Origin of the sequence: Aeromonas sp. MR19 (assembly GCF_963899305.1) — a bacterium.
In the GTDB taxonomy this organism is placed as follows: domain Bacteria; phylum Pseudomonadota; class Gammaproteobacteria; order Enterobacterales; family Aeromonadaceae; genus Aeromonas; species Aeromonas bestiarum.
The window spans coordinates 173,015-230,685 of sequence record NZ_CAWQWZ010000043.1 but is presented as its reverse complement, the minus strand read 5'-3'; the positions used below and the strand labels follow the sequence as shown (position 1 = coordinate 230,685).

General features: G+C 61.5%; 43 protein-coding genes and 1 tRNA gene (1 of these 44 cut by a window edge). 31 read left to right on the top strand and 13 right to left on the bottom strand.

The window, feature by feature from the left end:
• Nucleotides 1–246: 246 nt before the first annotated feature.
• Complete coding sequence (locus AACQ95_RS16905; protein ID WP_098983950.1) at nt 247–1,770, bottom strand: fumarate hydratase; 1,524 nt, start codon at nt 1,768–1,770, stop codon at nt 247–249.
• A gap of 295 nt (nt 1,771–2,065) precedes the next feature.
• On the opposite strand from AACQ95_RS16905, the gene pabB reads away from it, so the two are divergent.
• The 3 genes from pabB to AACQ95_RS16890 all read left to right on the top strand — a co-directional run bounded on the left by pabB (nt 2,066) and on the right by AACQ95_RS16890 (nt 5,515).
• Nucleotides 2,066–3,352: an aminodeoxychorismate synthase component I gene (gene pabB, locus AACQ95_RS16900; protein ID WP_241279158.1), complete on the top strand. Its 1,287-nt coding sequence runs from the start codon at nt 2,066–2,068 to the stop codon at nt 3,350–3,352.
• Nucleotides 3,353–3,434: 82 nt separating this feature from the next.
• Nucleotides 3,435–4,001, top strand: coding sequence for a CoA pyrophosphatase (locus tag AACQ95_RS16895; protein WP_241279157.1), 567 nt, complete (start codon nt 3,435–3,437; stop codon nt 3,999–4,001).
• 215 nt (nt 4,002–4,216) lie between these two features.
• A complete protein-coding gene (locus tag AACQ95_RS16890; RefSeq protein WP_043139107.1) occupies nt 4,217–5,515 on the top strand; it encodes a serine/threonine transporter in 1,299 nt (432 codons plus the stop codon).
• Nucleotides 5,516–5,969: 454 nt separating this feature from the next.
• Here AACQ95_RS16890 and sstT read toward each other — a convergent pair whose 3' ends face one another.
• Entirely contained in the window at nt 5,970–7,220 is a 1,251-nt protein-coding gene (gene sstT / locus AACQ95_RS16885) for a serine/threonine transporter SstT (protein WP_241279133.1), read from the bottom strand.
• Between the two features lie 337 nt (nt 7,221–7,557).
• Between sstT and AACQ95_RS16880 the strand changes: the two genes are divergently transcribed.
• The 4 genes from AACQ95_RS16880 to AACQ95_RS16865 all read left to right on the top strand — a co-directional run bounded on the left by AACQ95_RS16880 (nt 7,558) and on the right by AACQ95_RS16865 (nt 14,801).
• Nucleotides 7,558–9,483 carry a RecQ family ATP-dependent DNA helicase gene (locus tag AACQ95_RS16880; protein WP_241279132.1) on the top strand — a complete coding sequence of 642 codons (1,926 nt, stop codon included), beginning with the start codon at nt 7,558–7,560 and terminating at the stop codon, nt 9,481–9,483.
• 570 nt (nt 9,484–10,053) lie between these two features.
• Nucleotides 10,054–11,976, top strand: a complete 1,923-nt coding sequence (locus tag AACQ95_RS16875) for a PrkA family serine protein kinase (RefSeq protein WP_042868375.1) — start codon at nt 10,054–10,056, stop codon at nt 11,974–11,976.
• A gap of 25 nt (nt 11,977–12,001) precedes the next feature.
• Entirely contained in the window at nt 12,002–13,273 is a 1,272-nt protein-coding gene (locus AACQ95_RS16870) for a YeaH/YhbH family protein (protein WP_043139099.1), read from the top strand.
• A 10-nt stretch (nt 13,274–13,283) separates the two neighbouring features.
• Nucleotides 13,284–14,801, top strand: coding sequence for a SpoVR family protein (locus AACQ95_RS16865; protein WP_043139096.1), 1,518 nt, complete (start codon nt 13,284–13,286; stop codon nt 14,799–14,801).
• Between the two features lie 59 nt (nt 14,802–14,860).
• Here the strand turns inward: AACQ95_RS16865 and fadR are convergent, their stop codons facing one another.
• Nucleotides 14,861–15,574: a fatty acid metabolism transcriptional regulator FadR gene (gene fadR / locus AACQ95_RS16860; protein WP_042869993.1), complete on the bottom strand. Its 714-nt coding sequence runs from the start codon at nt 15,572–15,574 to the stop codon at nt 14,861–14,863.
• Between the two features lie 333 nt (nt 15,575–15,907).
• Here fadR and nhaB point away from each other — a divergent pair, with 333 nt between their 5' ends.
• Complete coding sequence (gene nhaB / locus AACQ95_RS16855; RefSeq protein WP_241279131.1) at nt 15,908–17,488, top strand: sodium/proton antiporter NhaB; 1,581 nt, start codon at nt 15,908–15,910, stop codon at nt 17,486–17,488.
• An 85-nt stretch (nt 17,489–17,573) separates the two neighbouring features.
• On the top strand, nt 17,574–18,095 hold the full coding sequence (gene dsbB, locus AACQ95_RS16850; RefSeq protein WP_241279130.1) for a disulfide bond formation protein DsbB: 522 nt from the start codon (nt 17,574–17,576) through the stop codon (nt 18,093–18,095).
• Between the two features lie 267 nt (nt 18,096–18,362).
• On the opposite strand, the gene AACQ95_RS16845 is transcribed toward dsbB, so the two are convergent.
• The 3 genes from AACQ95_RS16845 to uvrB form a co-directional block, all read right to left on the bottom strand.
• Nucleotides 18,363–19,016, bottom strand: a complete 654-nt coding sequence (locus AACQ95_RS16845) for a DedA family protein (protein ID WP_241279129.1) — start codon at nt 19,014–19,016, stop codon at nt 18,363–18,365.
• 175 nt (nt 19,017–19,191) lie between these two features.
• Nucleotides 19,192–19,449, bottom strand: a complete 258-nt coding sequence (locus AACQ95_RS16840; RefSeq protein WP_241279156.1) for a YkvA family protein — start codon at nt 19,447–19,449, stop codon at nt 19,192–19,194.
• A complete protein-coding gene (gene uvrB / locus AACQ95_RS16835; protein WP_241279128.1) occupies nt 19,446–21,458 on the bottom strand; it encodes an excinuclease ABC subunit UvrB in 2,013 nt (670 codons plus the stop codon). The genes AACQ95_RS16840 and uvrB overlap by 4 nt, the downstream gene beginning before the upstream one ends.
• 133 nt (nt 21,459–21,591) lie before the next feature.
• Between uvrB and AACQ95_RS16830 the strand changes: the two genes are divergently transcribed.
• From AACQ95_RS16830 to AACQ95_RS16805, 6 genes are all read left to right on the top strand, one after another.
• Nucleotides 21,592–21,667 (top strand) — tRNA-Asn (locus AACQ95_RS16830).
• 774 nt (nt 21,668–22,441) lie between these two features.
• Nucleotides 22,442–24,127 carry an aspartate:alanine antiporter gene (locus AACQ95_RS16825; RefSeq protein WP_042869981.1) on the top strand — a complete coding sequence of 562 codons (1,686 nt, stop codon included), beginning with the start codon at nt 22,442–22,444 and terminating at the stop codon, nt 24,125–24,127.
• A 216-nt stretch (nt 24,128–24,343) separates the two neighbouring features.
• On the top strand, nt 24,344–25,873 hold the full coding sequence (locus AACQ95_RS16820) for a lytic transglycosylase F (protein WP_241279127.1): 1,530 nt from the start codon (nt 24,344–24,346) through the stop codon (nt 25,871–25,873).
• A gap of 224 nt (nt 25,874–26,097) precedes the next feature.
• Nucleotides 26,098–27,063: a tripartite tricarboxylate transporter substrate binding protein gene (locus AACQ95_RS16815; protein ID WP_241279126.1), complete on the top strand. Its 966-nt coding sequence runs from the start codon at nt 26,098–26,100 to the stop codon at nt 27,061–27,063.
• Between the two features lie 46 nt (nt 27,064–27,109).
• Complete coding sequence (locus AACQ95_RS16810; protein ID WP_042869974.1) at nt 27,110–27,571, top strand: tripartite tricarboxylate transporter TctB family protein; 462 nt, start codon at nt 27,110–27,112, stop codon at nt 27,569–27,571.
• 9 nt (nt 27,572–27,580) lie between these two features.
• Entirely contained in the window at nt 27,581–29,113 is a 1,533-nt protein-coding gene (locus AACQ95_RS16805) for a tripartite tricarboxylate transporter permease (RefSeq protein WP_241279125.1), read from the top strand.
• 77 nt (nt 29,114–29,190) lie between these two features.
• On the opposite strand, the gene AACQ95_RS16800 is transcribed toward AACQ95_RS16805, so the two are convergent.
• From AACQ95_RS16800 to AACQ95_RS16785, 4 genes are all read right to left on the bottom strand, one after another.
• On the bottom strand, nt 29,191–29,856 hold the full coding sequence (locus AACQ95_RS16800) for a response regulator (RefSeq protein WP_241279124.1): 666 nt from the start codon (nt 29,854–29,856) through the stop codon (nt 29,191–29,193).
• Nucleotides 29,857–31,440, bottom strand: coding sequence for an ATP-binding protein (locus AACQ95_RS16795; protein ID WP_241279123.1), 1,584 nt, complete (start codon nt 31,438–31,440; stop codon nt 29,857–29,859).
• Nucleotides 31,437–32,648 (bottom strand): ROK family transcriptional regulator, encoded by a 1,212-nt coding sequence (locus tag AACQ95_RS16790; RefSeq protein ID WP_043138976.1) that lies wholly within the window; start codon nt 32,646–32,648, stop codon nt 31,437–31,439. The genes AACQ95_RS16795 and AACQ95_RS16790 overlap by 4 nt, the downstream gene beginning before the upstream one ends.
• Nucleotides 32,649–32,753: 105 nt before the next feature.
• Nucleotides 32,754–34,421: a methyl-accepting chemotaxis protein gene (locus tag AACQ95_RS16785; RefSeq protein ID WP_241279122.1), complete on the bottom strand. Its 1,668-nt coding sequence runs from the start codon at nt 34,419–34,421 to the stop codon at nt 32,754–32,756.
• A gap of 130 nt (nt 34,422–34,551) precedes the next feature.
• Here AACQ95_RS16785 and AACQ95_RS16780 point away from each other — a divergent pair, with 130 nt between their 5' ends.
• The 13 genes from AACQ95_RS16780 (at nt 34,552) to pbpG (ending at nt 49,870) form a co-directional block, all read left to right on the top strand.
• Nucleotides 34,552–35,007 (top strand): YchJ family protein, encoded by a 456-nt coding sequence (locus AACQ95_RS16780; RefSeq protein ID WP_241279121.1) that lies wholly within the window; start codon nt 34,552–34,554, stop codon nt 35,005–35,007.
• 190 nt (nt 35,008–35,197) lie between these two features.
• Nucleotides 35,198–36,892 carry an anaerobic glycerol-3-phosphate dehydrogenase subunit A gene (gene glpA / locus AACQ95_RS16775; RefSeq protein ID WP_241279120.1) on the top strand — a complete coding sequence of 565 codons (1,695 nt, stop codon included), beginning with the start codon at nt 35,198–35,200 and terminating at the stop codon, nt 36,890–36,892.
• Nucleotides 36,889–38,166 carry a glycerol-3-phosphate dehydrogenase subunit GlpB gene (gene glpB / locus AACQ95_RS16770; protein ID WP_241279119.1) on the top strand — a complete coding sequence of 426 codons (1,278 nt, stop codon included), beginning with the start codon at nt 36,889–36,891 and terminating at the stop codon, nt 38,164–38,166. The genes glpA and glpB overlap by 4 nt, the downstream gene beginning before the upstream one ends.
• A gap of 103 nt (nt 38,167–38,269) precedes the next feature.
• Nucleotides 38,270–39,472 (top strand): anaerobic glycerol-3-phosphate dehydrogenase subunit GlpC, encoded by a 1,203-nt coding sequence (gene glpC, locus AACQ95_RS16765; protein ID WP_241279118.1) that lies wholly within the window; start codon nt 38,270–38,272, stop codon nt 39,470–39,472.
• A gap of 838 nt (nt 39,473–40,310) precedes the next feature.
• Nucleotides 40,311–41,756, top strand: coding sequence for an ammonia-forming nitrite reductase cytochrome c552 subunit (gene nrfA, locus AACQ95_RS16760; protein WP_241279117.1), 1,446 nt, complete (start codon nt 40,311–40,313; stop codon nt 41,754–41,756).
• A gap of 51 nt (nt 41,757–41,807) precedes the next feature.
• On the top strand, nt 41,808–42,407 hold the full coding sequence (gene nrfB, locus AACQ95_RS16755; protein WP_241279116.1) for a cytochrome c nitrite reductase pentaheme subunit: 600 nt from the start codon (nt 41,808–41,810) through the stop codon (nt 42,405–42,407).
• A complete protein-coding gene (locus AACQ95_RS16750; RefSeq protein WP_241279115.1) occupies nt 42,404–43,084 on the top strand; it encodes a 4Fe-4S dicluster domain-containing protein in 681 nt (226 codons plus the stop codon). Before nrfB ends, AACQ95_RS16750 begins: the two co-directional genes overlap by 4 nt.
• A 90-nt stretch (nt 43,085–43,174) precedes the next feature.
• Nucleotides 43,175–44,128 carry a cytochrome c nitrite reductase subunit NrfD gene (gene nrfD, locus AACQ95_RS16745; RefSeq protein ID WP_241279114.1) on the top strand — a complete coding sequence of 318 codons (954 nt, stop codon included), beginning with the start codon at nt 43,175–43,177 and terminating at the stop codon, nt 44,126–44,128.
• 173 nt (nt 44,129–44,301) lie between these two features.
• Nucleotides 44,302–46,260, top strand: a complete 1,959-nt coding sequence (gene nrfE, locus AACQ95_RS16740; protein ID WP_241279113.1) for a heme lyase NrfEFG subunit NrfE — start codon at nt 44,302–44,304, stop codon at nt 46,258–46,260.
• Nucleotides 46,257–46,793, top strand: coding sequence for a DsbE family thiol:disulfide interchange protein (locus AACQ95_RS16735; protein ID WP_241279112.1), 537 nt, complete (start codon nt 46,257–46,259; stop codon nt 46,791–46,793). Before nrfE ends, AACQ95_RS16735 begins: the two co-directional genes overlap by 4 nt.
• Nucleotides 46,790–47,974 (top strand): heme lyase NrfEFG subunit NrfF, encoded by a 1,185-nt coding sequence (gene nrfF / locus AACQ95_RS16730; RefSeq protein ID WP_241279111.1) that lies wholly within the window; start codon nt 46,790–46,792, stop codon nt 47,972–47,974. The genes AACQ95_RS16735 and nrfF overlap by 4 nt, the downstream gene beginning before the upstream one ends.
• Nucleotides 47,975–48,150: 176 nt before the next feature.
• Nucleotides 48,151–48,606, top strand: a complete 456-nt coding sequence (locus AACQ95_RS16725; protein WP_241279110.1) for an NUDIX hydrolase — start codon at nt 48,151–48,153, stop codon at nt 48,604–48,606.
• A gap of 343 nt (nt 48,607–48,949) precedes the next feature.
• Nucleotides 48,950–49,870 (top strand): D-alanyl-D-alanine endopeptidase, encoded by a 921-nt coding sequence (gene pbpG, locus AACQ95_RS16720; RefSeq protein WP_043138942.1) that lies wholly within the window; start codon nt 48,950–48,952, stop codon nt 49,868–49,870.
• Between the two features lie 111 nt (nt 49,871–49,981).
• Here the strand turns inward: pbpG and AACQ95_RS16715 are convergent, their stop codons facing one another.
• Nucleotides 49,982–51,367, bottom strand: a complete 1,386-nt coding sequence (locus AACQ95_RS16715; protein WP_241279109.1) for a tryptophanase — start codon at nt 51,365–51,367, stop codon at nt 49,982–49,984.
• Nucleotides 51,368–52,032: 665 nt separating this feature from the next.
• On the opposite strand from AACQ95_RS16715, the gene AACQ95_RS16710 reads away from it, so the two are divergent.
• Nucleotides 52,033–53,286, top strand: coding sequence for a D-amino acid dehydrogenase (locus AACQ95_RS16710; protein WP_098983914.1), 1,254 nt, complete (start codon nt 52,033–52,035; stop codon nt 53,284–53,286).
• Nucleotides 53,287–53,359: 73 nt separating this feature from the next.
• Here the strand turns inward: AACQ95_RS16710 and AACQ95_RS16705 are convergent, their stop codons facing one another.
• Nucleotides 53,360–54,040, bottom strand: coding sequence for a TetR/AcrR family transcriptional regulator (locus AACQ95_RS16705; protein WP_241279108.1), 681 nt, complete (start codon nt 54,038–54,040; stop codon nt 53,360–53,362).
• A 177-nt stretch (nt 54,041–54,217) separates the two neighbouring features.
• Between AACQ95_RS16705 and AACQ95_RS16700 the strand changes: the two genes are divergently transcribed.
• A complete protein-coding gene (locus AACQ95_RS16700) occupies nt 54,218–56,158 on the top strand; it encodes an amidohydrolase (protein WP_241279107.1) in 1,941 nt (646 codons plus the stop codon).
• A gap of 48 nt (nt 56,159–56,206) precedes the next feature.
• Here the strand turns inward: AACQ95_RS16700 and AACQ95_RS16695 are convergent, their stop codons facing one another.
• Nucleotides 56,207–57,334 carry an HPP family protein gene (locus AACQ95_RS16695; RefSeq protein ID WP_241279106.1) on the bottom strand — a complete coding sequence of 376 codons (1,128 nt, stop codon included), beginning with the start codon at nt 57,332–57,334 and terminating at the stop codon, nt 56,207–56,209.
• A 302-nt stretch (nt 57,335–57,636) separates the two neighbouring features.
• Between AACQ95_RS16695 and AACQ95_RS16690 the strand changes: the two genes are divergently transcribed.
• Nucleotides 57,637–57,671, top strand: the beginning of a protein-coding gene (locus AACQ95_RS16690; RefSeq protein WP_241279105.1) for a glycosyltransferase family 9 protein. 1,087 nt of this gene lie beyond the right edge of the window; the window shows 35 of its 1,122 coding nt (coding positions 1–35); the start codon lies at nt 57,637–57,639; the stop codon falls past the right edge of the window.

Here is a 57,671-nt window from a genome sequence, read left to right as displayed (position 1 = left end):
GGTCGTATGAAGAGTCGTAGGCACAGACCAAGACACCAACAGAGGTGACAGGACGGAAAATGTCCAGGTGAGCAAGGTTCAGCAAGACGACCCAGCCCATGAACCGGTCGCCAATCCGGCCTGCCACTCATAGAAAAAGGCGACCCTGGGGTCGCCTTTTTGCGCAGCGCCTAACGAGTTGAACCTGATCTGCGAGTTGGCCGCTTCACCTTATGGCAGTGAAGCGGCTACCGGCAAGTTGGCAACTCAGGAGAGCTTGCCATCGAGCTCGGCAATCTTGGCCGACCAGTAGGCCGGGCCTGTCTCGTGTATGTTGTTGCCCTGAGAGTCCACCGCCACAGTCACCGGCATGTCTTCCACCTCGAACTCGTAGATGGCTTCCATGCCCAGATCGGCAAAGGCCACCACACGCGCCTTCTTGATCGCCTTGGCCACCAGATAGGCGGCGCCACCGACGGCCATCAGATAGACGGCCTGGTGCTGCTTGATGCTCTCGACCGTCTTGGGGCCACGCTCGGATTTGCCGATCATGCCGATGAGGCCGGTTTCACCCAGCATCATGTCGGTGAACTTGTCCATCCGGGTGGAGGTGGTGGGACCGGCCGGGCCGACCACTTCGTCACGCACCGCATCGACCGGGCCGACGTAATAGATGAAGCGGTTGGTGAAATCGACCCCTTCCGGCAGGCCTTCCCCCTTCTTGAGCATGTCGGCGATGCGCTTGTGGGCGGCGTCGCGACCGGTGAGGATCTTGCCGGAGAGCAGTACAGTATCGCCGCTCTTCCAGCTGGCAAGCTCTGCCTTGGTGATGCCGTCGACATTGACGCGGCGCACGTTGGCCCCCGCTTCGCGGGTGATCTCCGGCCAATCAGCCAGTGTTGGCGGGGTCAGCTCGGCCGGGCCCGAGCCATCCAGTTCGAAGTGGACATGGCGGGTGGCGGCGCAGTTGGGGATCATCACCACCGGCTTGGAGGCGGCATGGGTCGGGGCGCTCTTGACCTTCACGTCCAGCACGGTAGTGAGGCCGCCCAGGCCCTGAGCGCCAATCCCGAGCTTGTTGACCTTGTCATAGAGCTCGACCCGCAGCTTCTCTTCGGTGGTCTCGGGACCGCGAGCAATCAGCTCTTGAATGTCGATATGCTCCATCAAGGCTTCCTTGGCCAGCACGGCCGCCTTCTCGGCGGTGCCGCCGATGCCGATCCCCAGCATGCCGGGCGGGCACCAGCCGGCGCCCATGGTCGGCACGGTTTTCAGCACCCACTCGACCACATCATCGGAGGGGTTGAGCATCACCATCTTGGATTTGTTCTCGGAGCCGCCGCCCTTGGCCGCTATGCTCACTTCCACCTTGTTGCCGGGGATCATGTCGATGTGCACGACAGCAGGGGCGTTATCCTTGGTGTTCTTGCGGCTGCCGGCCGGGTCGGCCAGTACCGAGGCGCGCAGCGGGTTGTCCGGATTGGTGTAAGCACGGCGGGTGCCCTCGTCCACCATCTCCTGCACCGTCATGTCGCTGTCCCACTGCACCTGCATGCCGATCTTGACGAAACAGGTGACGATACCCGTATCCTGACACAGGGGGCGATGACCTTCGGCGGACATGCGGGAGTTGATCAGGATCTGGGCCAGGGCATCCTTGGCGGCCGGGTTGATCTCGCGGTCATAGGCAGCCTTGGCGGCATGGACGAAATCGAGGGGGTGATAGTAGGAGATGTACTGCAGGGCGTCGGCGACGGAATCGATAAAATCCTGTTTTTTAATGATGCTCATATCATCCTCACTGGTCCTTGTCTTCGCCGTGACGGCAGAGCAAGGGCTTCCATATGAGCCGTGCTTCGGTGTGGTGGTGCCAGGCGAGGTGCCTGCCGATCCGATAGACAACGGCGTGTTTTTTCTAAAAATTCCGGCGCCTATGATACGCTTGCCCCCCCGTACCGGCTAGGGAGCAGGGTGCAAACTGTTGCCTGTGTAACAAAAAATGAAACCAACTCTTCATATCCACCATTTTGATCACCAGACGGCGCTGCATGCGCTGTTTGCCCGCCTGCATCATCAGCCCTGGGCCATGTTGCTGGAGTCGGCCGGCCCTCAAGGGGCGGACAACCGGTTTGACATCATCACAGCCGACCCGCTGGCGACCCTGCAGACCGAGGGGTCCTTGACCTGGATAGCCCAGGGTGAACAGCGCCAGTCGTTTGATGCCGATCCCCTGACCCTGCTGGCACAACGGCAGCGCGAACTGCTGGGTGAACTGGCGCCACACAGCGACGCGCTGCCTTTTATTGGCGGCGCCCTCGGGCTGTTTGGCTATGATCTGGGCCGCCGCTTCGAACGGCTGCCGGTGCAGGCTGAGCGGGATGTGTCCGTGCCAGACATGGCGGTGGGCATTTACGACTGGGCGCTGCTGCGAGAGGTGGCGAGCGGCGCCTGGCAGCTGGTGCACTGGGGTGACGAGGCAGGCCTCCATCGCCGGCTGCAGTGGCTGGCCGCGCAACACGAGCTGCCAGCACCGCCATTTGCCCTGCAGGGTGAGTGGCGCAGCAACATGAGCCGCGCCGAATATGGCGAGAAATTTGCGCGGGTACAGGCTTACCTGAGCGCCGGGGACTGTTACCAGATCAACCTGACCCAGCGCTTCAGCGCCGCCTATCGCGGTGATGAATGGCAGGCTTATCAGGCGCTGTCCCACGCCAACCGGGCCCCCTTCTCGGCCTTTATCCGGCTGCCCCGGAGCGCCATCCTGAGCCTATCCCCCGAGCGGTTCCTGCTGCTCGATGACCGCCATATCGAAACCAAGCCCATCAAGGGCACCCGCCCACGGCTTGCCGATCCGGAGCAAGATCAGGCCAGCGCCCTCGAACTGGCTGGCGCCGACAAGGACAGATCGGAAAATCTGATGATCGTGGATCTGCTGCGCAACGATATCGGCAGGGTGAGCCGGCCAGGTTCAGTCCATGTGCCCAGCCTGTTTGCGGTGGAGTCATTCCCGGCGGTGCACCATCTGGTCTCCACCATCCACGGCGAGCTGGACAGCCGCTGGCAGGCGGTGGATCTGCTGCGCGCCTGTTTCCCGGGCGGTTCCATCACGGGAGCCCCCAAGATCAGGGCGATGGAGATCATAGAGGAGCTGGAGCCCCAGCGACGTAACGCCTACTGCGGCAGCATCGGCTACCTGAGCCAGCATGGCCGGATGGACACCAGCATCTGCATCCGCACCCTGATAGCGGCGGATGGCCAGCTGCACTGCTGGGCCGGTGGCGGCGTCATCGCCGACTCCGAGGTGGACAGCGAGTATCAGGAGACCTATGACAAGGTGGCCCGCATACTGCCGCTGCTGGATGCGCTGCGCTGAGCGCCTGACGAATGGACAGATGGATCGCCACGCGAGAGACTCAAGGGCAGATCCAAGAGAAGAGTTGAGAGACATAGCCCAGATGGACCGCACCGAACTGCTGACCCGCTTCTTGCTGCAACGCTCCGCCCCTGCCCATCGGCTGACGGTGGCAGGGCTCAAGCCCGCCGCCGTCTTGCTGCCGCTGGTCGAGCGGGCCGACGGCCTGCAACTGCTGCTGACCCGTCGCAGCCCGCACCTGCGCCATCATGCGGGCCAGATAAGCTTCCCTGGTGGCAGGCAGGATCCCGACGACCGGGATCTGATCCACACCGCGCTGCGGGAAACCCAGGAAGAGCTCGGCATAGCGCCCGCCCAGATCGAGATCATAGGCACCCTCAGCCCCCTCAATACCGTCTCCCAATACGAGGTACTGCCGGTGCTGGGCCTGGTAGCCGCCGATTATCAGCTCACCCTGAGCCGGGATGAGGTGGCGCAGGCCTTCGAAGTGCCGCTCAATCACCTGCTGGATCCGCACCACCATATCGCCCTGACCATTCCCAGAGCCGATCACCGCCACACCATCTACTGGATACCCTGGCAGGACCACTTTATCTGGGGGGCGACCGCCAGCATGATCCGCCAACTGTCTCGCCAGATTTCGATATAACATTTCGTCAACAGATTGCTGTGCAACATTTGCTCGTTAACACTAAAATAACGAAGCGCTTTATAAAAAATAATTGATTAATTCTTCCTTCGATCACATTTCCGCAAAAGAGTGCGGGTCTGGCCCTCATTAAGATGAATTTCATCAACATTTTTGATTAAAAAAACCGTATCCTTGCGCCGACTAATTAAAACCACACATTCGGGGTGAGATACATGACTAATACTGTCACCGGCGCACAGGACGTTGCGACCTCACAGGAGCAAGGAACCCGCTCCATCCAATCTCGTGGTTGGACCAAACAAGACACCAGCTGGGTGATCAGCCTGTTCGGCACCGCCGTCGGCGCTGGCATACTGTTCCTGCCCATCAACGCCGGCATGGGTGGCTTCTGGCCACTGGTGGTGATGGCGCTGCTGGTCGGCCCCATGACCTACCTGGCCCACCGCGGCCTGGCCCGGTTCGTACTCTCCTCCAGCAAGCCCAATGCCGACATCACGGAAGTGGTGGAAGAGCACTTCGGGGTGGGAGCCGGTAAATTAATCACCCTGCTCTACTTCTTTGCCATCTATCCCATAGTGCTGATCTACGGTGTCGGTATCACCAACACGGTCGAAAGCTTCATGGTCAATCAGTTGCAGATGACGGCGCCACCGCGCTGGATCCTCTCCATAGTGCTGATCATGGGCATGATGTCGGTGATGCTGGCCGGCGAGAAGCTGATGCTGAAGGTCACCGAGTTCCTGGTCTACCCGCTCATCGCCATCCTGGTGGGGATCTCCTTCTACCTGATCCCGGACTGGACCGGCGCCGCCCTCTCCCAGGTACCCTCTGCCAAGGATTTCGCCACCACCCTGTGGCTGACCATCCCGGTACTGGTGTTCTCCTTCAACCACAGCCCGGCCATCTCCAGCTTCTCCCTGGCCCAGCGCCGTGATCATGGCGAGCATGCGGTCGAGAAATCCGACGCCATTCTCAAGCGCACCGCCACCATACTGCTGGGCTTCGTGATGTTCTTCGTCTTCTCCTGCGTCATGAGCCTGACCCCGGCCCAGCTGGCTGAAGCCAAGTCCCAAAACATAGCCGTGCTCTCCTACCTGGCGAACCAGCATGCCAGCCCCATCATCTCCTACTTCGGCCCGCTGGTTGCGTTCGTGGCCATCGTCTCCTCCTTCTTCGGTCACTACCTGGGTGCCCGTGAAGGCCTGAAAGGGATGATAGTGCAGAACATGCGCAAGTCCGGCAAAGAGCCGAACCACAAGAAAGTCGAGATCTTCATCATCGCCTTCTTCATCCTGACCCTGTGGGGCACGGCGGTGGCCAACCCCTCCATCCTCGGCATGATTGAATCTCTGGGCGGCCCCATCATAGCCACCATCCTCTTCATCATGCCGATGTACGCCATCAAGCGCGTGCCGGCCATGGCGAAATACCAGGGCCACATCAGCAACGCCTTCGTCGCCCTGATGGGCACGATCGCCATCTCAGCCATCCTCTACCAGATGGTCGGCTAATCGCCAGAAGCTGACGACAAGGCCGATGCCTGACGCAAATGCCCGCCCATGATGGCGGGCATTTTTTATGGCGCCCCCAGCCCAAGTCGGTGACCTGACCAGGGCCGCCAGTTTGAACCCCCAATCCCCGGCTGGCGTGTTATTCGCAACCTCAGGGCCGGTCTCGGCAAGGCAGGCGGATGGCATGACCTTCATCACTCCCATGATTTTCCCCAGATAAACCTCACGCCGCCCGTATGGCTCACGTCCATGACGTCTCTTGCCATGTCGCGGCCGCACGCTTGCAAACCGTTGATGTGGCTGACCGCACTGGCCTGACGTTGCGGCCTTGCAGATAGACAAGCCGCCGCCATGGCTTTACTTGCACACGGCTCTCCTCTATTCGGCCGTGGCAAACCGGCATAAAAAACGCCCTCCGAAGAGGGCGTTGTCCATGGAGCCATGAAGCTGGCTATCAGGCTTCGGTATTGGGTACCGGCGAGGCATCCAGCAGGGTTTCATCCTCGGCCATGCAGGCCGCGGCGGTAAACAGCACGTCGGTGGAGCTGTTGAGGGCCGTTTCGGCGGAGTCCTGCAACACCCCTATGATGAAGCCCACGGCCACCACCTGCATGGCGATGTCGTTGCCGATGCCAAACAGGCTGCACGCCAGCGGGATCAGCAGCAGGGAGCCGCCGGCCACGCCGGAGGCGCCGCAGGCGCTGATGGTAGCGACCACGGAGAGCAGCACGGCAGTGGCCAGATCCACTTCCATCCCCAAGGTGTGTACCGCCGCCATGGAGAGCACGGTAATGGTGATGGCGGCGCCCGCCATGTTGATGGTGGCACCCAGCGGGATCGAGACCGCATAAGTGTCTTCCGGCAGACGCAGTTTTTCACACAGCGTCATGTTGACCGGAATGTTGGCGGCGGAGCTGCGGGTGAAGAAGGCGGTCACGCCGCTCTCTTTCAGGCAGGTCAGCACCAGCGGATAAGGGTTGCGTCGGATCTTCCAGAGCACGATGAGCGGATTGACCACGAAGGCGATGAACAGCATGCAGCCGATCAGCACCACCAGCAGCTGGGCATAGCCAAACAACGCATCGAAGCCGGTCTCGGCCAGGGTGGACGCGACCAGCCCCAGGATACCGAGCGGCGCGCAGCGGATCACCGCCTTGACGATGGTGGAGACGCCGTGGGAGAGATCGGTGATCATCGCCTTGGTGCTGTCATTGGCGTGGCGCATGGCGATGCCAAGACCGATGGCCCAGGCCAGGATACCGATATAGTTCGCATCCATCAGCGCCTTGACCGGGTTGGTCACCACGTTGAACAGCAGGGTCTGCAGCACCTCAGTGATGCCGCCCGGCGGGGTGATCTCGGCGCTGCTTGCCACCAGATGCAGGTTGGAGGGGAACAGGAAGCTGGCCACGACGGCGACCGCAGCAGCCAGGAAGGTGCCCAGCAGGTAGAGCAGCAGGATCGGCTTCATGTTGCTCTTCTGGCCCTGCTTGTGGCCGATGATCGCCGCCATCACCAGTACAAAGACCAGCAGTGGAGCAACCGCCTTCAAGGCACCGACGAACAGGCTGCCAAGCAGACCCGCCGTTTTGGCCCATTCCGGCATGAACATGGCAAGCAGGATACCGAGTACCAGACCGACCAGGATCTGGCTAACCAGACTGGTGCTGTTGACCAGTCGCATGAGGGGGTGTTGTTGTGTCATCAAATAGTCCCTGAGCACCTAAGTGCGTGAATCATTAGTCCTGTTGGCAACCGCTACGCCAGGCGACACCCATGTCACAAGCTGGCGTCATCTGCCCCGGCAAGCCTTCTGTTGAGCCTGTCCGGAAACACACGGGATTGCGGACAAGGAATATCCCATCTGCAATCGCTTTTTTCCACATAATCACTGAAAAATATCCGGTTAACCTCACAAAAAATCTACAACAATGCGATAACACAATATCAACAGCGCCCAATTGGATGCTGTTTTCCCCCGGATAGCCGTCCAGACACTCACTGGCGGTGGTATCATGCCGGTTTTGCACTGGAGTCCTGCCATGATCTCGTCCCTGTTGACCCGCCACTTCGGCTTCGACCAGTTAAGGCCCGGTCAGGAGGCGGTGATCAGCCGGTTGCTGGCAGGCCAGAGCGCTGCCGCCATCTTCCCCACCGGCTCCGGCAAGTCTCTCTGTTACCAGCTGCCCGCCCTTGCCCTGCCCCACCTGACCCTGGTGATCTCCCCGCTGATCGCGTTGATGCACGACCAGCTCGCCTTCTTGCGCAGCAAGGGGATAGCCGCCGCGACCCTGGATTCGAGCCAGACGCCGGAGGAGAGCCGCCGGGTGATGCAGCAGGTCAGTGACGGTCAGCTCAAGATCCTGATGATCTCGGTGGAGCGGCTCAAGAACGAGCGCTTTCGCCGCTTCATCCAGCAGGTGCCGCTGTCGATGCTGGTGGTGGATGAGGCGCACTGCATCTCGGAGTGGGGTCACAACTTTCGACCCGACTACCTCAAGCTGCCGGCTTACCGCCGCGAGCTGAAGATCCCCCAGGTGTTGCTGCTGACCGCGACCGCAACGCCGGCGGTCATGGCCGACATGCAGGCCAAGTTCGATATCGAAGATGAGGGGCTGATCGTCACCGGTTTCTATCGCGCCAACCTGGATCTGGCCGTCGTGCCGCTGCCCGCCGAGGCGCGCGATAACTGGCTGCAAGCGGAGGTGCGACGGGAGCCCGGCGCCCCCACCATCGTCTATGTCACCTTGCAACACACGGCGCAACAGTGCGCCGAGCTGCTGCAACGAGCGGGGATCAGGGCGCGTGCCTATCATGCCGGGCTCGACTCGGCCCTGCGCAGCCAGATCCAGCATGACTTCATGGCAGGCAAGGTGGATTGCATCGTGGCTACCATCGCCTTTGGCATGGGGATCGACAAGGCCGATATTCGCCGGGTCATTCACTATGATCTGCCCAAATCCATCGAGAACTACAGCCAGGAGATTGGCCGTGCCGGGCGGGATGGGCTCCCTTCCCGCTGCATAGTGCTGGCCAACCGTGCCCAGCTCCCCGTGCTGGAGAATTTCGTGTACGGGGATACACCCGATCGCACCGCCATAGTGGCGCTGCTCGAGATCCTGCAGCAAAGCGGCAACGAGTGGGAGTTTGGTCTGCTGCGCCTCTCCAACGACACCAACATACGCCAGTTGCCGCTCAAGACGCTGCTGGTCTATCTGGAGATGGCGGGCATCATAGCGCCTGCCTACAGCTATTTCGCCGAGTATCGCTTCAAGTTCGTGCTGGACAAGGCCGAGATCCTGGCCCGTTTCAATCCGGATCGCCGCCAGTTTCTGGAGCAGCTGTTTGCCTGCGCCCCGCAGGCGCGCAGCTGGTGCACCATGGACTTCGATGCACTCTGGCAAGGCTATCAGGGGGAGCGGCAACGAGCGGCGGCGGCACTGGATTATCTACAACAGCAGGGCTGGATCGAGCTGGAAAGCAAGCAGATGACGGATGTCTATCGGATCCTGCGCCAGGGGGTGGACATAGATGTTCTGGCCGATGAGCTGTATGCCCTGTTCGAGAAGAAGGAGTGGAGTGAACTGGCCCGGTTGCAGGCCTTGCTGGCTTTCTTTACATCGACTCGCTGCCTGAGCCATGAACTGGCCCGCTACTTTGCCGATGAGCAGGCGCCAAGCCAGTGCGGGCACTGCTCAGTCTGCCGTGGCGAGGTCGCAGTCCTGCCACCACTACCTAGCCTCACCCTGCCCAACGAAAGCGGGTTGAGCGCCTGGTGCGATCCCCTTATCGCCTTGTGCCACAGCCGCCATCCTCGCATTCTTACCCGTTTTCTGTGCGGCATCGCCACGCCACTGACCACCCGGGTCAAGGCAAAAAGCCTGGCTGGCTTTGGTCAGCTGGCCATGCATCCGTTTGCCGACGTGCTGGCGGCCGTGTCACAGATTTACCCTGCCCATAACGACTGATCATCTCTGTGCACGTTCACACTGCGCTGAAAAAATAAGACCCTCGCTTTTGCGAGGGTCAAGCCAACGGAAACGTGCTTAAACAGAGCTTTGTATCCAGCAGCCAACCACTCTCTTGCTAAAGCGCTGACTGCCTGACACAGGGCCAATCTAGAGCAGCCGCAATGTAGCGTCAATGTAAAAATTAGAGCCAAAGCACCAAACAGACAGCATTACGCTGACGTAAACGTAACGTACTTCCCTCTTCCCATTCCCCCTCCCCTTGCCCCGTCTAGGCTGCAGCCAGATGACCCGATAAATTCGATCTTCTTTCCATTTTCTGGCAAACATTTATTTTTTATGTCTTTGACATTTACCTCACTATCGTGGCAAAAATAATTTAACAGTCAGTAACATAGGTGTGTCACTGATTGCGCCTTCCCGCATCAGGATCGGGAAGTACCCTTGCAAATTTAAACCAATAGATGGTGATGGATTACTGGGGGCTGTTGACTAGGCTTAATGAGGTAAACAGAACAAAAGTAGTGATCCACTCTTTTCAGGGTAAGCGACTATAACGAGGGCAAAGTTATGGGCATCTTCGAGCATTATCAACAGCGATACGAGAAAGCCAGGGAAGAGGAGTACAGCATCCAGGAGTTTCTGGATATGTGTAAGCAGGACAAAGCCTGCTATGCCTCCGCTGCCGAGCGCTTGCTGGTCGCCATCGGCGAGCCGGAAATGATCGACACCTCGGTCAATCCCAGACTCAGTCGCCTTTTTTCCAACCGCGTCGTCGCACGCTATCCCGCCTTCAAAGATTTCTACGGCATGGAAGAGGCCATCGAACAGATCGTCTCCTACCTCAAGCACTCGGCTCAAGGGCTGGAAGAGAAGAAGCAGATCCTCTATCTGCTGGGGCCGGTTGGCGGCGGCAAATCCTCTCTGGCTGAAAAACTCAAGTCTCTGATGCAGAAAGTGCCTGTCTATCGCATCAAGGGCTCACCGGTCAACGATCACCCCTTCTGTCTGTTCGACATCGAAGAAGATGGTGAGCTGCTGGAAAAAGAGTACGGCATCCCGCGCCGCTACCTGCGCCCCATCATGTCACCCTGGGTGGCCAAGCGACTGCACGAGTTTGGTGGCGACATCTCCAAGTTCAAGGTAGAGAAGGTCAACCCCTCCATCCTCGATCAGATTGCCATCGCCAAAACAGAACCCGGCGATGACAACAACCAGGATATCTCCTCTCTGGTCGGCAAGGTCGACATCCGCATGCTGGAGCATTTTGCCCAGGATGATGCCGATGCCTACTCCTACTCGGGGGCGCTGTGCAAGGCGAACCAGGGGATCATGGAGTTCGTGGAGATGTTCAAGGCACCCATCAAGGTGCTGCACCCGCTGCTGACCGCGACCCAGGAGGGGAACTACAACGGCACAGAGGGGCTTTCCGCCCTTCCCTTCGACGGCATTCTGCTGGCTCACTCCAACGAATCCGAGTGGCAGCAGTTCCGCAACAACAAGAACAACGAGGCCTTCCTCGACCGTGTCTACATCGTCAAGGTGCCCTACTGCCTGCGTGTCTCGGAAGAGGTAAAGATCTACGAAAAACTGCTGATCAACAGTGAGTTGACCGACGCCAAGTGCGCGCCCGGCACTCTGGAGCTGCTGGGTCAGTTCTCCGTCCTTTCCCGACTGAAAGAGCCGGAAAACTCCAGCCTCTACTCCAAGATGCGGGTCTACGATGGCGAGAGCCTGAAAGACACGGATCCCAAGGCGAAGAGCTATCAGGAGTATCGCGACTATGCCGGTGTGGATGAAGGGATGAATGGTCTGTCGACTCGCTTCGCGTTCAAGATCCTCTCCCGCGTCTTCAACTTCGACCACGCGGAAGTAGCGGCCAACCCGGTGCATCTCTTCTACGTGCTGGAGCAGCAGATTGAACGTGAGCAGTTCCCGCAGGAGCTGCATGATCGCTATCTCGAGTTCATCAAGGGCTATCTGACCCCGCGCTATGTGGAGTTCATCGGCAAGGAGATCCAGACCGCTTACCTCGAATCCTATTCGGAGTACGGCCAGAACATCTTCGATCGCTACGTCACCTATGCCGACTTCTGGATCCAGGATCAGGAGTACCGTGACCCGGAAACCGGTCAGCTGTTTGACAGGGCATCGCTCAACAGCGAGCTGGAGAAGATTGAGAAACCCGCCGGGATCAGCAATCCGAAGGATTTTCGCAACGAAATCGTCAACTTCGTGCTGCGGGCCCGAGCCAACAATGCAGGCCGTAACCCCAACTGGACCAGTTACGAGAAGCTGCGCACCGTGATCGAGAAGAAGATGTTCTCCAACACGGAAGAGCTGCTGCCGGTTATCTCCTTCAACAGCAAAACCTCGGCCGAGGAGCAGAAGAAGCACGATAACTTTGTCGAACGGATGATGGAGAAAGGCTACACCCGCAAACAGGTGCGACTGCTCTCCGAATGGTATCTCAGGGTACGCAAGTCATCCTGACCCTGCCGTGGTTCAAGGGGGAGTTATGGCGCATTTTATCGACCGCAGGCTCAACGGCAAAAACAAAAGCGCTGTCAATCGGCAGCGCTTCATCCGCCGCTACAAGAAGCAGATCAAACAAGCGGTCTCGGATGCTGTCTCCAAGCGCAGCATTCAGGACGTAGACAAGGGCGAGAGCATCAGCATCCCGACCAAGGATATCGGCGAACCCCATTTCCATCAGGGGCAAGGCGGTAAACGGGAGATGGTGCATCCCGGCAATGATCAATTCGTCTCTGGTGACAAGATTGACCGCCCCAAGGGAGGGGGCGCAGGCCAGGGATCGGGCGAAGGCCAGGCATCCAATCAGGGGGAAGGTGCTGACGATTTCGTGTTCCAGATCTCCAAGGATGAGTATCTGGACCTGCTGTTTGAAGACCTGGAGCTGCCACGCCTGCAGAAAACCCAGCTCAACCAGCTGATGGAAGTGAAAACCTACCGGGCGGGCTACACCTCCAACGGGGTGCCCGCCAATATCAACGTGGTGCGCTCGCTGCAAAACTCATTGGCCCGGCGCATGGCGCTGCAGTCGGGCAAGAAACGCCAGCTCCATGAGCTGGAAGAGCGGCTGACCCTGCTGGCAGCCGATCCCAACGAACACTTTGCCGAAATTGCCCTGCTTGAGAAGGAGATCAGAGAACTGAAACGGCGGATCGCAGCCGTGCCCTTCATCGACACCTTCGATCTCAAATTCAACAACTTCGTCAAACGGCCCGTGCCTTCCAGCCAGGCGGTGATGTTCTGCCTGATGGACGTGTCGGGCTCCATGGATCAGGCCACCAAGGAGATGGCCAAGCGCTTCTATATCCTGCTCTATCTGTTCCTGAGCCGGACCTACAAGAACGTGGAAGTGGTCTACATTCGCCACCACACCCAGGCCAAGGAAGTGGACGAACACGAGTTTTTCTACTCCCAGGAAACGGGCGGCACCATAGTCTCCAGCGCGCTCAAGATGATGAACGACATCATCAACGAGCGTTACCCCGCCCATCAATGGAACATCTACGCGGCGCAAGCCTCGGATGGTGACAACTGGGCCGATGATTCACCGCAATGCCGGGAGATCCTGACGCGGGACATAATGCCGCGGGTGCGGTACTACTCCTACATCGAGATCACCACCCGCGCCCACCAGACCCTGTGGCACGAGTATGAGTCGGTGGCCAGCCAGTTCCCCCACTTCGCGATGGAGCACATTCGCAAGGTCGAGGATATTTATCCGGTATTCCGGGAGCTGTTCAAGAAGCAAGCGGCGTGAGGGAGGCCATATGGTAGAAACCGCAAGAAAAGTACCGCCACTGGACGATGGCCCGGACTGGAACTTCGATCTGCTGGAAACTTATCATCAGGAGATCGCCCGGGTCGCCAGGTTTTATCGACTGGATACCTACCCCAACCAGATCGAAGTGATCACGGCAGAGCAGATGATGGATGCCTACTCCAGCGTCGGCATGCCCATCGGCTACCAGCACTGGTCATTTGGCAAACGCTTCATCCACACCGAGCGCAACTACAAGCGCGGCCAGATGGGGCTGGCCTATGAGATCGTCATCAACTCGGATCCCTGCATCGCCTACCTGATGGAGGAGAATACGATGCCGATGCAGGCGCTGGTGATGGCGCACGCCTGCTATGGCCACAACTCCTTCTTCAAGAACAACTATCTGTTCAAGACCTGGACCGACGCCTCCTCCATCATCGACTACCTGCTGTTCGCCAAGAACTACATCACCGAATGCGAAGAGAAACACGGCATAGATGCGGTGGAGAAGCTGCTCGACTCCTGCCATGCGCTGATGAACTTCGGCGTGGACCGTTACAAGAGGCCGCAGAAGATCTCGCTGGCGGAGGAGAAGCGTCGCCAGAAGGCGCGGGAAGACTACCTGCAGACCCAGGTCAACGAACTGTGGCGCACCCTGCCCAAGCAGCACAAAGCCTTGGGGGTTGAAGACAGACGCTATCCGGCCGAGCCGCAGGAGAACATCCTCTACTTCATCGAGAAGAATGCCCCTCTGCTTGAGCCCTGGCAGCGCGAGATAGTGCGCATAGTTCGCAAGATCAGCCAGTACTTCTACCCGCAAAAACAGACTCAGGTGATGAACGAAGGCTGGGCCACCTTCTGGCACTACACCATCCTCAACCACCTGTATGACGAGGGCAAGATCAGCGATCGCTTCATGATAGAGGTGCTGCACAGCCACACCAACGTGGTGTACCAGCCCCCTTACAACAGCCGCTACTACTCGGGGATCAACCCCTACGCACTCGGTTTCGCCATGTTCACCGATCTGCGCCGCATCTGCGAGAACCCGACCGAGGAGGACAGATACTGGTTCCCCGATTACGCCGGCACCAACTGGGTAGATACCCTGCATTTCGCCATGCAGAACTTCAAGGACGAGAGCTTCATCAGTCAGTTCCTGAGTCCCAAGGTGATGCGGGAGATGAAGCTGTTCGCCATCGACGATGACGATCTGAAGAACTACCTCAAGGTCTCCGCCATCCACAACGAGGAGGGTTATCGGCTGGTGCGAAATACCCTGTCGGCCCAGTACAACTTGAGCAATCTGGAGCCCAACATTCAGGTCTACAACGTGGCGGTGAAGGGCGATCGTTCGCTGACCCTGCGCTATGTGCCGCACAACCGGATCCCGCTGGGGGACTCCCGCCACGAGGTGCTCAGGCATCTGCATCAGCTATGGGGATTCGATGTGGTGCTGGAGCAGGATAACGGCGACCTGCCCGCCGACATCATAGGCCGCTGTCCGGAGAAGAAACCGGCCTGAGGCCACTTTCAGCCATATAAAAAACGCGCCAGAAGGCGCGTTTTTCTTTGCATCAGCAATCAGTTATCGCACAGATTGCTCGGCATGTCCTGACGCAGGCGGGTCCACAGCTTGCCGGACTCTATCCCGTACTGGCGTACCGTCATGAACACGGCTTCGTGATTCTTGGTCTCGGCCAGACCCAGCAAGGTCTTGTAATAGGCATCCGCCGTTTCACGAGCCTGCTTGTCAGAGAAGTAGTAACGTCCAACCCGACTATAGAGCCCCTTGAAGCCATTGAGGATCAGGGCGTAGATGGGGTTGCCGGAGGCAAAGGAAAGCTGGTGATGCAGACGGTAATCAAACTCCGCATACGCTTCCGGAGTGCTGTCCACCGCATTGGCGCCACGCAGTATCTCGGCGGCTTGCTCAGGGTTGTTGCGGATCGCGCCACGGATGAAGATGGTGCAGATATTGGTGCGAGCCGACAGCAGCTGGGCCACCAGATCCGGTACCTTGTCCTGATCCAGACGGGCCAAAGTTTCCAGGATGTTGAGACCCGAGGTCTCCCAGAAATTGTTCACCTTGGTCGGTTTGCCATGCTGGATGGTGAGCCAGCCATCGCGGGCCAGACGCTGCAGCACTTCGCGCAAGGTAGTACGAGTCACCCCGATCAGCTCGGACAGCTCGCGCTCGGCCGGCAATATGGATCCTGGAGGAAAGCGATTGTTCCAGATGGACTCGATGATGTATTCCTCGGCAAACCCTGCAGGGCTCTGCGCTTTTATGACCATGTAGTGACTCTGTTGTAGTACGTAAAAAGGCCCACGAATAATAGCAAAGCAGAGAGGGCTGGCAAGCAGAAGGTCAGTCCTCTGCTCACATAAGCAGGCTATTTTGTTAAATAAATGTATGTAATTCCGCCATGGGTGCCAGCCAACCCCGCCGTCTGGCGATAAAACGGACATTCTCTTGGGCAAGGGTCACTATGTTATTTATAGTTAAAGCCATTTTTGATTAAAATCATGAGGAATCAATCTGATAAGGGACAACATCCGGATGTTCTGGTCGAGCCTGTCTTGACTGCATAGACGCAGATACCCACAACAAAACAGAGATCCATTATTATGCCAATCAGCTTAGGACAAGCCTTTGCCAGGAACTTCCTGGGCAATGCGCCCCAGTGGTACAAGGCCGCCATTCTGCTATTTCTGCTGATCAACCCGATCGCCTTCCATCTCGACCCTTTCGCCGCCGGCTGGCTGCTGGTGGTTGAATTCATCTTCACCCTGGCTATGGCGCTCAAGTGCTATCCGCTGCAACCCGGTGGCTTGCTGGCCATCGAGGCCGTGCTGATCGGCATGACCTCGGCAGAGCAGGTCAAGCATGAGCTGGTGGCCAACATAGAGGTGCTGCTGCTGCTGGTGTTCATGGTGGCCGGCATCTACTTCATGAAGCAGTTGCTGCTCTACGTGTTTACCAAGCTGCTGATCCGGATCCACTCCAAGACCCTGCTCTCTCTGGCGTTTTGCCTGGTATCGGCCTTCCTGTCTGCCTTCCTCGACGCCTTGACCGTGATCGCCGTGGTGATCAGCGTCGCGACGGGCTTCTACGCCATCTACCACAAGGTCTCCTCCGGCAAGGATTTCGGCAATTCACACGACTACACCAATGACAATTCCGTCAACGAACTCAATCGCCAGCATCTGGACGATTTCCGTGCCTTCCTGCGCAGCCTGATGATGCACGCCGCCATAGGGACGGCCCTCGGCGGTGTCTGTACCCTGGTGGGAGAGCCGCAAAACCTGATTATTGGTGAACAGGCTGGCTGGCATTTTGGTGAATTTGCCATCCGCATGTCACCGGTCACAGTCCCCGTGTTTTTCTGCGGCCTGCTCACCTGCATCCTGGTCGAGAAGTGCCGCTGGTTTGGCTATGGCGCCCAGTTGCCGGATGCGGTGCGACGCATCATGGAAGATTACAACCGCTACGAAGAGGCCGAGCGCTCCCCACAAGACAAGGCCAAGCTGATCGTACAGGCGCTGATCGCCCTCTGGCTGATCACGGGGCTGGCCATGCACCTGGCGGCCGTCGGGCTGATCGGGTTGTCTGTCATAGTACTGGCGACCTCACTGACCGGCATCACGGAGGAGCATTCGCTCGGCAAGGCATTCCAAGAGGCCCTGCCCTTCACCGCCCTGCTCGCCGTCTTCTTCAGCGTGGTGGCCGTCATCATAGATCAGCAGCTGTTCAAACCCGTGATCCAGTGGGTGCTGGCAGCCGAGCCGGACGATCAACTCGCCCTCTTCTATCTGGCCAACGGCCTGCTCTCCATGGTCAGCGACAACGTCTTCGTCGGCACCGTCTACATCAATGAGGTGAAGACGGCCCTGCTCAACAACGCCATCAGCCGTGAACAGTTCGATCTGCTGGCCGTCGCCATCAATACCGGCACCAACCTGCCGTCAGTCGCCACCCCCAACGGCCAGGCCGCCTTCCTGTTCATGCTGACCTCGGCACTGGCTCCCTTGTTGCGCCTCTCCTATGGCCGCATGGTATGGATGGCGCTGCCCTATACCCTGGTGCTGGGGCTGGTGGGTTTCGTCTCGGTGGAGATGCTGCTCGGCCCGGTGACCGAGTGGTTCTATCAGGCCGGTTGGCTGGTGCTCGACAAGGTCACGCCTGCGGTGCTGCCGGCGCTGCACTGATCCCATAAGGGCCCGCCTGGGCCCTTTCTTTTTAGCCCCTGCTCTGCTCTAATTCAGCCACTGTTTTTTCTGTGAGATCAACCAGATGATTGAGTTTCTGCGACGTATCGCCGCCCATCGGCTGGCATGGGGCCTGCTTGCCGCCTCCGCCCTGTTCCTCGAGTTGAGCGCCCTCTTCTTCCAGCACGTGCTGGGCCTGCATCCCTGTGTCATGTGTGTCTATGAGCGGATCGCCACGCTGGGGGTCATATCGGCAGGCCTGCTCGGCATGGTGGCACCGCAGAAGTGGTATGTGCGCTGGAGCGCCCTGCTGCTGTGGGGCTACAGTGCCTTCCGCGGCCTCCAGCTGGCGCTCAAGCATGTGGATTATCAGATGAACCCCTCCCCATTCAACGTCTGCAGCCCCTTTGCCGACTTCCCGAGCTGGGCCCCCCTCGATCAGTGGGTCCCCTGGCTGTTCTTCCCGGATGGGGATTGCAGCGAGATCAGCTGGCAGTTCCTGAGCTTCTCCATGCCTCAGTGGTTGGTGGCCATCTTCGCCGCCTACCTGCTGGTCTTCGTGGTGGTAATCATCGGCAACCTGGTCAAGGGTCGCTGCTGCAGCTAAACCAGACTGTGTCATTAAAAATGGGAGCCATTGGCTCCCATTTTTTCAATCATTATCCATCACCAGACCCAGCGCTCATCCGCTTCCAACACGTACTCACCATGCCGTAGCCAGCTTAGCCGCCTGCACGCGGATCTATGCGGTAGTGGCCATCGGCAATCTGGTCAAGAGTCGCTGCTGCAGCTGAGGCTGCCAATACCATATAAAAAGGGGAGCCACTGGCTCCCCTTTTTCTCATGCTGATCTATCACCCATACACGATGTGGATCAGGATGCCGCCTTGCTGGCGTTCATCCTGGCCTTCACCATGCCGATCACCATGGGCAGCAGCGAGATGCCGATGATGCCGAAGATGAGCAGCGTAAAGTTCTGACGCACCACAGGCAGATTGCCAAAGAAGTGGCCGGCGTAGACGAACGAGAGCACCCACAACAGGCCGCCCACCAGGTTGAACACCAGGAAGCGCGGGTAGGTCATGGCGCCCATGCCCGCTACGAAGGGGGCAAAGGTACGCACGATCGGCAGGAAGCGGGTGATGATGATGGTCTTGCCGCCATGACGCGCATAGAAGGCATGAGTCTTGTCCAGATAGTCCCGACGGAAGATCTTGGAGTCCGGATTGCGGAACAGCTGCTCCCCGAAGAAGTGACCTATGGTGTAGTTGACCACGTTGCCGAGCACGGCGGCCACGATCAGCAGCCCAGCCAGGGTATGCACGTCCAGCACGCTGCCGACGGTGAGGGCTCCGGCCGCAAACAGCAGGGAGTCACCCGGCAGGAAGGGTGTCACTACCAGCCCGGTTTCACAGAAGATGATCAGAAACAGGATGGCGTAAACCCAGACACCATAGTTTTCGAACAGCTCTTTCAAATGCACGTCGACGTGCAGGATAAAGTCGATTGCAAACAGGATCAGATCCATTTTTTCATACTCATAAAGTGAACGGCGTGGAGTCTACGCCAATGCATCCAGGGTCACAATCTCCCTATTATGCTCTTTTTAATCAGTGGAAAACGAAATCCAATCGATTCCCTTTTTTACCTGAAAAAGATAAAAAACCGGCTCCTGTTCACCCCTGATTAAGAGGGGAACTGATTCAGTTTCGTTTATCCAGCGTCAGCCTGACGTGTTCAGGCAGGCATTTCTCCCAGCCCCACAGCAACACCAGCAGTAGAGTCACATCATCGAGCCAGCCGAGCAGGGGCACCACATCGGGGATAAGATCCACCGGGCTGATGCCATAGAGCAAAATGAGGATCACCAGCCCCTTGGCCCACCAGGGGGTGGCCGGATGGCGAAAGCCCAGATAGAGGCGACGCACGCGCCGCCAGATGAGCCAGCGTTTGCCCATCAGCTTTCGATCAACTCGTGGCGCAGCCGCTGGATCTGGTCTCGCAACGCGGCCGCCTGTTCGAACTCCAGATCCCGCGCATGCTGGAACATCTGCTCTTCCATCCGCTTGATCTCTTTGGCGATCTCGCTGGCGGAGCGGGCATGGTATTCCCCCTGCGGCTCGGCAGCCTTGCGACCGCCCCTGCCCGCCTTGCCCGCGCTGCGGCTGCCCCCCATGTCCATCACGTCCCCCACCGACTTGTTGAGCCCCTTGGGGGTAATGCCGTGTTCGAGGTTGTGGGCATGCTGCAGGGCGCGGCGGCGCTCCGTCTCCTCGATGGCCACCCTCATGGAATTGGTGATGGTATCCCCATAGAGAATGACCTTGCCGTTGAGGTTGCGGGCGGCGCGGCCGATGGTCTGGATCAGCGAGCGGGTGGAGCGCAGGAAGCCCTCCTTGTCCGCATCCAAAATAGCCACCAGGGAGACCTCCGGCATGTCTAGCCCTTCGCGCAACAGGTTGATGCCCACCAGCACGTCGAACTTGCCGAGGCGCAGATCGCGGATGATCTCCACCCGCTCGACGGTGTCGATGTCGGAGTGCAAATAACGCACCCGCACGTCGTGATCCGCCAGATACTCGGTCAAGTCCTCCGACATCCGTTTGGTGAGCGTGGTCACCAGCACCCGCTCCTCCACCGCGACCCGCAGCCGGATCTCGGAGAGCAGATCGTCCACCTGGGTGGTAACAGGCCGCACCTCGATCTCGGGATCGAGCAAGCCGGTGGGACGCACCACCTGCTGCACCAAGTCGCCACCGGACTTGTCCAGCTCGTAAGGGCCAGGGGTCGCCGAGACAAACACCGTCTGCGGCATCAGGGCCTCGAATTCATCAAACTTCAGCGGCCGGTTGTCGAGTGCCGAGGGCAGCCGGAAACCGTACTCCACCAGGGTCTCCTTGCGGGACCTGTCCCCTTTGAACATGGCGCCTATCTGCGGCACGGTAACGTGAGACTCGTCGATGATGAGCAGGCCATCCCCCGGCAGGTAGTCAAACAGGGTGGGCGGCGGCTCCCCCGGCGCCCGGCCCGAGAGATAGCGGCTGTAGTTCTCGATGCCGGAGCAGTAACCGAGCTCCTGCATCATCTCCATGTCGAACTGGGTGCGCTGGCTGATGCGCTGCTCTTCCACCAGCTTGTTGAGCGACAACAGTTGCTCCCGGCGGCTCCGCAACTCCTCCTTGATGTGTTCGATGGCGCCCAGTATGGTCTCGCGCGGGGTGGCGTAGTGGGTCTTGGGGTAGATGGTGTAGCGCACCACCGTCTGCTCGATGGCACCGGTCAGGGGATCGAACTGGGAGAGCCGCTCCACCTCCTCGTCAAACAGCTCCACCCGCAACGCCAGCTTGTCCGATTCGGCGGGATAGATGTCGATCACCTCCCCCCGCACCCGGAAGGTGCCGCGCTGAAACGCCATGTCGTTGCGGGTGTATTGCAGCTCGGCGAGGCGGCGCAGTATGTCCCGCTGGTTGATCAGGTCCCCGACTTTGAGGTGCAGCATCATGCTGAGATAGGCTTGGGGATCCCCCAGACCGTAGATGGCCGACACGGAGGCGACTATGATCACGTCCCGCCGCTCCAGCAGGGCCTTGGTGGCCGACAGCCGCATCTGTTCTATGTGATCGTTGATGGAGGCATCCTTCTCGATGAAGGTGTCCGTGGTCGGCACATAGGCCTCGGGCTGGTAGTAGTCGTAGTAGGAGACGAAATACTCCACCGAGTTGTCGGGGAAGAACTCCTTCATCTCGCCATAGAGCTGGGCCGCCAGCGTCTTGTTGGGGGCCAGTATCATGGTGGGACGGTTCAGGGTCGCGATCACGTTGGCCATGGTGAAGGTCTTGCCCGAGCCAGTCACCCCGAGCAGGGTCTGGTGGGCGAGGCCGGACTCTATGCCATCGAGCAGGCGGGCGATCGCCTCTGGCTGATCGCCCGCGGGTTCAAACTGGCTGGCCAACTGGAATAACTTGCTCATGACGACTCCCGGCAAAAAACGGCAAGGCAGAAGTGTACTCCGAGTTGGGGTGGCCTGGGTATCCACTCTCCTGCCCAAGCGGCTATTGACCTCGAAAAGCGAGCTCTGTATAGTGCCCCTCCTTGCCTGATGTTCCCCCGTAGTTCAGTCGGTAGAACGGCGGACTGTTAATCCGTATGTCACTGGTTCAAGTCCAGTCGGGGGAGCCAATTCCTCACCATCTCGGTGCAAGTTATCCACTTTAGTGCTTTCCTCTGCCAATTTTAATGCACAAGCCGCGCCCTGCGGTGACAACCTCTCATTGCTCCCTCTCCCGCCCCGACAGCGTTTTGTTCTGTCACGCCTAACTATTTGATTTTTATAGAAACATTTTTTTACCGGTATTTTTTGAACAGCCCTTGCGCCCCAGTATTGGCGCGGCCTGCAGGCTGATCGCCAAGTTTCACGCACAGGGTTATCCACAGATTCTGTGGGTAAGTCAGCCAAAGCCAGTCGCGGCCTAGCCTCGCAGGCCATCGCCGCCAGCGAGAGCCGATTTTCCTTGCCGCCCCCATTTTCTGCTGTTTTTGAGCTCCCCCCCGAATGGGTCGACAGGCCAGCGATCAGATACTTTTCCCAGATATCTTTTCGCCATCCCGTACGCCATGGGTCACCCCCTATCCGGTCCCCCAATACCCGTTTCCATTGCGGTCCATCGCCCCCAGTCAGATATGCTGAAAAAACGCCAAACCTGGCCGCCAAACAGCAGGGAATAAATTTTCAAGCTGGGTGCACGGGCCGGGATCACAGATAGCAGGAATCACTCATTGACAGCGGGGCAGACAGAGGGAAATAGAGGTTATTTTCCTGCCAGCCCCGAGGTTTCCCTCGACCATGGCGGCAGCGGAACGCTTTACTGCCGATTAATCCTCCTTTGACGCTTCTTTATTGGTGAGGGATCCGGCACAATATCGGCCCCACTTTTTTCCTCGGTTTTTCCGGGCATGACCATAGATTTCGTGACACTGCTACATCAAAGCGACTCCCTGCTGCTGTTCGTGGTACTGGCCTTCGGCCTGCTGCTGGGCAAAGTCAAACTCGGCAATTTCCAGATTGGCAACACCATAGGCGTGCTGTTTACCGCCCTGCTGTTCGGCCAGATGGGCTTCGAGTTCACCGCCACCACGGAGAACGTCGGCTTCATGCTGTTCATCTTCTGCGTGGGCATAGAGGCAGGACCGCACTTCTTCAGCGTCTTCCTGCGCGACGGCATCCACTACATCACCCTCACCCTGGTGATCCTGCTGACGGCGCTGCTGTTGACTGTGGGGCTGGCCAAGTTCTTCAACCTGGGACCAGGCATGGCCGCCGGCATATTGGCCGGTTCGCTGACCTCGACCCCGGCCTTGGTGGGGGCCCAGGATGCCCTGCGCAGCGGCCTGCTCAACCTGCCCCATGGTACCGACATGCAACCCGTGCTCGACAACATGGGGATCGGCTATGCCCTGACCTACCTGGTGGGTCTGGTGGGGCTGATGCTGGTGGTGCGCTACCTCCCCTCCCTGGCACGACTTGACCTCAACACAGAGGCCCAGAAGATAGCCCGCGAGCGGGGGCTGTCCGACAGCGAGAGCCGCAAGACCTATCTGCCCATCATCCGCGCCTACCGGGTCGGCCCGGAGCTCGCGGCCTGGATCGGGGGACGCACCCTGCGCGAGACCGGCATCTATCCCCACACAGGTTGCTATGTGGAGCGGATCCGCCGCAACGGCATACTGGCGAGCCCGGATGGCGACGCCGTCATCCAGGAGGGGGACGAGATCGCCCTGGTGGGTTATCCCGAGAGCCACGAGAAGCTCGACGTCAACTATCGCAACGGCAAGGAGGTGTTCGACCGCAACCTGCTTGACCTGCAGATAGTCACCGAAGAGATAGTGGTGAAGAACGATGCCGTAGTGGGCCGCCATCTGGTGGAGCTCAACCTCACCGAGAAGGGCTGCTTCCTCAACCGGGTGGTACGCTCCCAGATAGAGATGCCGTTCGATCGCAACATCATGCTGCAAAAGGGCGATGTGCTGCAGATCAGCGGCGAGAAGCAGCGGGTCAAGCTGCTGGCCAACAAGATAGGCTTCATCAGCATCCACAGCCAGACCACGGATCTGGTGGCCTTCACCACCTTCTTCGTGCTGGGCCTGCTGATAGGCTCTGTCTCCCTGGTGTTCGGCCAGCTCGAATTTGGTCTGGGCAACGCCGTCGGCCTGCTGCTGGCGGGGATCCTGATGGGCTACCTGAGAGCCAACCACCCCACGGTCGGCTATGTGCCACCGGGCGCCCTGCGTCTGGCCAAGGATCTGGGCCTCGCCGTCTTCATGGTAAGCACAGGCCTCAAGGCGGGCGGCGGCATTCTGGATCACCTGAGCCAGGTCGGTGCCGTGGTGCTCTTCTCCGGCATGCTGGTGACCACCTTGCCGGTGCTGGTGGGCTACCTGTTCGGGGTCTGGGTGCTGAAAATGAACCCGGCCCTGCTGCTGGGGGCCATCACGGGCGCCCGCACCTGTGCCCCGGCCATGGACGTGGTGAACGAGGCGGCCAACAGCTCCATCCCGGCGCTCGGCTATGCGGGCACCTATGCGGTGGCCAACGTCATGCTGACCCTGGCAGGCTCCTTCATCATCGGCTTCTGGTTCTAGCGCCGTATCGCACCGCAACAAGAAGGGAGCCATTATGGCTCCCTTCTTCATTTCACCCCCATCACCCGCACACAGCCTCGACCACTGCCTCCCCCTTCCTGACCCGGCCAATCCGATAGGGCCTATTGTGCTATTCGCCCTCGTTTATCAAACCCAATGAGCTAAAGCGCCCGCTGCATGCCGCTTACACTCAATGAAACACACGAGGGCATCGTCATGATACGGTTATGGATCCTTCTGATCTGGCTGCTGTGCGGCCCGCTTCAGGCCGCCACTGCACCGCAAGCCTCCCCCACAGAGAAGGCCGACCCCGAGCCAGCCTCGCTGGCATTCAGTACCGAAGAGCTGGCCACCCCCATGCTCGGCGACCTCGATGACATGCTGGCGCGGCGCACCCTGCGGGTGCTGACCACCTACAACAAGACCGGCTACTTCATCAACAAGGGGGTGCAAAGAGGCGTTACCTACGACGCCTTCATGCAATTGGAGAAACGGCTCAACGAACAGCTGCGCAAGGGAAAAAACCTCAAGCGCCACCTCAAGCTGCACATCGTCTTCATCCCGGTAGCCAGGGAGTCCCTGCTCAAGTCCCTCGTCGAGGGCAAGGGTGACATAGCCGCCGCCAACCTCACCATCACGGATCAGCGCAAGAAGCAGGGGGTGGAATTTACCGCGCCCCTGCTGGAAAACGTGCGGGAGCTGCTGATCTCGGGGCCAGCCTCCCCCAAGGTGGAGAGCGCCGCCGATCTGGGGGGCCAGACCCTCTACGTGCGCCCCTCTTCGAGCTACTTCGAGAGCCTGATCGCCTACAACCAGGCGCGCAAGGCGGCGGGTGAACCCCTCATCGATATCCAGCCGGCCCCGGAGGCGCTGGAAGATGAGGATCTGGTGGAGATGGTCAACGCCGGCCTGCTGCCCTTCATCGTCATGGACGAGCACAAGGCCCGCTTCTGGCAGAAGATCTTCCCCACCATCCGCATCCATGAAGACCCCGTGTTCCGGGAGGGAGGCATCATCGCCTGGGCGGTGCGCAAGGAGAGCCCCCAGCTGCTCGCCATGCTCAACGAGCAGATAGCCGCCCTGCGCGGCAAGGCGACGGGAGAGGCCATCCTGGCCCGTTATCTCAAGCAGAACAAGTTCGTCAAGAGCGCCGCCGCCGAGGCCGAGCGCAAGAAATTCCTGCAGGTGGTGGAGCTGTTTCGCCAGTATGGCGATCGCTATGATGTGGACTGGCTGCTGATGGCAGCCCAGGGTTATCAGGAGTCGGCGCTCAACCAGAAGGCGCGCAGCCACGTCGGCGCCATCGGCATCATGCAGATCATGCCCGCCACCGGCAAGGGGTTGAAGGTGGGCGATATCCGCCAGATCGAGCCCAACATCCACGGCGGCGCCAAATACATGCGCTGGATGATAGATCACTACTATGCGGACGAACCCATGACGGCCCTCGACAAGGCGCTGTTCTCGTTCGCCTCTTACAACGCCGGCCCCGCCCGGGTGGCGCGGCTGCGCACCGAGGCGAAGAAGCGGGGGCTGGATCCCAACGTCTGGTTTCACAACGTCGAGTACGTGGCGGCGGAGAAGATAGGCCCCGAAACCGTGACCTACGTGGGCAACATCTACAAGTACTACATCGCCTACAAGCTGGTGATGGAACAATTGCAGCTCAAGCAGCAGGCAACCGAAGCCATCAAGCAGCAGGGAAGCCGCGACGACAAGGTGTCCGCCACGCCATCAAAGGGATGAGCCACACCCGGCATCCGCTGGGCTCACCGCTTTCAGGCGGGGAGCCTAGCGCGTTTTTACCCTGCGGCAGGGTTCGCACATGCCCGCCATGGCCAAGCCCCTCACCCCATAGTGACCAGAATGAACACAATGACCACAACAGCCTTAATAGCCATTACGGCCAGATTGTTTTCCAGCCAGACATGATTAATTAACCTTCTTGCAACAATCACAAGGAGTACACCATGTTGCAAGGAACCCTCAAACGCACGTTGCTCTGCTGCCTGCTGGGCGCCAGCCTCGGCGCCCAGGCCAAGATAGACGAAATCCACTTCCTCATTCCGGGCGGTGCAGGCGGCGGCTGGGACAACACGGCCCGCGGCACCGGCGAGGCGCTGACCAAGTCCGGCCTCATCACCACCGCCTCCTACCAGAACATCTCGGCCGGCGGCGGCGCCAAGGCCATCGCCCACCTGATCGAGACCTCGGCCCAGTCCGACAAGACGCTGATGGTCAACTCCACCCCCATCATCGTCAAATCCCTCTCCAAGGAGCTTCCCCAATCCTTCCGGGATCTCACCCCGGTCGCCGCCATCATCGCCGATTATCAGGCGCTGGCCGTGCCGCTGGACTCTCCCTACCAGAACTGGCCCCAGCTGCTGGCCGCCTATGAGGCCAACCCCGCCAAGGTGAAGATAGCCGGCGGCTCAGCCCGTGGCAGCCTGGATCACCTGGTGGCGGCCATGACCTTCAAGAATGCCGGGGCGGATGCCAGCAAGCTGCGTTACGTGGCCTATGACGCCGGCGGCAGCGCCATGGCGGCTGTGCTGTCAGGGGAAACCCAGGTGCTCTCCACCGGCTTTGGCGAGGCGATGGAGGCGGTCAAGTCCGGCCAGATGCGGATCCTCGGCATGACGGCCCCGACGCGCATGCCGGATGCCAGCGAGATCCCCACCTTCAGCGAGCAGGGCAACCCGACTGTCTTTGCCAACTGGCGCGGCTATTTTGCCTCCCCCGCCGTCAGCGCCGAAAAATCCGCCGAATTCGCCGCCCTGCTCAAGCAGATGTATGACAAGCCGGAGTGGGAAACGGTCCGGGCCCGCAACAGCTGGACCAATCTCTACCAGGCCGGTCCCGAGTTCACCGCCTTCCTCAACCAGCAGGAGCAGCAGATTGGCGGCCTGATGCGCGAGCTCGGCTTCATCAAGTGATCCCTCAACCTGTGGCGGGCCAGCCCCGCCCAACGGAGTCATCGTCATGCACCTGACCAAGGAGCGACTCGGGGGGCTGCTGTTTTTGCTGCTCTCCCTCGCCTACGGCTATCACGCCACCCTGATCCCCGGCTATCCCGGGGACGAATATGAACCCTTTACCGCCAGCACCCTGCCCTATGCCCTGGCCGGCGTCGGCGCCCTGCTCTCCCTGCTGCTGATCTGCTTTCCGGGCGGGGAGCGGCTGCAGCGTGAAACGGGCAACTGGCGACTGGTCTTTGCCCTGCTGCTGTTGATGCTGGTTTATGGAGTGGCCCTCGGCTGGCTCGGCTTTGTCATCGCCACCACCTTGTTCCTCATCGGCGGGATCCGCTTGATGGGCGAGCAGAGTCTCGCCTTCGCCTGCAAGGTGAGCCTGCCCTTCACCCTCATCTTCTGGGCCCTGCTCACCAAGGGGCTCAACGTCTACCTCGAGCCAGGCCGGCTATTCACGCAACTGCTGGGATAAGGAGAATTCATGTTAGACGGCATTTTGCAAGGACTGGGCACCGCCATGCTGCCCATCAACATCTTCATGGTGATCGTCGGCTGCTTCGTCGGCACCTTCATCGGCATGCTGCCGGGCCTCGGGCCGGTCACCGCCATCGCCCTGATGATCCCCATCACCTACGGGCTGGACCCGGCCTCCGGCATCATCCTGATGGCCGGGGTCTATTACGGATCCATGTTTGGGGGCTCCACCTCCTCCATCCTGATCAACACGCCGGGCTGCTCGGCCAGCATGATCACCGCCATCGACGGCTATCCGCTGGCATGCAAGGGGCAGGCAGGCAAGGCGCTGGCCATCGCCGCCTACGCCTCCTTCACCGGCGGCACCCTGTCTGCCATCTTCCTGATGGTGGCGGCTCCCCTGCTCGCCAAGGTCTCCCTCTCCTTCCAGTCGGCGGACTACTTCGCCCTCATGGTGCTGGGGCTCTCCGCGGTGGCGGCCTTTGCCGGCAAGGGCCAGGTGCTCAAGGCGCTGATCATGGCACTGTTCGGCATCATGATCTCCACCGTCGGCATCGACCGCAGCGTCGGGGTGGACAGGTTCACCTTTGGCCTGCCGGACTTGCGCGATGGCTTCTCCTTCCTGCTGTTGGCCATGGCCACCTTCGCCCTGGCGGAGATCCTGATGACGGTGCTGCGCCCGGGCAAGGACACCAGCAAGGAAGAGGCGAGCAAGATCCAGCAGCTCGGCTCCCTCAAACTGAGCAAGGCCGAGGTCAAAGAGATAGCGCCGCCCATAGTGCGCTCCTCTGTGCTGGGCTTTCTCATCGGCGTGCTGCCGGGAGCCGGCGCCACCATCGCCTCCTTCATGGCCTATGGCGCCGAGCGCAATTTCGCCAGCAAGCGCAGGCAGGAGGCCTTCGGCAAGGGCAGCCTGACCGGCATAGCCGCACCGGAGGCGGCCAACAACGCAGCCTCCAGCGGTGCCTTCGTGCCCCTGCTGACCCTGGGGATCCCGGGCTCGGGCACCACGGCGCTGATGCTGGGGGCCCTCATCGCCTACGGTATCCAGCCGGGCCCGCGCCTGTTCATGGAGCACCCGGATGTGTTCTGGTCGGTGATCATCTCCATGTATCTGGGCAACGTGGTACTGCTGATCCTCAACCTGCCGCTCATTCCCTATCTGGCCAAGATACTGCAGGTGCCGCGCCCCGTGCTCATCCCCATGGTATTGCTGTTCTCGCTGATCGGGGTCTACCTGGTCTCTTTCAACACCATGGACATCTATGTGATGGCGCTGGTGGCGCTGATCGCCATCGGGCTGCGCCTGCTGGACTTCCCCATGGCTCCCATGCTGCTCGGTTTCATTCTGGGGGGCATGCTGGAGGACAACCTGCGCCGGGCCCTGGTGATCAACGACGGCTCCCTGAGCTTCCTGTGGGAGCGGCCCATCACCCTCGGCTTCACCCTGGTGACCCTGGTGATGCTGCTGTTGCCGGTCTGGCAGTGGTGGCAGGCCCGCCGCACACCGGCCACCACGCTGCAATCCGATCCGAGTTGAGTTCGCGGATCTCATAAAGCAAAAGAGCGCCAACAGGCGCTCTTTTTATTTGCAAACAAGATAGGTGGCTATCCCATTCAGGGCTGGCGATAACGCCGCTCCGGCCGCCCGACAGTGCCATATTCCAGCTCCGGGCTCGCCAGCTGCTGACCCACCAGAAACTCCAGATAGCGGCGCGCCGTGGTGCGGCTCACCCCCACCCGGTTGCCTATCTCCTCGGCGCTGGCCCCGACGCCGGTCAATGCCGCCAGCACCCGTTGCAGGGTGAGCGCGTCTATCCCCTTGGGCAGGCCAGCGGCCGCCACCTGCTGCAACGGTGTACCGAGCAGGGTATCCACCGCCTGCTGATCGATGTCGGCAAGGGCCGCCAGGGCGGCGCGGCTCTCGGCATAGTTGCCCAGGGTATCGCGCAGTCGCTCGAACACCACGGGTTTGAGGATGAAATCCACCACCCCGAGCCGCATCGCCTCCTGCAGGGCACTCGCCTCCCGCGCGGCAGTGAGCAGGATCACATCCAGGCTGGCCCCGGCCTGGCGCAATTCACGCAAGAGGGAAAACCCTTCGCCATCCGGCAGCCACACATCCAGCAGCACCAGATCGGGTCTGAGGATGTCTATCTGCTCTCTGGCATCGAACAGGGTGAGCGCCACTCCCAGCACCTCGAACCCCGCCAGCCGCTGCACGAAGCGACGGTGGATCTCGGCGATGGCCGGATCATCTTCGACGATCAGGATCTTGATCACTCACACCTCCTTGGGAATGTAACAGACGACGCAACTGCCCTGCGCCGTGGCTTCGATGGTGATGGTCCCCTGCAAGGCATCCAGGGTCTTGCGCACCAGGGAGAGGCCGATGCCGTGATCCGGCTCCGTCTTGCTGCTGACCCCGCGCTCGAACAACCTGTCCGCCAGGGCGGGATCTATGCCGCCCGCCCCGTCTTCCACCTCCAGGATGAGATCCTGGCCGAGATCGCTCAGGGCCACCCGCACCGGCTGGTAGGGCGCGCCGTGACGACGGGTGGCCTCGAAGGCATTGTCGATGAGATTGCCCAGCACTGTCACCAGCTGGGAACCGCTGACGCGAAGGGGGATGTCGTGCAGATGAGAGTCTGGGTCCACCACCAGTACCAGCCCCAGCTCGTGGGCCCTGTGATACTTGCCAAGCAGCAGGCCCGCCACCTTGGGCTTGGCGATGGCCCCCATCAGGAAGCTGAGCAGGGTCTGCTCGGTGGCGGCCTCCCGTCCGATGAAGGCGAGCGCCTCCCGGGTGGCACCGAGTTCGATCAGGCCGGCTATGGTGCCGAGCTGGTTGTTGTGTTCATGGGTCTGTACCCGCAGCAGGTCGCTGTAAGCCTGCACCTGGGAGAGCTGGGCGCTGAGCTCGGCCAGCTCGTCCTTGCGGCGAAAGCTCGACACGGCGCCGATCAGCTTGCCGTCTCGCACCAGCGGCAGCCGGTTGACGATGAGCTGCTGGCCGTTGAGCACTATCTCCTCATCAAACTGGGGACGGGGATCCTGAATGAGGGAGAGCATGCGGCTCTCCGGCAGCAAGCGGGTGACGGGCTGACCTATGGCCGCCCTCGCCGCCTGCTCGTCAAGACGCAGCAGGCGGATACCGTTGGGGTTGAGAGAGGTGAGCCGCCCCTGTTCATCTATGGTGAGGATCCCCTCACGCACGGTGCGCAGGGTGCAATCCAGCTCCGCATAGAGACGCCCGATCTGCTCGGGCTCGAACCCCAGCAGGGCGCGCTTGTAGCGCCGTGCCAGCCAGGCCGCCGCACCGCTGTTGAGCAAGACGATGAGCAGAGTCATCGCAAGGCCAAAACGCAGGAAACCCTGCAGATCCGCATCTATGTCGCGTACCAGATAACCGACCGACACCACGCCAATCACCTGTCCCATCTCGTTGCGGATCGGCCCCTTGCCGCGTACCGAGACCCCGAGCGATCCCTGGGCACGGGAAATATAGGCTTCTCCTTGCAGGGCACGCCTGGGATCATCCCCCACCATGAGCTGGCCGATGCGATCCGCATTGGGGTGCACCAGCCGCCGTGCCTCGCTGTCACCGATGACGATGTAACTGGCGCCGACCTCGGCGCGGATCCGCTCCACCAGCAGGTTGAGCCTGGCGGTATCGCCGCGCTTCACCCCGGCGATGACACCGGGTTCACGGGCCACCAGCCGCGCCACGTCGAGGGCCTGATCCCCCACCTCGCGGTAGCGTTGCTCGGAGACGTAGTAGTAGCTGGCCCCGCTCAGCAACACCAGTTGCAGCAAACTGACCAGACAGAGCATGAGCAGGAAGCGTCCTTGCAACCCGAGTCTCATGCCTCTTTGTCACCTCGCAACAGGTCGAGCAGCAGGCTGCCGTCGCGCAGGGCCTTGTGCACCTGCACCGAGGTGGGCTTGGTGGGATCTTCGTAGAAGTGGGTGGATTCGATTTGCAGCCGCACCAGGTATTCGGCCGGCAACTGGCTGGCCAGGGACTGGTGCAGCATGGGGAACAGCAGCCGATCGGCACGGGTTATTTCCCCCCCCAGCAGCAGCTTGCCCGGATTGAGCAGGCAGATGAGGTTGGAGAGCACCCGGGAGAGACGACCGGCCGCCTGATGGAGAATGTCCTGGCACAGGCTGTTGCCGGCCAGCGCCAGCTCGCACAACTCGCGGATGGTGACGCTCTCGGGCAGATCATGCTCCTGCATGCGCTCGCGCAGATCCCGGTATTGCGCCTCCAGCGCCTGATTGGTCACTAGTGTGCAGGCGCAGCCAAAGCCGCCGCAGTAGCAACGCTGGCCATAGGGTTCGAGCTGCAGGTGGCTGAGATCGCCGAGCAGGGCCGACTCGCTCTCGATGAGCTGGCCATTGACCACCATGCCGACCCCTATGTCGTTGTGCACAAATACCAGCACAGCATCGGCGCAGTTTTTGGCCGCACCCCACTCCCGCTCGGCCTGGATCCAGGTACGCACGTCGCCACTGACCAGCACGGGCACCGCAAACGCCTCCTGCAGGGTGGGGCCAAGGGGCCAGTTGCGCAGATCATAGAAGGGGAAGTGCTTGACCATGCCGGAGTGGCGCTCCACCTGCCCCGGCAGGCAGAGGGCGATGCAGGCAAGGCGCAGCGCCTTCTTGGGCAAAAAGCCCTCGATGGCGCGCACCAGGCTGGCCAGCAGGTCGGCACGCTCGGCCTCGCTGAAGGTGTGGCGATGACGGGCGAGGGAGCGACCGGCCAGATCGAACAGGGCCATGTCCACATAGCCACGGCCCAGACGCATGGAGAGAAACTGGAAGCGGCGCTCGTTGATGCGCAGCAGGGTCTGACGGCGACCACGGCCCACCGAGCTCTCGCCACAGGTCACCACCAGACCGCCATCGAGCAGTTCACGGGTGATCTTGGTGATGCTGGCCGGGGAGAGGCCGGTCAAACGGGACAGATCGGTACGGGACAGCTCCTTGTGCTCCTCCAGGCTGGCGTAGACCAGGCCATAGTTGAGCTGACGGATCAAATCGATACTGCCTTTCACGATCTCATTCATAGGATATGGGTTAACGAAAAGAGCGGATGGTGACAATTTTCCCACATTCTCCGCCAATCCCCAAATTTGCCGTCTGGAAATCACGTCCAGACGGCAAAAATGCGATCAGTAGCGGAATTGGGAGACGAGTTTGCGCAATTTGTCACCCGTGCTGGCCAGATCGCGGGTGGTGCTGTTGGACTCCACAGCCGCGTCGGTCAGCTCGCTGACGATCTGCTGTATGGCCACCAGGTTCTTGTTGATCTCCTCGGAGACCGCATGCTGCTCCTCGGCCGCCGTCGCTATCTGTATGTTCATGTCGTTGATGGTGCTGACCGCCATCACCATGCTGTCGAGGGAGGTGGCGATGTGGCTCGCCTCCTGTACCGTCTCCTGGCTGCGCTCCTCGCTGGCCTGCATCACGTCTACCGCCTGTTTGACGCCGCTTTGCAGCCGCTGCAGCATCTCGTTGATCTCCTTGGTACTCTGCTGGGTGCGGCCCGCCAGGGAGCGCACCTCGTCCGCCACCACCGCAAAGCCGCGCCCCTGCTCGCCGGCCCGGGCCGCCTCGATGGCGGCGTTGAGCGCCAGCAGGTTGGTCTGTTCGGCGATGCCGCGAATGACCTCGACCACGGATCCTATCTTGCCGGTCTCCTGCGCCAGCTGCTCGATGACACCGGAGGCGGTATGCACCTCGCCCACCAGCCGGTTGATGCTGTTGATGGCGCTGCCCACCACGCCACGGGCGGCATCGGACTCGCGCGCCGCGTCACTGGTGGCGGTGGCCGCATTGGAGGCACTGGCCGCCACTTCCTGGGCGGTGGAGCTCATCTCGGTCACGGCGGTGACCACCTGATCCGTCTCCCGACTGTGGCCATGCATCTGATGGTCATAGTGCTCGCTCAGGTGGTGCAGCTTCTCCACCGCACTGAAGAGGTGATTGCTGGTCTCTCCCACCTGACTCACCACCGACTGGATCCGCTCGACGAAGCGGTTGAAGGCGGTGGCCAGCTGGCCAATCTCGTCATGACTCTGCACCTTGAGGCGCTGGGTCAGATCCCCCTCTCCGTCGGCTATGTCGTTGAGGGCCGACACCGCATCCGCCAGCGGCCGGGTGACCCGATTGCCGATCACCACAGTCACCGCCAGGGTGATCCCCAGGATCACCAGAATGAGCAGCACGCTGCTCTGCAGGGAGTCGTGCATGTTGCTCTCACGCTCGGTGCGTAGCGCCGCCAGTTCGTTGTCGATGTCATCGATGTAAAAACCCGTGCCTATGATCCACTGATACTTGTCGAGCACCAGGTTGAAGGAGAGCTTGGGCGCATCCCGCCCGATGGAAGGCTTGGCGGTCCAGTACTCGGAGAAACCATCCCCCTGGCGCGCCGCCTTGACGATCTCCTGGATCAGCAGCTTGCCCTTGGCATCCTTGTCCTGCCAACGGTTCTTGCCCTCCATCTCGGGGCGGGTCGGCAGCAATACCGTATTGCCCTGGAAGTCATAGACGAAGAAGTAGCCGTCGCTGCTGTAGCGCAATGGTCGCAGGATCTCGGTGACCTGCTTGCGCGCTTCCGGGGTGTCTGGCTGGTTGTAGGCCGTGTCGACGGCCGTCTTGGCGAGCATCAGGTAGCTGCTGAGCAACGCCTTGCGCTCCTTGATCGCATTCTCCCGCGCCGCCACCAGATCGGCTTCCAAATCGCTCTTGGAAATCATGTAGTTGCTGAGGTTGACCACCAGGGCCATCAGGAGCACGGGGATGGCTCCCAGCAACAGAATTTTCTGCTTTAGCGTCATCATTCACATCCTTGCAGCTGTTTTTATTGGTGTTCCGTTCCTACCCAACCAGTATAGGGCGCTGGTCGGCGGGGACCCGCTTTCGCTACAATCTCCGCACCTTTATCTATCGACCCTGATGGCCCGACACATGAACAAATGTCCTTGCGGTTCAACTCTTTCTCTCGAACTGTGCTGTGGATCACTGCACCAGGGGACCGAGGCGCAGACCCCGGAGCAGCTGATGCGCTCCCGTTACAGCGCCTTCGTGCTGGGGCTGGGCGACTATCTGGTGCACAGCTGGCACCCTGATCACCTGGGGGGATTGACCGCGGATCAGCTATCTCAAACCGACACCCGCTGGGACGGGCTGGAGATCCTCGCCGCCCAAGGCGGCCCCGCTGACGAGACCGGCATGGTGGAGTTCAAGGCCTGGTTCAAGGAGGGGGATGAGCGCCACTGCCTGCATGAGCGCTCCCGCTTCGTGCGTTATCAGGGACGCTGGGTCTACACAGATGGCGAGCAGGATCCGGCACCGCTGCAGGCAGGGCGCAACGACCCCTGCCCCTGTGGCAGCGGCAAGAAGTTCAAGAAATGCTGTGGCTGAACCAGTCTCATGCCAAGAGAGGGGACCCTGGTGGCCCCTTCTCTGTTATGGGAGTGTGACCAGAGTCACGATTTGCTCATTAGCTTGCGCACCAATGAGCGTTTACGAGCATTAATTTGGCCCATATCAAACATTTTCGGCCAGAGAGGCGCCACACTGGCGTCATCTGGAAGAGATGAGACGGGCAAGAATGAAAAGAATAACCACACAAGTCGTCATCATAGGGGGTGGCGCCACCGGAGCCGGCATCATGCGCGATTGCGCACTGCGCGGCATCGACTGCATCCTGCTGGAGCGGGATGACATCGCCGCCGGCACCACGGGCCGCAACCACGGCCTGCTCCACTCGGGCGCCCGCTATGCGGTGACGGATCCGGAATCCGCCCGCGAGTGCATTCAGGAGAACCGCATCCTCAAGCGGATCGCCAGCCACTGCGTCGAGGACACGGGCGGCCTCTTCGTCACCCTGCCGGAAGATGACATCAATTTTCAAAGCACCTTCATGGACGCCTGCGCCCTGGCGGGTATCGACGCCCGCCAGCTGGATCCGGCCGATGCGCTGCGCCTCGAGCCCAACGTCAACCCGGCGCTGATCGGTGCCATTCAAGTGCCGGACGGCACTGTCGATCCCTTCCGCCTCGCCGCCGCCAACGTGCTGGATGCGAAAGAACATGGCGCGCGCATCTTCACCCACAGCAAGGTGCTGGGGCTGCTGCGCAATCAGGACAGAGTTCATGGCGTCAAGGCCATCAACACCCGCACCGGCGAGGCGTTCGAGGTGGAGTGTCAGGAGGTGATCAATGCCGCCGGCATCTGGGGCCAGCAGATCTGCGAGTACGCCGATCTCGGCATCCGCATGTTCCCGGCCAAGGGCTCGTTGCTCATCATGGATTACCGCATCAACCAGATGGTGCTCAACCGCGCTCGCAAACCGGCGGACGCGGACATTCTGGTGCCGGGCGATACCATCTCCCTCATAGGCACCACCTCGAGCCGCATCGACTACCACAAGATTGACCAGCTCACCGTGGATCCGGACGAGGTGGAAGTGCTGCTGCGCGAGGGGATCAAGTTAGCCCCCATCATGGCGCGCACCCGTCTGCTGCGCGCCTACGCCGGGGTTCGACCCCTGGTGGCGGTGGATGGCGACGACACCGGCCGCAACATCAGCCGCGGCATAGTCCTGCTCGATCACAGCGATCGTGACGGCCTGCAGGGCTTCAACACCATCACAGGCGGCAAGCTGATGACCTATCGGCTGATGGCCGAGTGGGCCACCGACCTCATCGCCAAGAAGATAGGCAACACCAAACCGTGCCGCACCGCCGAGCTGAGCCTGCCCGGCTCGCGGGATCCGGAGAAGGTCTCCGCCCCCGGTCTGTCGGCCCCGGCAGAAGGCTCGGCCCAGTATCGCCACGGCGAGCGGGTCATCGCCTTCTTTCGTGACAACCCCAAGGCCAACGCCCTCATCTGCGAATGCGAGATGGTGACGGCCGGCGAAATCGAGTACGCCCTGCGCGAGCTGGACGTGGACAATCTGGTGGATCTGCGCCGCCGCACCCGTCTGGGCATGGGTCCCTGTCAGGGTGAGCTGTGCGCCTACCGGGCCGCCGGCCTGATGCAGGAGTACGGCAAGGCCGATGGCCGCCAGGCCTGCGTCATGCTGCGCCAGTTCCTGGAGGAGCGCTACAAGGGCACCCGTCCCGTGCTGTGGGGCGATGCCCTGCGCGAGGCGGAGTTTACCTACTGGATCTACGAAGGGCTGTTTGGTCTGGGAGAGTGGACGGCGCCCCACCTGGTGGCCGAGCCCCCCTTTCCCCTCGACCCCGTGACCAGGACAGAAGACCACAGCCAGGCCCCATTGACTCAAGGAGTGCAGTCATGAAATTTGACAGTATCGTGATAGGTGGCGGCATGGCGGGCCTCTCGGCGGCGCTGCGCCTCGCCGAAGCGGGTCAGAAGACGCTGCTGATGGCCTCGGGCCAGAGCGCCTTGCACTTCTCCTCCGGCTCCATCGATCTGCTGGAGAGCGACGGAGATCCCCGCGCCGCCCTGCCCGCCTTCATGGCCGAGCACCCGGATCACCCCTACAGCAAGGTAGGCCTGACCAACATAGAGGCGAGCCTCGCCGATCTGCAGCGCCACTGCCATGAGCAGGGGCTGCCCCTGTTTCGCCAGGAGACCAACCACCAGCGGCTGACCCCCATAGGCACCCTGAAATCCACCTGGCTGTCGCCCCATACCTGCGCCTGCCAGACAGATACGCCCGCCCCCGATGCCATACTGCTGGCTACTCTGGAAGGGTTTCGCGACTTTCACCCGGCGCTCGCGGCTGCCAACCTGGCGACCCATCCGCGCTTCGCTCACTGCCGCATCATGACGGGTGAAATTCGCCTGCCCCAGCTCGCCGAATTCAGCCGCAATCCCCACGAGTTTCGCTCCGCCGACATAGCCCGCCTGTTTGACAAGCAAAAGGGCGACCAGCCCGATCTGCTGGCCGATCTGGCCCGCGAGATCTGCCGCATGGTGCATGAGAGCAGCGATCCCGGTTGCCGCCATGTGGTGTTGCCCGCCTGCCTGTCGCTGGGGCTGGTCGGCCCCCGCCTGGCGGAGCTGGAAAAACGCACCGGCTGCACCATCAAGGAGGTGGCCACCATGCCGCCCTCACTCATCGGCATGCGGATGCAGGAGGCGCTCAAGCGCCGCTTCCTGGCTCTTGGCGGCACCTTCCTCACCAGCGAACGGGTGCTGGGCGCCCGCTATGAGGGAGACAGAGTGATAGGCGTGCACAGCCAGAACGGCGACGATCAGCTGTTCGAGGCGGACCACTTCGTGCTCGCCTCCGGCAGCTTCTTCAGCCGCGGGCTGGAATCCCGGCTGCGCGGCATTCGCGAACCCATCTTCAACGCCGACGTGCTGAGCCTGGAGGAGCGCGATGCCTGGGCCGGTCGCCGCCTGTTCGACCACCACCCCTTCATGGGCTTCGGGGTCAAGACGGACGACAAGCTGCGGGTGATGCGCGGCGGCAAGCCGCTTACCAACCTCTATGGGGCGGGCAGTGTGCTGGCGCACTATGACCCCATCAAAGAGGGCTCAGGCTCCGGGGTGGCGGTTGCCACCGGCTGGCAAGCCGCCGGCCATATTCTGGCAGGGGTGTGAGATGCCCACCCTGCATTTCCTGACTGTGGGCAGCCTGCTGCCCGCTCGACAATCCCATTGCCGCGTCCCTTGCGCTTTCAATCCGGCCCGGGAGGAGTAAATCATGCTACTGGATCACGCCAACCAAACCTTCGATCAGTGCATCAAATGCACCGTCTGCACCGCCTACTGCCCGGTGGCCAAGGCCAATCCCGCCTACCCGGGCCCGAAACAGGCCGGTCCCGATGGGGAGCGGCTGCGCATCAAGAGCCCCGAGCTGTTCGACAGCGCCCTCAAGTACTGCACCAACTGCAAGCGCTGTGAAGTGGCCTGCCCAAGCGGGGTCCGCATCGGCGACATCATCGCCAAGGCCAAGCACAAATACAGCGACTTCAAGCCCGGGATCCGCGAATTCGTGCTCTCCCATACCGACCTCATGGGCGGCATGTCCACCCTGATGGCGCCCGTGGTCAACTTCACCACAGGGCTCAAGCCGATGAAGCTGGTGCTGGACAAGGCGCTGGGGGTCTCCTCCCACCGCGACCTGCCCAAGTATTCGCAAGGCACCTTCCGCGGCTGGTACAAGAAGCAGAAAGCCAGCCAGGCCCAATATGAGCGCCAGATAGCCTATTTCCACGGCTGTTACGTCAACTACAACCACCCGCAGCTCGGCAAGGAGCTGATGCAGGTGCTCAACGCCATGAACATAGGCATGCAACTGCTGGAGCGGGAGAAGTGCTGCGGCGTGCCGCTCATCGCCAACGGCTTCATGGACAAGGCCAAACAGCAGGCGGCCTTCAACATCAAGCAGCTGGAGAACACCCTGCTCGGCAACGAGATGCCGCTCCTGGCCACCTCCTCCACCTGCGGTTTTACCCTGCGGGACGAATACCCCCACCTGCTGGAGCAGGACAACCACAAGGTGCGGGATCGCATCTCGCTGGTCACCCGCTTCCTGTGGAACGAGTTCTACCGGGGCAACAAGCCGGCCATGAAGCCGCTGGATCTGCACATCGCCTATCACACCCCCTGCCACATGGAGAAAATGGGCGGCGTCATCTACACCCTCGAGCTGCTGCGCGCCATTCCCGGGGTCAAGGTGACGGTACTGGAGTCCCAGTGCTGCGGCATCGCCGGCACCTACGGCTTCAAGTCGGAGAACTACGAGACCAGCCAGGCCATAGGCGAAGGGCTGTTTGATCAGATAAACCACCTCAAGCCTGATCTGGTCATCACGGACTGCGAGACCTGCAAGTGGCAAATAGAAATGAGTACGCCGTTCCGCTGTGAACACCCGATCCACCTGCTGGCCCAGGCGCTGGCATAAGGGACCACAGTGGCAGCTGGATATAAAGATGAGCACTCCGACTCCCCGCTGTGAGCATCCCATCCACCTGCTGGCCCAGGCGCTGGCATAAGAGATCACAGCGGCAGATGGATATAGAGATGAGCACTCCAATTCCCCGCTGTGAACACCCCATCCACCTGCTGGCCCAGGCGCTGGCATAAGAGATCACAGCAGCAGATGGATATAGAGATGAGCACACCTGCTGGCAAAAGCGCTGATCCGATAACGCCATCACCCACAAATAGATAAAGAGAGCCGGCAATCGCCGGCTCTCTTTATTCCCCGTATCCATCGAGGGGCTGGGTGATCAGGCTCGGATCACCCAGCATGGAAACGGGTGATGACAAGGGCGCTCACCATGATTGAATCCGCTGGTTCAGCCCTTGTTTTGCCTCTCTTTGGCGCCATCAAGATTGAGTATTTATGCAAATTTACTTTTATATCCCGAAATAGATAGACCACCCCCTACCCCGCAGCACATTCCTTGCAGGACAAGGCTTGCCGCCCCCACTCACCGGCAAATGACAATAGTGTCGGTTAACTGTGGTCCAATAAGTTGAGTTTCCTCATAATTTAACCGGGATCTCATTTCCGGCACTTGCCTCCCCCGGCAATTGATCTAGCGCAAGCCCCACCTCGATAAATCATCATTCATTTTACCCATTTGGTAATATCCAGCCCGAGCAATCGCATAATTACATGGGTTTTATTCACTAATAACAATTAATCGGCCTGCCTGCTCCTGCCTAGTGCGGGGGCTGATGCCCACATCCAGGATGGAACGGTCAGGTCTGGCAATGAGATCGATTTGGGAGTGATGATCGTGAGTTCACACAACAGACAGACCAGACTGGGCCTCGCCGCCCTGTTGCTTACCACCTGCCTTGGCGCCAGCGGCTTGGCACAGGCGGCCGACGAGGCACAGCCTAAGGGCAAGATAGAGGCGCGCAGCGAGCTGTTCGCCAAGGATCACGCCGATCAGTTCAGCAGCTGGAAAGGCACCAGCGAGAGCAAGGATCGCACCGACGCCCTGGCGGACGATCCGCAGATGGTGGTGCTCTGGGCCGGCTACCCCTTCTCCAAGGATTACAACAAGCCGCGCGGCCACTTCTACGCCCTGACCGACGTGCGGGAAACCCTGCGCACCGGCGCACCCAAGACCGCCGAGGATGGCCCCCTGCCCATGGCCTGCTGGAGCTGCAAGGGCCCGGACGTGGCCCGCGTCATCGACGAGAAGGGTGAGGATGGCTACTTCAAGGGGATGTGGGCAAAAGGTGGACCCGAGATAGTCAACACCATAGGCTGCGCCGACTGCCACGACACCGCCTCGAAAGAGTTCAAGGAGGGCAAACCTGCCCTGCACCTCTCCCGTCCCTATGCCGACCGCGCCATGACCGCCATCGGCAAACCGTTCAAGGAGCAGGGGCGCTTCGATCAGCAGTCCCAGGTGTGCGGCCAGTGCCACGTGGAGTACTACTTCAGCGGTCCGACCAAGGCGGTGAAATTCCCCTGGGACAAGGGCACGACTGTTGAGCAGATGGAAGAGTACTACGACGAGATCGGTTTCGCCGACTGGACGCACGCCCTCTCCAAGACCCCCATGCTCAAAGCCCAGCATCCGGAATACGAGACCTGGCGCGCCGGCATTCACGGCCAGAACAACGTCGCCTGCGTCGACTGCCACATGCCCAAGGTGCAGAACGAGCAGGGCAAGGTCTACACGGATCACAAGGTGGGCAACCCCTTCGATCGCTTCGATCAGACCTGCCGCAACTGCCACACCCAGAGCAAGGAGATGCTGCAAGGCATAGTCCAGCAGCGCAAGGATGCCGTCACCGAGATCAAGCTCAAAGTCGAGAAGCAGCTGGTGCACGCCCACTTCGAGGCCAAGGCGGCCTGGGATGCCGGCGCCACCGAGGCCGAGATGAAGGACATTCAGCAGGACATCCGTCACGCCCAATGGCGCTGGGACTTCTCCATCGCCTCCCACGGGGTGCAGATGCACGCACCGGAAGTGGCGCTGCGCATGCTGGGTACCGCCCTGGACAAGGCAGCAGACGCCCGCACCAAGCTGGCACGCCTGCTGGCGGCCAAAGGGATCAGCCACGAGATCGCCATTCCTGACATCTCCAGCAAGGAGAAGGCCCAGGCCGCCCTTGGCATGGACATGAAGCAGATGAATAGCGACAAGGTCCAGTTCCTCAAGACCACAGTCCCCGCCTGGGATGCCGAGGCCAAGGCGGCCGGACGGCTCGCACAGTAACGAGATTTGCGGGCCCGCCGAGTCGGGCCCGCAATCGGATGGAGGCTTCCTATGGGTGATTTAACGATGGATTTCTTACGACTGATGCTGATGGCAGCCATGCTGCTCACCAGCCTGCAGGGCCAGGCCGCCGATGCGGCGAGCGCGCCTGCGGCCCTCCCCGCCACGCACGAGGTGGAGTTTTTGCGCAATCCCGATGCGGCCTGTACCGACTGCCACAAGGAGCAGGCGTACGGCATGCACGGCAAGCATGGCCAGGCAACCAACCCCAACAACCTGGCGCCGGTCACCTGCACCAACTGCCACGGCCAGCCCTCTCCCCAGCACAGGGAAGGGGTCAAGGATGTGATGCGCTTCAGTGACAGCTTCAACAACAAGCAGAGCACAGAGAGCTACCCCATCGCCGAGCAAAACGGGGTCTGCATGAGCTGTCACGAGCCCAAACCCCTGCGCGAGGCGCTCTGGGCCCACGACGTGCACGCCACCAAGCTCACCTGCACCAGCTGCCACCAGCTGCACTCGGCCAAGGAGCCCATGGTGGAAATCCCGGAAAAGTCCCGCATCAAGCTCTGCGTCGACTGCCACAGCAAGCAGCATGAAGCCGTCAAGGCGGCCAAGGCGAACGCCACCCCGGGCAAGGAGGCACAATGAGCTGCTCTCGCCGTCACTTCATGGCGGGGATGAGCGCGGGGGCCCTCATCATTATGACGGGGCCGACCCGCTCCCTTGCCACTACCCTCGCCCACAGCCAGACCATAGACGGGATCCGCTACGGCATGATCCACGACGAGGCGGCCTGCATCGGCTGTACCGCCTGCATGGATGCCTGCCGGGAGGTGAATCAGGTGCCGGAAGGGGTCTCGCGGCTCGAGATCATCCGCTCCGGCCCCATAGGTACCTTCCCCGATGCCGAGTACCACTTCTTTCGCAAGTCCTGCCAACACTGCGACAACGCACCCTGCGTGCACGTCTGCCCGACCGGCGCCTCCCATATCCGCAAGGAGGATGGCATAGTCGACGTGGACCCGGACTTGTGCGTCGGCTGCATGTACTGTCTGGCCGCCTGCCCCTATCAGGTGCGCTTCATCAACCCTGTGACCAAGGTTGCCGACAAGTGCGATTTTTGCCGCAAGACCAACCTGGCGGCGGGCAAGGAGCCGGCGTGCGTGGTCTCCTGCCCCACCAAGGCGCTGGTGTTCGGCAATCTGGATGACCCCGACAGCCCGATTGCCAAACGGTTGGTGAAGGAGACCACCTATCGCTACAAGCAGGCGCTCGGCACCTCGCCCAAGATGTACCGCGTGCCCAAAGGGGAGATAAAGTCATGACGATGCAAGAGGCGTTTCACTTCCCCTCGCTGGTGTGGGGATTTGCCCCATCACCATCTACCCCGGCCGTAACAGATGGAGGGAATGACCATGTGGCATGACGCATTTCACTTCCCTTCCCTTGTCTGGGACTGGCCGATCGCCATCTACCTGTTCCTGCTCGGCATCTCCGCCGGGGCCACCAGCCTCTCGGTGCTGCTGCGCCGCAAGGGGGCCGGCAGCGAGAGCGGCATCATCAAGGCGACCGCCATTCTGGCGCCGGTGAGCGTGGTTCTGGGGTTACTGATCCTTATCTTCCACCTGGCCCGCCCCTGGACCTTCTGGAAGCTGATGTTCCACTACCAGTTCGACTCAGTGATGTCGATGGGGGTCATGCTGTTCCAGGTCTATATGGCGGTGCTGTTTGCCTGGCTGGCGGTGGTATTTCGCACCGAGATCGAGAGGCTGCGCGGGCACCTGTTCAAGGAGAGGTTCGCCTTTGTGGATGGGCTGATCGCCCTGCTGGCACGCTTTGAGCGGATACTGGCAACGCTCTTGCTGCTGCTCGCCGTGCTGCTGGGGGCCTACACCGGCTTTCTGCTCTCGGCGCTCAAGACCTATCCGCTGCTGAACAACCCAGTGCTGCCTGTGCTGTTTCTGGTCTCCGGCATCAGCTCCGGCATCGCCTCCACCATCTTGCTGGCGGTCACCCTGTTCAAGGAGAACCATCACAGCCTGGGGGTGAGCTTCGTGCATCGCTTCGAGCGGCCGGTGCTGGCGGTGGAGGTGCTGCTGCTGGTCTGCTTCTTTACCGGTCTCTATTTTGGTGGCGGCCAGAAGGAGGTGGCCATGTGGGCCGCCATCGGCAGCGGCTTCTGGGCCCAGGTGTTCTGGCTCGGGGTAGTGGGCGTCGGCATGCTGCTGCCCCAGCTGGTCGGCCTGTGGGCCCCGGCGCCCCTGCGGGCAAAGAGCGGCTATCTGGTGCTGGTGTGCAGCCTGACCCTGGTGGGGATACTGCTGCTGCGCTACTTCGTGCTCTATGCCGGCCAGATGACGGTGGTATAAGAAACAGGTCACAAACGCCAGCCGCCCTCGGGCGACTGGCGTTTGTTTGTTGCTGGCCCAATGAATTTCTGGTGATGCCACACCCGCTGCCTGCCGAGTCACCCCGAAACGGGGGACGACGCGGCGTGTGTGCCATGACATGAATGACATCGAAGATTGATCCTGGAGGTTGTGTGCTGGCTGAGCTCGGCTATCTCTCACTGTTGCTGGCGACCGGGCTCGCCCTGCTGCAAGGCACTCTGCCCTGGCTGGGCCTGAGGCTGGCATCGCCCGCGCTGCTGGGCTGTGCCAAGCCGCTGGCACTGCTCAATGCCGCCCTGCTCGGGGCGGCGCTGGGGCTGCTCGCCAGCTGTTTTGGGCTCGATGACTTCACTTTGGTCTATGTGGCCCAGCACGCCAACAGCGCCCTGCCCATGGGTTTCAAGCTGGCGGCCGTGTGGGGCGGCCACGAGGGCTCCATGCTCTTCTTCGTGTTTGCGCTGGGGCTGTGGGGCGCCATGGTGGTCCTTTGCTCCAAGCGGGTCGATCCGCTGATCCGCACCCGGGTATTGGCCATCATGGGACTGATCGTCGGGCTGTTCGGCCTCTATACCCTGATCTTCTCCAGCCCGTTTGACCGCCAGTTCCCGGGACCACTGGAGGGGCGCGATCTCAATCCCATGCTGCAGGATATCGGCCTCATCATACACCCGCCCCTGCTCTATCTCGGCTACGTCGGCTTTGCGGTCAACTTCGCCTTCGCCATGGCGGCGCTGCACTCGGGCCGACTGGACGGCGCCGTGGCTCACTGGAGCCGCCCCTGGGCGCTGGGCTCCTGGGTGTTTCTCACCGCCGGTATCGTACTCGGCTCCTGGTGGGCCTATTACGAGCTCGGCTGGGGTGGCTGGTGGTTCTGGGATCCGGTGGAAAATGCCTCCCTGTTGCCCTGGCTGCTCGGCACAGCCCTGCTGCATGCCCTCGTGGTCTGCGAGAAGCGTGGGGCCTACGGCCACGGCGTCTTGCTGCTCTCCACCTTCACCTTCTCGCTGAGCCTGCTCGGCACCTTTGTGGTGCGCTCCGGGGTGCTCACCTCGGTGCACGCCTTCGCGGTGGATCCCAATCGCGGTCTCACTCTGTTGCTGCTGCTCGGTCTGCTATTGACCTGCGCCCTCACCCTGTTCGCGCTGCGGGCCGATACCCGCGCCCCCTACGCCCGCTTCGGCTTACTGTCAAAAGAGGGGCTGCTGGGCGCCACCATACTGCTGCTGTCGGTGGCCTGCGCCTGCGTGCTGCTCGGCACCTTCTACCCCATGGTGTTCCAGTCGCTGCACCTGGGCTCGCTCTCGGTCGGTGCCCCCTATTTCAACGCTGTTTTCGTGCCGCTGGCGCTGGTGCTGATGGTACTCATGACCCAGATCCCGCGCCTGCGCTGGCAGGGGCTGATGGCATCTTCCCGCCTGCGGATGCTGCTGCCGCCCCTGCTCGGCCTGCTGGGGGGGGGCCTGCTCAGCCTCAGTTATCGCGAGCAGGGAACCCTCGGCTGGAGCAACCTGATCGCCAACATGGTGAGCCTCTGGCTAATCGCGAGCCTGCTGCTCAATGTCTCATTCAAGACTCGCGACCTGAGTGCCAGCCGGCTCGGCAGCCTGCTGGCCCACCTCGGGGTGGCGGTATGCGCCCTCGGCATAGCGCAGGTGAGCCACCATAGCCAGGAGGCGGGCACAGTGCTCAGTCCGGATACGCCCTACCGGCTCGGCGCCCATGAATTTCGTTACGAGGGGAGCGAGCCGCTGCTCGGCCCCAACTACACGGCCGAGCGCATCACTGTCAGCGTGCACAAGGATGGCCGGGAGGTGGCCAGGCTCGCCCCGGAGCGGCGCCACTACAGCGTGCGCACCATGAACATGAACGAACCCGGCATCAAGGGGGGACTGTTTGGCGATCTCTACGTGGTGCTCGGCGAGAAGATGGGGCCGAACGCCTATGCCATGCGCCTGCACTACAAGCCGCTGGTGCGCTGGATCTGGCTCGGCGGCCTGTTGATGATGGCGGGCGGCGCCCTGCGTTTGCTGGGACGCAAGCCGTTGCTGGCAGCCCAACCACAGACCGCTGCACATCAAGTCGCGGGCTTGCACCCCAAGGAGGCACCATGAGAGCCCGCCTGAGCCTCTTCATGCCGCTGCTGCTGACCCTGTGCCTCGGCGTCCTGCTCTGGCTCGGCCTTGGCAACAACCCCTACAGTCAGGATGAGGCGACCCTGGGCCGCAGTTTGCCGGCCTGGCAAAGCGAGAGTTTGTTTGGCGGCGACCCCATCCATACCGAGGCGCTCAAGGGGGAGCCCTTCGTGCTCAACGTCTGGGCCAGCTGGTGCCCCAACTGCCGCGCCGAGCACCCGCTGCTCGCCGAGCTGGCCAAGACAGTGCCCCTTTATGGCCTCAACTACAGAGACAAGGGCGATGCTGCCCGCGCCTGGCTTGAGGAGGCAGGCAACCCCTATCGCGCCGTGCTGGCGGATCTGGACGGCAAGTTGGCGCTGGAGCTCGGCGTCTACGGCACGCCGGAGACCTATCTGTTTGCCGCCGATGGCACCCTGCTCACCCGCCACACGGGTCTATTGACCACGGATATCTGGCAGCGCCAGTTTGTGCCAAAGCTCAAGGCCGCCCGCCAGGAGGGCAAACCATGAAGGGCTTCATCATCCTCTGCGCCCTGCTGGTACTCGGCGTACCCCTGAGCCAAGGCGCCCTGGCCAGCGGCGTCGACACCTATCAGTTCCAGCACCCCGAGTTGCAGAGCCGCGCCCAGGATCTCGCCCGCGCCCTGCGCTGCCCCCAGTGCCAGAACCAGAACCTGGTGGAGTCCAACTCCCCCATAGCCCGGGATCTGCGGCTCGAGGTCTACCGCTGGGTGGATGAGGGGCAGAGCGACGAACAGGTGATCGCCCGCATGACCAGCCGCTTTGGCGACTTCGTGCGCTACGATCCCCCCCTCAAGGCCAGCACGGCGCTGCTGTGGGGAGGGCCAGCCCTGCTCTTGTTGCTGGCGCTTGCTCGCCTGCGCGCCAGTCTGCAGCGCCGGCAACCGGCGCGGGTGCCACTTATCGGCGACAGAGCCGAGGGGGCGCTCACCCAGGATCCCAGGACCGAGCTGAACCGGCGCATCATGGCCGAGCAGCAGGCCGGACTCGCCCCCCACAGCCGCCTCTACCGAGAGCTGGCACTGGCCCGGCTCGCCAATGCCACCCCGGCCACCGAGCAGGCCTTGCACGCCCGGGTGGCCAGCTCGCATACCGCAAGCCGCCCCCTGCCCTGGCTGCTGCTCGGCGCCCTGCTGCTGGCGCTGATCGTCGGCGTCTATGCCGGCACAGGCCGCTATCAGGCATGGCAGGCGTATCAGGATAGACCCGATCCCCTGGCGGGATTGAGCCCCCGGGATCTGCAGGACAAGGAGCTGGGCGCCCTGCATCAGCGGCTGCAAAGCAACGCTCAGGATCTCGATGGCTGGGCCGAGCTCGGCCAGTTGTATCTGTATCGGGACGAATACGAGGATGCCTGGCTCGCCTATCAGCGCCTGGCCCTGCTGGAAGGGGGCGCCAGCGCCGCCACCCTGGCCGCCCAGGCTACGGTGCGCTACTACCAAGCGGGCCAGCAACTCACCCCGGAGGCGCGCCGCCTGCTCGACGCAGCCCTGGCACTGGACAAGGGGGAAGTGAGCGCCCTGATGCTGCTCGCCGCCGATCACTTCCTGCACGGACGCTACCCCCGGGCCATCGCGCTGTGGCAACGGCTGCTGGACGAGGAGCGCCCCCGCATCAACCGCGCCGCCCTGATCCAGGCCATTCAGACCGCCCGCATCATGGGGGGATAACGAGCCATGGCAGATGGCCCGGCGGCCCCTCGCCGGACGGATCGCCATCTTCTATCCAGAGGCCGCCCATACCGGCGGCCGATCCACGCTGCCCAATGGCAGGCGATAACGGATATTCATGGTCTATTCTCTGCGCCATAATGCAGACCCTTAGCCAGCAACGACAAGGTGCACACATGATCCCCATTCGCTGTCACGCCGTCTCCGGTGTGGCGTTATCGGAAATCGACGGCCAGATAAAAATACTGCTGATGAAGCGGGTCAAAGGCGGCTTCTGGTGCCATGTGGCGGGGACGGTCGAGGCGGGGGAAACCGGCTGGCAGACCATAATGCGCGAGTTTGGCGAAGAGACAGGCATCGCCGTCACCGAGCTCTATAACGGCCAATATCTGGAACAGTTTTACGAGGCGGCCACCAATACCGTGATGATGGTGCCCGTCTTTGTGGTCTATTGCCCACCCAATCAGGTGGTCACCCTCAATGATGAGCACACCGAATATCGCTGGTGCACCCTGGCCGAGGCCAAGGGAGTGGTGAGTTTCCCCGGCCAGCAGGCGCTCTATGACCATGTCTGGCACTATTTTGTCGAGCGCACTCCCTCGGCGCTGATGCGAGTGGCGACAGAGGCCTGAAAATGCAGGATCTCTCAACGCAGAGGGCGCCGCCTGCACCACGGCAAGGGGGATTAACGGGCCGTTAGGCCCCCGGAGGCGCAATAAGACGTAAAAAGAGTGGTAACCCATGGCCATAACAGGCATATAGTGCGCCACCATGACGGGTGACGCTGACGACCATCAGACTCGCTCATGGCTGGGTATTTCCCGGATCGGGTCGCCATTTGGCCGTCAACATGGGCATTTCAAGGCGCAAGATCCCATAAAATTGAAATATCAGGCCATTAGACGTTGTGAAGCGTCAATTACCGTCATATAACTTACCCAAATGTCCCTGTCAGTCGTACGGTAGCGTCAAATCATGATTATTCGCCCTTTTCTTACCCTGTTGCTCGGTGCCTTCCTCGTTCCCGTCAGCATGGAGAGCGCCCAGGCCAATCCGTTTTCAGCCCAGTCCCACTCCCCCAACAGCTTTCTGGAACAACGCAACGATCTGGCCCTGAGTTCGGCCGCCTTCGTGGTGGCCAATCCGCGCACCGGTGAGGTGTTGTCCGAGCGCAACGCCAACCGGGTGATGCCCATCGCCTCCATCACCAAGCTGATGACGGCGCTGGTGGTGCTCGATGCCAATCAGCGCCTCTCCGAGACGCTGACCGTCACCATGGCCGACGTGGATCGCCTCAAGGGCACGGGCTCGCGGCTGGCGGTAGGATCGCGTCTGAGCCGGGCCGACATGCTGCACATAGCCCTGATGTCGTCGGAAAACCGCGCCGCCTCCGCCCTGGCCAGAAATTACCCGGGCGGCCAGCGCGCCTTTGTCGAGGCGATGAATGCCAAGGCCCGCATGCTCGGCATGTGGAGCACCCAGTTCGCAGACAGCACTGGCCTCACCCCGCGCAATGTCTCCAGCGCCCATGATCTGGCCAAGCTGGTGGCGGCGGCTTCTGCCTACCCACTCATTCGCCAGTACTCGTCCACCGAGGAGCGCATGGTGCGCAACGGCAAGCGCCAGTTGCACTACCTCAACTCCAACCGCCTGGTGCGTGAAGGCAGCTGGCCTGTCACCCTCTCCAAGACAGGCTACATTCGCGAGGCGGGTCGCTGCCTGGTGATGGCAACCCAGATCAACCGCGAGCCTGTGATCCTGGTGCTGCTCAATGCCGATACCCCCAATTCACGGGTGGCGGATGCCAAGCGGATCAAGTCCTGGCTGGAGACCTCGGGCCGCATGAGCCTGACCGCCCAGTCCAGCCCCCAGACCAAGCTGTTCAGCAGCCAGTAATCCGCTTCAGACGCTCACGTTAAAAAGCCCCCGCACCTATGGTGCGGGGGCTTTGTCATTGGATCTTGTTGTGACCAGGCCACTTGGCTGCAGCGGCAGTCCGGTAGCCGGTCAGACCGGCTTGAGCCGCGCGGTGAAGTGGCGCAGCAGCGGCGGCTCGTAGTCGAAGGTGAGACCGCGGATCTCGCCGGCCCGCGCCTTGACGGCAATGAGGCAGTCGGCCACATAGTCCATGTGATCCCGGGTGTAGACCCGGCGCGGAATGGTGAGGCGCAACAGCTCAAAGTCCGCCGCCTCCTGCTTGCCGGTGGCGGGATCGCGCCCCAGCAACAAGGAGCCTATCTCCACCCCGCGCACGCCCCCTTCCAGATAGAGCGCGCAGGCCAGGGCATGGGCCGGGAACTGCTCCCCCGGAATGTGGGGCAGCAGCTTCTTGGCATCCACAAAGACAGCATGACCACCGGTCGGCGTCTGGATGGGGATGCCCGCCTCGGCCAGCCGCTCGCCCAGATAGGCCACCTGACCGATGCGATAGGTCAGATACTCCTCGTCCATCCCCTCGCGCAGGCCTATGGCCAGCGCCGCCATGTCGCGACCGGCGAGGCCGCCATAGGTGACGAACCCCTCCATCGCCACGCAGCGCACCTGCACGGCACGGAACAGGTCGAGATCCTCCTTGAAGCAGCACAGCCCCCCGATATTGACCAGCCCGTCCTTCTTGGCCGACATGGTGAACATATCCCCCAGCGCAAACATCTGGCGCACTATCTCCTGGATGCTGCTGTTGGCATAAACGGGGTCACGTTCCTTGATAAACCAGGCGTTCTCGGCAAAGCGGGCGGCATCTATCACCACCGGAATATGGTGGCGGCGGGCCAGTGCCGAGACCGCCTGCATGTTACCCATGGAGACCGGCTGGCCGCCGGCGCTGTTGCAGGTGACAGTGATGATGACAGCGGCCACGTTGTCGGCCCCCACTGTCTCTATGGTGTCAGCCAAACGGCCCAGATCGAAATCCCCCTTCCAGGCATAAGGGGCCATGGTGTCGAGGGCCCTGGGGGTGAGCAGGTTGATGGCCCGCGCCCCGGCCAACTCCACATGGGCCTTGGTGGTGTCGAAGTGGTAGTTGGAGATAAAGACCGGCGCCTTGCCCTGGCAGCGCTTGACCAGCTCGGGGAAGAGGATCTGCTCGGCCCCGCGCCCCTGGTGGGTCGGCATCACATGCTGGTAGCCAAACAACTCGCGCACTGTGCGCTCCAGTTCGACGAAGTTGCGGCTGCCCGCATAGGCCTCATCCCCCATCATGATGCCGGCCCACTGGCGATCCGACATGGCACCCGTGCCGCTGTCGGTCAGCAGGTCGATATAGACATCCTCGGCCAACAGCAGGAAGGGGTTCCAGCCTGCGGCCTCGAGGGCGGTGCGGCGCTCGGCGCCTGTGGTCTGCTTGATGGGCTCGACCATCTTGATACGAAACGGTTCGGGTATACGACGCATGATCTTCTCCTTGCACCAGCCGCGCGAACGCCTGGCGACAGTCACCAATATGAAATGAAAACAAGTGGGGTTAACGCAGGGAGATCAGCGGCGAGGGAAGTCGCACACCAGCACTATATCTTGCAGATACCAGGGCAGTGTTTGGTGACTGGCGGTGGGCCAGCCGGATGGGGCGTCAGCAGTTCGGGTCATCACATCCTTTCCTGTGGTGGTCTAACACGAGCGAGCCTGTGAAACGCGCATGCACCATGCGATGCGCAGTCCACTCTAGGCAGGGGCGGCTGGGGGCGACAAGCGGCATGCATCGCCGTTGCGATCGGGCGCACAAATTTAACAATCCCCTTACCTTGGCCATGCAGACGATCATGGGGTGAATGCGGCGCCAGCCAGCCCCAGGCGCCCATCAACGCATCTCGCTGCAGTCATAAACATCACATTATTGTGATTAATCGTCATTATCATCTGACTATAAATGTTAATGTAGTGATAAATCACATTTTCAAACGGGTGGATTTGCCGATCACGCTGCCGGTGATAACGTGTGGCCTGTGCGCTGGGCCCCCCTCGTTGTCCGCGAGCAACAATCGCAGCGACGGGAGCTGGCAGGCCCTCATAACAACAGCAGGATCTGCCGGTGGCGCCTGCATGACGACAAGGATGGAGTGATGAAGATAGTGGTGTTGGGTGGTGGCGTGATTGGCGTAGCCAGCGCCTGGTATCTGGCCAAGGCTGGTCATCAGGTGACCCTGCTGGAGCGACGGGATGGGGTGGCGCTGGAGACCAGCCATGCCAACGCCGGTCAGATCTCCCCTGGTTATGCCTCCCCCTGGGCGGCGCCCGGCATTCCCCTCAAGGCCGCCAAGTGGCTGCTGCAAAAACACGCCCCCTTCACGGTGCGCCCGACCTCGGACCCGTTCCAGCTGCGCTGGATGCTGAAGATGTTCGCCAACTGCACCCCGGCTGCCTATGCCATCAACAAGGGGCGCATGGTGCGCCTTGCCGAATACAGCCGCGACTGCATGAAGGGGCTGCGCGATGAGCTGGCGCTGGATTACGAGGGGCGCCAGCTCGGCACCCTGCAGCTGTTTCGCAGCCAGGCCCAGCTCGATGCCAGCAAACGGGATATCGAGGTGCTGGAAGAGTACGGCGTGCCCTACCAGTCGCTGGATGCCAACGGTTGCGAGGGGGTGGAGCCGGCGCTGGCACGGGTACGTGGCAAGATAGTGGGTGGCCTGCGCCTGCCGGGTGATGAAACCGGCGACTGCTTCCGCTTCACCAAGGCACTGGCCGCCGAGGCACAAAAACTCGGGGTGGAATTTGTCTTCAACTGCGCCATCGACGAGATTGAACTGGCTCAGGGGCGCGCCGTCGCGGTGCGGGCCGGTGAGCAGCGTTTCAAGGCCGATGCCATCGTCTGTGCGCTGGGCAGCTATGCCACCGGCTTGCTGCGCCCGCTTGGGCTCGATCTGCCTGTCTACCCGGTCAAGGGCTACTCCCTCACCCTGCCGATGACCAACCGTGATGCAGCGCCCCGCAGTACTGTACTGGATGAAACCTACAAGGTGGCCATCACCCGCTTCGATGAGCGGATCCGGGTCGGCGGCATGGCGGAGCTGTCGGGTTTCAACCTGGCGCTCAACCCGAAACGCTACGACACCCTGGCCATGGTGGTGGGGGATCTCTTCCCCGAGGGGGGCGACATACAGCAGGCCGAGTTCTGGACCGGGCTGCGGCCCATGACGCCGGACGGCACCCCGCTGGTGGGCCCAAGCCCTGTGCCTGGGCTCTGGCTCAACACAGGCCACGGCACCCTGGGCTGGACCATGGCGGCAGGCTCGGGCCAGCTGCTGGCGGATCTCATCAGCGGCAACACGCCCACCATCAGCGATGAGGGGCTGACCCTGGCCCGCTACGGCTGAGACTGCCACAAGGTCGCAAATGACAGAGGGAGTGCCTGGCACTCCCTCTTCACATCCGTCTCTCGACCCCCTCTCAGCTCGCGGTATCCGTCAGCAGCCTGGGCACCGCCTGCCACACCCGCTCGGGGTCGGGCTCGGCAATGGCCGCCGCCAGCAGTTGCACCAGCCACTGTTGATGCAACTGCCACATCCGCTGGCCTTCTGACCCCTGCTCCTTGGCACTCTGCTTGACCACATCCGCCGTCCGGTAGAAATAACGCACCAGCGCCGTCAACGCGGGCTCGGGCCAACGGCAGCCGAAATGACGCAGTCGCTCCGACCAGAAGGCAATCTGGCCTCGCTCATGCACCCGCTCCACCTCGTGCAGTGCCGGAATGAGATCCATCGCCTGCCACAGCGCCCCATAGCCGACGAAACGGGCATCCAGCGCGTCCAGCGCCTGATCCAGCAGCAACAGCGTCTCCTGCAAGCCGCACTCCTGGGTGCGGATCGCCTCCTGTGCCGCGCACACCGCCGCCAGCCAGTCCATGGCCAGCCGACAGATGATGGCCTCCTTGTTGGGAAACAGGTGATAGAGCGACTTGATGCCGACCCCGGCCCGGGTGGCGATGGCGTTGGTGTTGAGCGCTGGAAAGCCCTGCTCCTGCAACAGGGCCAGGGTGGCCTGCTCGATCCGGGTGACCGTCTCCTGGCTGCGCTGCTGTCTGGGTTGGCGCCGCATGCAGAGATCGGCGGGCAACGGCTGTTCTGACATGGGTTCTCCCTCACCTTGGTCGCGGCATGGTTTTATAACTACATGATGAAACAAGGAAAATATAAGTCAAAAAGAATATTTTCAGTAATTGCTGGCTTTTATCCCAACAGCTGCAATAAACAAGAGTGCTCATATTTGCAGTAAAGACTGCATTATAACCAGGGAGAGCAATGGCATATGGATGGCAAGCAATCAGGTTTTAGGTTGACAACAAGCGCCGCACTGCTGCTGGTGGCCGGCGTGCTGACCGGCTGCAATCAGGAGAGCACGGGACCAGAGGCGCAGCGGACCCTCTACCTCAACGGCACAATTCACACTCAGGACGGACAACGCAGGGTTGCCGACGCCATGGTGGTCGCCGATGGCAAGTTCCTCTACGTGGGCTCACGCCAGGGGGCCGAGGCCTATCAGGGCAAGGATGGCAAGATCGTGGATCTGAAGGGCCGCATGGTGCTGCCCGGCCTGCATGACAACCACATTCACCTGCTCGGCACTGTGGCGCTGGATATGTGCGATCTGGATGGTCAGAGCGTCACGCTGGATCAGCTGGCCGACAAGATCCGCACCTGTCTGCCTCGCTACGCCCCCACCAAGGGGGAGTGGCTGGCGGTCAATCAGTGGTCCCCCTACGACGGCAATACCCCGACGGTGAACTACGCTACCCTGCTGGCCACCCTGGACGCCATGGCACCGGACAACCCTGTGGTGCTGCTCGGGGCTGATGGACACGCCAGCGCCTACAACTCGCAGGCGCTGGCCAGCGCGCAGGATAAAGATGGCAATACCGTGGGTTTCAACAGTGTGACCCTGGCACCGGGCGGGGTGTTCGAGGCCTTTATTCCCTACGTGGATCTGACCAGCGGGGTGATCCGGGAGGGTGCCCGCAGCGCCATACCTGTACCCGACACCGGGGTGCTCAGCGCCAGCGATGAGCAGGCCGCCAGCCAGTACGACAAGATCCTGCCCGCCATCTCTACCCTGATGGCCTCCCGTGGCATCACGGGGATCCAGGATGCCTGCGCCACCGACTTCATCCGTCAGCGGCTGCTCAAGATGCAGTCGCTTGGGCTGCTGCACATGCGCATCACGGCAGCCACCTGCTTTCACCAGGATGACTACAGCGGCAAACTGGACATAGCCGGCCATCTGGCCAAGGCCAGCCAGGTCAGAAGCGCCTTTGCCGACAATCCCCTGATCAAGGCCGATGCGGTCAAGATCTTCCTCGATGGCGTACTGGAAGGGGATCCCTTTACCGCCCCGCCCTTCCTGCCCAATGCGGGCATGCTGGAAAACTACCAGAACCCGCACCTGGCCATGGATCTCGCCACCGAGCAGGTGACCATCACGGCCGATAGCGAGGATGCGGGCAGCAACGGCATAGTCAACTACCGGGACGCCGACCTGAAAAACTATGTCACCGCCCTCGATCGGGCCGGTTTCAGCATTCACATGCACAGCATCGGCGATCGCAGCACCCGGATGGCGCTGGATGCGCTGCAAGCCGCCCGCGCCAGCAACGGTGACAAGGGGATCCCCCATACCCTGGCTCACCTGCAGGTGGTGCACCCCGACGATCAGAAAAGGCTGGGAGAGCTCGGTCTCTACCTCACCTTCACTTACGCCTGGACCACGCCCCAGCTCGCCTACGACATGCTGGTGACCCCCTTCATCCAGCCCACCCGCGCGGGACAATCCTTGCGCGAGGCGCTGTATGACCCCCTGGGTTATCTGCACGATGCGCTCTATCCGGTGGAAAGTGCGCGCAAGGCGGGGGCCATCCTGGTGGCGGGCAGCGATGCCCCCGTGGACAGCCGGGATCCCCGCCCCTTCGTCAACATGGCGGCCGGCATCGCCAAAGCGGCGGGAATCGGTGAGGATTTTCGCGCCAACCAGCGTACCTCGCTCGCCGAAATAGTGGCCGCCTACACCATCAATGGTGCCAGGGCGGTACGTCAGGGGGAGATCACCGGCTCCATCGAGGCGGGCAAGTCGGCCGACTTCATCGTGCTGGACAGGGATCTGTTCGCCCTGGTCGAGGCTGGCACCCCGGAGCAGATCGCCGATACCCGAATCGAGCAGACGGTGTTTCAGGGCGAGACTGTCTATCTGGCGCCCTGAGCCCACGCATCTGCCCCCATCAAAAGGCCCCGCGAGGGGCCTTCTTCGTTAGTCGCCGGCTCCCTGGTCAGCTTCGGCCAGTGCGGGCTGCAGGGCCAGGGTGAACAGGGCCGCCACCATGTCCGACTGGGTCAGCATGCCGACCAGCTGCTCCCCGTCCACCACCGGCATGTGGTGCAAGCCGCCATCGGAGAAGGCGGCCACCAGATCGTAGAGGGGCTGGTAGCGGCGGGCCGTCGACACGTCGCGGGTCATCAGATCCGCGACCCGCAGTGCTGCCAGAGCCACGGCGCCCCGCGGTTGTTGCAACACCCGATCGATCATCAAGTCGTGCAGCGTGATGATGCCGGCGAGGTGCCCCGCCTCATCCACCACCGGCAGCGCCTTGATCTGATGGTGGGAGAGCAGCCGCCACGCCGCCATGGCCGGCTGATCTGGCCCGATCAGGATCAGATCCCGCGACATCACATCCTGTACTCGCACCGTACCCACCCTGGCACGCAGGGCGTGCAGCTGGGCCTCCTGCAGCAAGGCCTGCAGATCCTGGCGACTGATGTCGAGCAGCTCACCGTGCTGCTCCAGGGCAAGATCGATCGCCGTGGCCTGGGTTGCGATGCGCTCGCTCGGCTGGGGATCGGCGGTCTGGTGACGATTGGGCTGAGCCTTGCCGCTATTGGGGTAACGGCGCCCAAGCAGCCGGTTGTAAAAGAGCGCCAGCATCAGCAACAACAACGAATTGAGCAGCACCGGCAGCAAGACGTAGCCCACTCCCAGCTGGCGGATCCCCTCGCCGCCGATGACGGCGGTCAAGGCCACGGCGCCCCCGGGCGGATGCAGGCTGCGGGTGAGAAACATGGCCGCGATGGCCAGCATCACGGCTGCGGCAGAGGCCAACGCCATGTCCGGGATCAGCTGGGCACTGAGCACCCCCATCAGCGCCGATACCCCGTTGCCCACCAGGATGGACCAGGGCTGGGCCAGTGGGCTGGCGGGCGCGGCAAACAGCAGCACGGCGGAGGCCCCCATGGGCGCGATCAGCCAGTGAACATTGAGCCCCAGCCCCCACTGGCACACGAAGGCGGTACCGAACAGCCCGGCGAAGGCGCCGAGGGCGCCATAACAACTCTCTTTGACACTGGTATTGGTCGATACCGGAAAGAAATCCCTGAACTGCATGCGGTTTCCAACGGATAAGGTTTATTTAAAATGCGCAATTCTAGCGAGTCACCCTCACTCAATGCCAGCGCGCAGGCAAGCGGATCACGCAGAAACTGTGTTCTGCCCGCCGCCCGCCGTCATGCTGGCGTTTTTCATCAAAAAAATGGCCTCCCGGATGCACCCAGCCGCCTCCAAACTGTGACGCCGCAGAAAATTCTTACAAAAAAAGGGGTGACGACCGCTTTTTTCTCTCCTCTTAACGCTTTCTTAAGACTTGCCGTGTCACCTTGATGTCATTGTCATCAACAGAGCCACTCATCATGAGCACCATCAGAGATGCCCTGCGTCGCTTCGA

Coding starts and splice junctions, on each gene's coding strand:
- AACQ95_RS16905 (WP_098983950.1), bottom strand. CDS start 1,770: ATGAGCATCATTAAAAAACAGGATTTTATCGATTCCGTCGCCGACGCC.
- pabB (WP_241279158.1), top strand. CDS start 2,066: ATGTTGCTGGAGTCGGCCGGCCCTCAAGGGGCGGACAACCGGTTTGAC.
- AACQ95_RS16895 (WP_241279157.1), top strand. CDS start 3,435: ATGGACCGCACCGAACTGCTGACCCGCTTCTTGCTGCAACGCTCCGCC.
- AACQ95_RS16890 (WP_043139107.1), top strand. CDS start 4,217: ATGACTAATACTGTCACCGGCGCACAGGACGTTGCGACCTCACAGGAG.
- sstT (WP_241279133.1), bottom strand. CDS start 7,220: ATGACACAACAACACCCCCTCATGCGACTGGTCAACAGCACCAGTCTG.
- AACQ95_RS16880 (WP_241279132.1), top strand. CDS start 7,558: ATGATCTCGTCCCTGTTGACCCGCCACTTCGGCTTCGACCAGTTAAGG.
- AACQ95_RS16875 (WP_042868375.1), top strand. CDS start 10,054: ATGGGCATCTTCGAGCATTATCAACAGCGATACGAGAAAGCCAGGGAA.
- AACQ95_RS16870 (WP_043139099.1), top strand. CDS start 12,002: ATGGCGCATTTTATCGACCGCAGGCTCAACGGCAAAAACAAAAGCGCT.
- AACQ95_RS16865 (WP_043139096.1), top strand. CDS start 13,284: ATGGTAGAAACCGCAAGAAAAGTACCGCCACTGGACGATGGCCCGGAC.
- fadR (WP_042869993.1), bottom strand. CDS start 15,574: ATGGTCATAAAAGCGCAGAGCCCTGCAGGGTTTGCCGAGGAATACATC.
- nhaB (WP_241279131.1), top strand. CDS start 15,908: ATGCCAATCAGCTTAGGACAAGCCTTTGCCAGGAACTTCCTGGGCAAT.
- dsbB (WP_241279130.1), top strand. CDS start 17,574: ATGATTGAGTTTCTGCGACGTATCGCCGCCCATCGGCTGGCATGGGGC.
- AACQ95_RS16845 (WP_241279129.1), bottom strand. CDS start 19,016: ATGGATCTGATCCTGTTTGCAATCGACTTTATCCTGCACGTCGACGTG.
- uvrB (WP_241279128.1), bottom strand. CDS start 21,458: ATGAGCAAGTTATTCCAGTTGGCCAGCCAGTTTGAACCCGCGGGCGAT.
- AACQ95_RS16825 (WP_042869981.1), top strand. CDS start 22,442: ATGACCATAGATTTCGTGACACTGCTACATCAAAGCGACTCCCTGCTG.
- AACQ95_RS16820 (WP_241279127.1), top strand. CDS start 24,344: ATGATACGGTTATGGATCCTTCTGATCTGGCTGCTGTGCGGCCCGCTT.
- AACQ95_RS16815 (WP_241279126.1), top strand. CDS start 26,098: ATGTTGCAAGGAACCCTCAAACGCACGTTGCTCTGCTGCCTGCTGGGC.
- AACQ95_RS16810 (WP_042869974.1), top strand. CDS start 27,110: ATGCACCTGACCAAGGAGCGACTCGGGGGGCTGCTGTTTTTGCTGCTC.
- AACQ95_RS16805 (WP_241279125.1), top strand. CDS start 27,581: ATGTTAGACGGCATTTTGCAAGGACTGGGCACCGCCATGCTGCCCATC.
- AACQ95_RS16795 (WP_241279123.1), bottom strand. CDS start 31,440: ATGAGACTCGGGTTGCAAGGACGCTTCCTGCTCATGCTCTGTCTGGTC.
- AACQ95_RS16790 (WP_043138976.1), bottom strand. CDS start 32,648: ATGAATGAGATCGTGAAAGGCAGTATCGATTTGATCCGTCAGCTCAAC.
- AACQ95_RS16785 (WP_241279122.1), bottom strand. CDS start 34,421: ATGACGCTAAAGCAGAAAATTCTGTTGCTGGGAGCCATCCCCGTGCTC.
- AACQ95_RS16780 (WP_241279121.1), top strand. CDS start 34,552: ATGAACAAATGTCCTTGCGGTTCAACTCTTTCTCTCGAACTGTGCTGT.
- glpA (WP_241279120.1), top strand. CDS start 35,198: ATGAAAAGAATAACCACACAAGTCGTCATCATAGGGGGTGGCGCCACC.
- glpB (WP_241279119.1), top strand. CDS start 36,889: ATGAAATTTGACAGTATCGTGATAGGTGGCGGCATGGCGGGCCTCTCG.
- glpC (WP_241279118.1), top strand. CDS start 38,270: ATGCTACTGGATCACGCCAACCAAACCTTCGATCAGTGCATCAAATGC.
- nrfA (WP_241279117.1), top strand. CDS start 40,311: ATGATCGTGAGTTCACACAACAGACAGACCAGACTGGGCCTCGCCGCC.
- nrfB (WP_241279116.1), top strand. CDS start 41,808: ATGGGTGATTTAACGATGGATTTCTTACGACTGATGCTGATGGCAGCC.
- AACQ95_RS16750 (WP_241279115.1), top strand. CDS start 42,404: ATGAGCTGCTCTCGCCGTCACTTCATGGCGGGGATGAGCGCGGGGGCC.
- nrfD (WP_241279114.1), top strand. CDS start 43,175: ATGTGGCATGACGCATTTCACTTCCCTTCCCTTGTCTGGGACTGGCCG.
- AACQ95_RS16735 (WP_241279112.1), top strand. CDS start 46,257: ATGAGAGCCCGCCTGAGCCTCTTCATGCCGCTGCTGCTGACCCTGTGC.
- nrfF (WP_241279111.1), top strand. CDS start 46,790: ATGAAGGGCTTCATCATCCTCTGCGCCCTGCTGGTACTCGGCGTACCC.
- AACQ95_RS16725 (WP_241279110.1), top strand. CDS start 48,151: ATGATCCCCATTCGCTGTCACGCCGTCTCCGGTGTGGCGTTATCGGAA.
- pbpG (WP_043138942.1), top strand. CDS start 48,950: ATGATTATTCGCCCTTTTCTTACCCTGTTGCTCGGTGCCTTCCTCGTT.
- AACQ95_RS16715 (WP_241279109.1), bottom strand. CDS start 51,367: ATGCGTCGTATACCCGAACCGTTTCGTATCAAGATGGTCGAGCCCATC.
- AACQ95_RS16710 (WP_098983914.1), top strand. CDS start 52,033: ATGAAGATAGTGGTGTTGGGTGGTGGCGTGATTGGCGTAGCCAGCGCC.
- AACQ95_RS16705 (WP_241279108.1), bottom strand. CDS start 54,040: ATGTCAGAACAGCCGTTGCCCGCCGATCTCTGCATGCGGCGCCAACCC.
- AACQ95_RS16700 (WP_241279107.1), top strand. CDS start 54,218: ATGGATGGCAAGCAATCAGGTTTTAGGTTGACAACAAGCGCCGCACTG.
- AACQ95_RS16695 (WP_241279106.1), bottom strand. CDS start 57,334: ATGCAGTTCAGGGATTTCTTTCCGGTATCGACCAATACCAGTGTCAAA.